General features: G+C 60.4%; 59 protein-coding genes (2 of these 59 running past the window's edge). 27 read left to right on the forward strand and 32 right to left on the reverse strand.

Features of this window, described 5'->3' with window-relative positions:
• On the forward strand, positions 1-1,633 hold the 3' portion of the coding sequence (locus H8B14_RS17380) for a ribonucleoside-diphosphate reductase subunit alpha (protein WP_187316937.1). It extends 749 nt beyond the left edge of the window; 1,633 of the gene's 2,382 nt are visible here — the last part of the coding sequence; its start codon lies beyond the left edge, outside the window; its stop codon occupies positions 1,631-1,633.
• Between the two features lie 1,365 nt (positions 1,634-2,998).
• On the forward strand, positions 2,999-3,598 hold the full coding sequence (locus H8B14_RS17385; RefSeq protein ID WP_187316938.1) for a hypothetical protein: 600 nt from the start codon (positions 2,999-3,001) through the stop codon (positions 3,596-3,598).
• 261 nt (positions 3,599-3,859) lie between these two features.
• Here H8B14_RS17385 and H8B14_RS17390 read toward each other — a convergent pair whose 3' ends face one another.
• Positions 3,860-4,969 (reverse strand): catalase family protein, encoded by a 1,110-nt coding sequence (locus H8B14_RS17390; protein WP_187316939.1) that lies wholly within the window; start codon positions 4,967-4,969, stop codon positions 3,860-3,862.
• A 181-nt stretch (positions 4,970-5,150) separates the two neighbouring features.
• Here H8B14_RS17390 and H8B14_RS17395 point away from each other — a divergent pair, with 181 nt between their 5' ends.
• Positions 5,151-5,837 carry a RibD family protein gene (locus H8B14_RS17395; protein ID WP_187316940.1) on the forward strand — a complete coding sequence of 229 codons (687 nt, stop codon included), beginning with the start codon at positions 5,151-5,153 and terminating at the stop codon, positions 5,835-5,837.
• Positions 5,838-6,170: 333 nt separating this feature from the next.
• Here H8B14_RS17395 and H8B14_RS17400 read toward each other — a convergent pair whose 3' ends face one another.
• The 6 genes from H8B14_RS17400 to H8B14_RS17425 form a co-directional block, all read right to left on the reverse strand.
• On the reverse strand, positions 6,171-6,584 hold the full coding sequence (locus H8B14_RS17400; RefSeq protein ID WP_187316941.1) for a hypothetical protein: 414 nt from the start codon (positions 6,582-6,584) through the stop codon (positions 6,171-6,173).
• Positions 6,585-6,827: 243 nt separating this feature from the next.
• Positions 6,828-7,157 carry a hypothetical protein gene (locus H8B14_RS17405; RefSeq protein ID WP_187316942.1) on the reverse strand — a complete coding sequence of 110 codons (330 nt, stop codon included), beginning with the start codon at positions 7,155-7,157 and terminating at the stop codon, positions 6,828-6,830.
• Positions 7,158-7,367: 210 nt separating this feature from the next.
• A complete protein-coding gene (locus H8B14_RS17410) occupies positions 7,368-7,682 on the reverse strand; it encodes a hypothetical protein (protein ID WP_187316943.1) in 315 nt (104 codons plus the stop codon).
• Between the two features lie 188 nt (positions 7,683-7,870).
• A complete protein-coding gene (locus H8B14_RS17415) occupies positions 7,871-8,284 on the reverse strand; it encodes a hypothetical protein (RefSeq protein WP_187316944.1) in 414 nt (137 codons plus the stop codon).
• 168 nt (positions 8,285-8,452) lie between these two features.
• Positions 8,453-9,862 carry a M56 family metallopeptidase gene (locus tag H8B14_RS17420; RefSeq protein ID WP_187316945.1) on the reverse strand — a complete coding sequence of 470 codons (1,410 nt, stop codon included), beginning with the start codon at positions 9,860-9,862 and terminating at the stop codon, positions 8,453-8,455.
• Positions 9,862-10,230 (reverse strand): BlaI/MecI/CopY family transcriptional regulator, encoded by a 369-nt coding sequence (locus tag H8B14_RS17425; RefSeq protein WP_187316946.1) that lies wholly within the window; start codon positions 10,228-10,230, stop codon positions 9,862-9,864. The genes H8B14_RS17420 and H8B14_RS17425 overlap by 1 nt, the downstream gene beginning before the upstream one ends.
• 261 nt (positions 10,231-10,491) lie before the next feature.
• On the opposite strand from H8B14_RS17425, the gene H8B14_RS17430 reads away from it, so the two are divergent.
• Positions 10,492-12,243 (forward strand): hypothetical protein, encoded by a 1,752-nt coding sequence (locus tag H8B14_RS17430; RefSeq protein ID WP_187316947.1) that lies wholly within the window; start codon positions 10,492-10,494, stop codon positions 12,241-12,243.
• A gap of 70 nt (positions 12,244-12,313) precedes the next feature.
• Here H8B14_RS17430 and H8B14_RS17435 read toward each other — a convergent pair whose 3' ends face one another.
• From H8B14_RS17435 to H8B14_RS17455, 5 genes are all read right to left on the reverse strand, one after another.
• The gene (locus tag H8B14_RS17435; protein WP_187316948.1) at positions 12,314-14,443 is read right to left on the reverse strand and encodes a M13 family metallopeptidase; all 2,130 of its coding nucleotides are present in this window, start codon (positions 14,441-14,443) and stop codon (positions 12,314-12,316) included.
• A gap of 179 nt (positions 14,444-14,622) precedes the next feature.
• Positions 14,623-16,713, reverse strand: a complete 2,091-nt coding sequence (locus H8B14_RS17440) for a M13 family metallopeptidase (protein ID WP_187316949.1) — start codon at positions 16,711-16,713, stop codon at positions 14,623-14,625.
• 256 nt (positions 16,714-16,969) lie between these two features.
• The gene (locus tag H8B14_RS17445; protein ID WP_187316950.1) at positions 16,970-17,395 is read right to left on the reverse strand and encodes a hypothetical protein; all 426 of its coding nucleotides are present in this window, start codon (positions 17,393-17,395) and stop codon (positions 16,970-16,972) included.
• A 61-nt stretch (positions 17,396-17,456) separates the two neighbouring features.
• Complete coding sequence (locus H8B14_RS17450) at positions 17,457-18,530, reverse strand: NADH:flavin oxidoreductase/NADH oxidase (RefSeq protein ID WP_187316951.1); 1,074 nt, start codon at positions 18,528-18,530, stop codon at positions 17,457-17,459.
• 64 nt (positions 18,531-18,594) lie between these two features.
• Positions 18,595-18,864, reverse strand: coding sequence for a hypothetical protein (locus tag H8B14_RS17455; RefSeq protein ID WP_187316952.1), 270 nt, complete (start codon positions 18,862-18,864; stop codon positions 18,595-18,597).
• A 159-nt stretch (positions 18,865-19,023) separates the two neighbouring features.
• Here H8B14_RS17455 and H8B14_RS17460 point away from each other — a divergent pair, with 159 nt between their 5' ends.
• The 5 genes from H8B14_RS17460 to H8B14_RS17480 all read left to right on the forward strand — a co-directional run bounded on the left by H8B14_RS17460 (position 19,024) and on the right by H8B14_RS17480 (position 22,075).
• Entirely contained in the window at positions 19,024-19,881 is an 858-nt protein-coding gene (locus H8B14_RS17460) for a pirin family protein (RefSeq protein ID WP_187316953.1), read from the forward strand.
• Between the two features lie 245 nt (positions 19,882-20,126).
• A complete protein-coding gene (locus H8B14_RS17465) occupies positions 20,127-20,606 on the forward strand; it encodes an Rrf2 family transcriptional regulator (protein ID WP_187316954.1) in 480 nt (159 codons plus the stop codon).
• 81 nt (positions 20,607-20,687) lie between these two features.
• Complete coding sequence (locus tag H8B14_RS17470) at positions 20,688-21,272, forward strand: efflux RND transporter periplasmic adaptor subunit (protein WP_187316955.1); 585 nt, start codon at positions 20,688-20,690, stop codon at positions 21,270-21,272.
• Positions 21,273-21,309: 37 nt separating this feature from the next.
• Positions 21,310-21,561 (forward strand): phosphopantetheine-binding protein, encoded by a 252-nt coding sequence (locus H8B14_RS17475; RefSeq protein ID WP_187316956.1) that lies wholly within the window; start codon positions 21,310-21,312, stop codon positions 21,559-21,561.
• A 67-nt stretch (positions 21,562-21,628) separates the two neighbouring features.
• Entirely contained in the window at positions 21,629-22,075 is a 447-nt protein-coding gene (locus H8B14_RS17480) for an SUKH-3 domain-containing protein (protein WP_187316957.1), read from the forward strand.
• A gap of 16 nt (positions 22,076-22,091) precedes the next feature.
• On the opposite strand, the gene H8B14_RS17485 is transcribed toward H8B14_RS17480, so the two are convergent.
• Complete coding sequence (locus tag H8B14_RS17485; protein ID WP_187316958.1) at positions 22,092-22,520, reverse strand: hypothetical protein; 429 nt, start codon at positions 22,518-22,520, stop codon at positions 22,092-22,094.
• Between the two features lie 128 nt (positions 22,521-22,648).
• Here H8B14_RS17485 and H8B14_RS17490 point away from each other — a divergent pair, with 128 nt between their 5' ends.
• Both H8B14_RS17490 and H8B14_RS17495 read left to right on the forward strand, forming a co-directional pair.
• Positions 22,649-23,227, forward strand: coding sequence for a GNAT family N-acetyltransferase (locus H8B14_RS17490; protein ID WP_187316959.1), 579 nt, complete (start codon positions 22,649-22,651; stop codon positions 23,225-23,227).
• A 421-nt stretch (positions 23,228-23,648) separates the two neighbouring features.
• Positions 23,649-24,032 (forward strand): Hsp20/alpha crystallin family protein, encoded by a 384-nt coding sequence (locus H8B14_RS17495; RefSeq protein ID WP_187316960.1) that lies wholly within the window; start codon positions 23,649-23,651, stop codon positions 24,030-24,032.
• A 115-nt stretch (positions 24,033-24,147) separates the two neighbouring features.
• Here the strand turns inward: H8B14_RS17495 and H8B14_RS17500 are convergent, their stop codons facing one another.
• Both H8B14_RS17500 and H8B14_RS17505 read right to left on the reverse strand, forming a co-directional pair.
• On the reverse strand, positions 24,148-24,471 hold the full coding sequence (locus H8B14_RS17500) for a hypothetical protein (RefSeq protein WP_187316961.1): 324 nt from the start codon (positions 24,469-24,471) through the stop codon (positions 24,148-24,150).
• A 136-nt stretch (positions 24,472-24,607) separates the two neighbouring features.
• Positions 24,608-24,874 carry a VF530 family DNA-binding protein gene (locus H8B14_RS17505; protein ID WP_187316962.1) on the reverse strand — a complete coding sequence of 89 codons (267 nt, stop codon included), beginning with the start codon at positions 24,872-24,874 and terminating at the stop codon, positions 24,608-24,610.
• 104 nt (positions 24,875-24,978) lie between these two features.
• On the opposite strand from H8B14_RS17505, the gene H8B14_RS17510 reads away from it, so the two are divergent.
• The 3 genes from H8B14_RS17510 (at position 24,979) to H8B14_RS17520 (ending at position 26,531) form a co-directional block, all read left to right on the forward strand.
• Positions 24,979-25,815: a glycoside hydrolase family 25 protein gene (locus H8B14_RS17510; RefSeq protein WP_187316963.1), complete on the forward strand. Its 837-nt coding sequence runs from the start codon at positions 24,979-24,981 to the stop codon at positions 25,813-25,815.
• A 36-nt stretch (positions 25,816-25,851) separates the two neighbouring features.
• Positions 25,852-26,259, forward strand: a complete 408-nt coding sequence (locus H8B14_RS17515; protein WP_187316964.1) for a septal ring lytic transglycosylase RlpA family protein — start codon at positions 25,852-25,854, stop codon at positions 26,257-26,259.
• Positions 26,260-26,333: 74 nt separating this feature from the next.
• Positions 26,334-26,531 (forward strand): hypothetical protein, encoded by a 198-nt coding sequence (locus tag H8B14_RS17520; RefSeq protein WP_187316965.1) that lies wholly within the window; start codon positions 26,334-26,336, stop codon positions 26,529-26,531.
• 145 nt (positions 26,532-26,676) lie between these two features.
• Here H8B14_RS17520 and H8B14_RS17525 read toward each other — a convergent pair whose 3' ends face one another.
• Positions 26,677-27,090, reverse strand: coding sequence for a DUF6799 domain-containing protein (locus H8B14_RS17525; protein WP_187316966.1), 414 nt, complete (start codon positions 27,088-27,090; stop codon positions 26,677-26,679).
• A 214-nt stretch (positions 27,091-27,304) separates the two neighbouring features.
• On the opposite strand from H8B14_RS17525, the gene H8B14_RS17530 reads away from it, so the two are divergent.
• The 3 genes from H8B14_RS17530 to H8B14_RS17540 are packed head-to-tail and all read left to right on the forward strand — an operon-like array spanning position 27,305 to position 29,133.
• Complete coding sequence (locus H8B14_RS17530; RefSeq protein ID WP_187316967.1) at positions 27,305-28,219, forward strand: DnaJ C-terminal domain-containing protein; 915 nt, start codon at positions 27,305-27,307, stop codon at positions 28,217-28,219.
• A 52-nt stretch (positions 28,220-28,271) separates the two neighbouring features.
• A complete protein-coding gene (locus H8B14_RS17535; RefSeq protein WP_187316968.1) occupies positions 28,272-28,604 on the forward strand; it encodes a hypothetical protein in 333 nt (110 codons plus the stop codon).
• Between the two features lie 4 nt (positions 28,605-28,608).
• Positions 28,609-29,133: a hypothetical protein gene (locus H8B14_RS17540; protein WP_187316969.1), complete on the forward strand. Its 525-nt coding sequence runs from the start codon at positions 28,609-28,611 to the stop codon at positions 29,131-29,133.
• Between the two features lie 174 nt (positions 29,134-29,307).
• Here the strand turns inward: H8B14_RS17540 and H8B14_RS17545 are convergent, their stop codons facing one another.
• From H8B14_RS17545 to H8B14_RS17575, 7 genes are all read right to left on the reverse strand, one after another.
• The gene (locus tag H8B14_RS17545; protein ID WP_187316970.1) at positions 29,308-30,045 is read right to left on the reverse strand and encodes a ZIP family metal transporter; all 738 of its coding nucleotides are present in this window, start codon (positions 30,043-30,045) and stop codon (positions 29,308-29,310) included.
• Positions 30,046-30,175: 130 nt separating this feature from the next.
• The gene (locus tag H8B14_RS17550; RefSeq protein WP_187316971.1) at positions 30,176-30,928 is read right to left on the reverse strand and encodes a class I SAM-dependent methyltransferase; all 753 of its coding nucleotides are present in this window, start codon (positions 30,926-30,928) and stop codon (positions 30,176-30,178) included.
• 176 nt (positions 30,929-31,104) lie between these two features.
• A complete protein-coding gene (locus H8B14_RS21380; protein ID WP_187316972.1) occupies positions 31,105-31,362 on the reverse strand; it encodes a heavy metal-binding domain-containing protein in 258 nt (85 codons plus the stop codon).
• Positions 31,363-31,366: 4 nt separating this feature from the next.
• The gene (locus H8B14_RS17560) at positions 31,367-31,798 is read right to left on the reverse strand and encodes a hypothetical protein (protein WP_187316973.1); all 432 of its coding nucleotides are present in this window, start codon (positions 31,796-31,798) and stop codon (positions 31,367-31,369) included.
• Between the two features lie 48 nt (positions 31,799-31,846).
• Positions 31,847-32,473, reverse strand: a complete 627-nt coding sequence (locus H8B14_RS17565; protein WP_187316974.1) for a hypothetical protein — start codon at positions 32,471-32,473, stop codon at positions 31,847-31,849.
• A gap of 99 nt (positions 32,474-32,572) precedes the next feature.
• Positions 32,573-33,433 carry a carboxylating nicotinate-nucleotide diphosphorylase gene (gene nadC / locus H8B14_RS17570; protein WP_187316975.1) on the reverse strand — a complete coding sequence of 287 codons (861 nt, stop codon included), beginning with the start codon at positions 33,431-33,433 and terminating at the stop codon, positions 32,573-32,575.
• A gap of 240 nt (positions 33,434-33,673) precedes the next feature.
• Positions 33,674-34,072 carry a DUF4783 domain-containing protein gene (locus H8B14_RS17575; RefSeq protein ID WP_187316976.1) on the reverse strand — a complete coding sequence of 133 codons (399 nt, stop codon included), beginning with the start codon at positions 34,070-34,072 and terminating at the stop codon, positions 33,674-33,676.
• Positions 34,073-34,218: 146 nt separating this feature from the next.
• Here H8B14_RS17575 and gpmI point away from each other — a divergent pair, with 146 nt between their 5' ends.
• Both gpmI and H8B14_RS17585 read left to right on the forward strand, forming a co-directional pair.
• Entirely contained in the window at positions 34,219-35,766 is a 1,548-nt protein-coding gene (gene gpmI / locus H8B14_RS17580) for a 2,3-bisphosphoglycerate-independent phosphoglycerate mutase (RefSeq protein ID WP_187316977.1), read from the forward strand.
• Complete coding sequence (locus tag H8B14_RS17585; RefSeq protein ID WP_187316978.1) at positions 35,759-36,367, forward strand: hypothetical protein; 609 nt, start codon at positions 35,759-35,761, stop codon at positions 36,365-36,367. Before gpmI ends, H8B14_RS17585 begins: the two co-directional genes overlap by 8 nt.
• 91 nt (positions 36,368-36,458) lie before the next feature.
• Here the strand turns inward: H8B14_RS17585 and H8B14_RS17590 are convergent, their stop codons facing one another.
• The 4 genes from H8B14_RS17590 to prfA form a co-directional block, all read right to left on the reverse strand.
• On the reverse strand, positions 36,459-37,043 hold the full coding sequence (locus H8B14_RS17590; protein WP_187316979.1) for a hypothetical protein: 585 nt from the start codon (positions 37,041-37,043) through the stop codon (positions 36,459-36,461).
• A 94-nt stretch (positions 37,044-37,137) separates the two neighbouring features.
• Positions 37,138-37,563 (reverse strand): secondary thiamine-phosphate synthase enzyme YjbQ, encoded by a 426-nt coding sequence (locus tag H8B14_RS17595; RefSeq protein WP_187316980.1) that lies wholly within the window; start codon positions 37,561-37,563, stop codon positions 37,138-37,140.
• A gap of 4 nt (positions 37,564-37,567) precedes the next feature.
• Complete coding sequence (locus H8B14_RS17600) at positions 37,568-39,091, reverse strand: hypothetical protein (protein WP_187316981.1); 1,524 nt, start codon at positions 39,089-39,091, stop codon at positions 37,568-37,570.
• A gap of 159 nt (positions 39,092-39,250) precedes the next feature.
• Positions 39,251-40,321 carry a peptide chain release factor 1 gene (gene prfA, locus H8B14_RS17605; protein WP_187316982.1) on the reverse strand — a complete coding sequence of 357 codons (1,071 nt, stop codon included), beginning with the start codon at positions 40,319-40,321 and terminating at the stop codon, positions 39,251-39,253.
• Positions 40,322-40,762: 441 nt separating this feature from the next.
• On the opposite strand from prfA, the gene thrA reads away from it, so the two are divergent.
• From thrA to H8B14_RS17635, 6 genes are all read left to right on the forward strand, one after another.
• A complete protein-coding gene (gene thrA / locus H8B14_RS17610) occupies positions 40,763-43,207 on the forward strand; it encodes a bifunctional aspartate kinase/homoserine dehydrogenase I (RefSeq protein ID WP_187316983.1) in 2,445 nt (814 codons plus the stop codon).
• 123 nt (positions 43,208-43,330) lie between these two features.
• Positions 43,331-44,254 (forward strand): homoserine kinase, encoded by a 924-nt coding sequence (locus H8B14_RS17615; RefSeq protein WP_187316984.1) that lies wholly within the window; start codon positions 43,331-43,333, stop codon positions 44,252-44,254.
• A gap of 14 nt (positions 44,255-44,268) precedes the next feature.
• Positions 44,269-45,561: a threonine synthase gene (thrC, locus tag H8B14_RS17620; RefSeq protein ID WP_187316985.1), complete on the forward strand. Its 1,293-nt coding sequence runs from the start codon at positions 44,269-44,271 to the stop codon at positions 45,559-45,561.
• A 94-nt stretch (positions 45,562-45,655) separates the two neighbouring features.
• A complete protein-coding gene (locus H8B14_RS17625; protein WP_187316986.1) occupies positions 45,656-46,333 on the forward strand; it encodes a c-type heme family protein in 678 nt (225 codons plus the stop codon).
• Positions 46,334-46,440: 107 nt separating this feature from the next.
• Positions 46,441-47,190: a toxin-antitoxin system YwqK family antitoxin gene (locus H8B14_RS17630; protein WP_187316987.1), complete on the forward strand. Its 750-nt coding sequence runs from the start codon at positions 46,441-46,443 to the stop codon at positions 47,188-47,190.
• Between the two features lie 90 nt (positions 47,191-47,280).
• On the forward strand, positions 47,281-48,552 hold the full coding sequence (locus tag H8B14_RS17635; RefSeq protein WP_187316988.1) for a protoporphyrinogen/coproporphyrinogen oxidase: 1,272 nt from the start codon (positions 47,281-47,283) through the stop codon (positions 48,550-48,552).
• Here the strand turns inward: H8B14_RS17635 and H8B14_RS17640 are convergent.
• From H8B14_RS17640 to H8B14_RS17650, 3 genes are all read right to left on the reverse strand, one after another.
• Positions 48,549-49,319, reverse strand: coding sequence for an exodeoxyribonuclease III (locus H8B14_RS17640; RefSeq protein WP_187316989.1), 771 nt, complete (start codon positions 49,317-49,319; stop codon positions 48,549-48,551). The two genes, H8B14_RS17635 and H8B14_RS17640, sit on opposite strands and share 4 nt — an antisense overlap.
• Before the next feature lie 137 nt (positions 49,320-49,456).
• A complete protein-coding gene (locus H8B14_RS17645) occupies positions 49,457-49,822 on the reverse strand; it encodes a hypothetical protein (protein WP_410054464.1) in 366 nt (121 codons plus the stop codon).
• The gene (locus H8B14_RS17650; RefSeq protein WP_187316990.1) at positions 49,819-50,196 is read right to left on the reverse strand and encodes a carboxymuconolactone decarboxylase family protein; all 378 of its coding nucleotides are present in this window, start codon (positions 50,194-50,196) and stop codon (positions 49,819-49,821) included. The genes H8B14_RS17645 and H8B14_RS17650 overlap by 4 nt, the downstream gene beginning before the upstream one ends.
• Positions 50,197-50,443: 247 nt before the next feature.
• On the opposite strand from H8B14_RS17650, the gene H8B14_RS17655 reads away from it, so the two are divergent.
• A complete protein-coding gene (locus H8B14_RS17655) occupies positions 50,444-51,148 on the forward strand; it encodes a ComF family protein (protein ID WP_187316991.1) in 705 nt (234 codons plus the stop codon).
• A 183-nt stretch (positions 51,149-51,331) separates the two neighbouring features.
• On the opposite strand, the gene gldJ is transcribed toward H8B14_RS17655, so the two are convergent.
• Positions 51,332-52,570, reverse strand: a complete 1,239-nt coding sequence (gldJ, locus tag H8B14_RS17660) for a gliding motility lipoprotein GldJ (protein ID WP_187316992.1) — start codon at positions 52,568-52,570, stop codon at positions 51,332-51,334.
• Positions 52,571-52,637: 67 nt separating this feature from the next.
• Positions 52,638-53,693 (reverse strand): PorP/SprF family type IX secretion system membrane protein, encoded by a 1,056-nt coding sequence (locus H8B14_RS17665; protein ID WP_187316993.1) that lies wholly within the window; start codon positions 53,691-53,693, stop codon positions 52,638-52,640.
• Between the two features lie 277 nt (positions 53,694-53,970).
• Here H8B14_RS17665 and H8B14_RS17670 point away from each other — a divergent pair, with 277 nt between their 5' ends.
• Positions 53,971-55,251, forward strand: the beginning of a protein-coding gene (locus tag H8B14_RS17670) for an AsmA family protein (protein WP_187316994.1). The gene runs 1,848 nt beyond the window's last position; only the first 1,281 of its 3,129 coding nucleotides appear in the window; the start codon lies at positions 53,971-53,973; its stop codon lies beyond the right edge, outside the window.

Genomic DNA, 55,251 nt, shown 5'->3' on the forward strand with positions numbered 1-55,251 from the left:
GGCCGTGCACAACGTGCGGGCTACGGGCTCCTACATTAAGGGCACCAACGGCACCTCCAACGGCCTCACGCCTATGCTGAAGGTGTTCAACGACACGGCCCGCTACGTGGACCAGGGCGGCGGCAAGCGCAAAGGCGCCTTCGCCATCTACCTGGAGCCCTGGCACGCCGACATCATCGACTTCCTGGACCTGAAAAAGAACCACGGCAAGGAGGAGATGCGCGCCCGCGACCTGTTTTACGCCCTCTGGACGCCCGACCTGTTCATGAAGCGCGTGGAAGCCAACGGCGACTGGACCCTGATGTGCCCCCACGAGTGCCCGGGCCTGGATACCACCTACGGCGAGGAGTTCGAGAAGCTCTACCAGAAGTATGAGCGCGAAGGCCGGGGCCGCAAGACCATCAAGGCCCAGGAGCTGTGGTTTGCCATTCTGGAAAGCCAGACCGAGACCGGCACGCCTTACATGCTGTTCAAGGACGCCGCCAACAGCAAGAGCAACCAGAAAAACCTCGGGACCATCAAGAGCTCCAACCTCTGCACCGAGATTATGGAGTACACCGACGAGAACGAAATTGCCGTGTGCAACCTCGCCTCGCTGGCCCTGCCCCGCTACGTGCGCCCCGACGACGCCGGCAACCTGTTCTTCGACCACAAGAAGCTCTACGAGGTAACCTACCACGCCACGCTGAACCTGAACAAGGTCATCGACATCAACTACTACCCCGTAATTGAGGCCGAGCGCAGCAACCGCCGCCACCGCCCCATCGGGCTGGGCGTGCAGGGCCTGGCCGATACGTTCATTGCCCTGCGCATGCCGTTCGAGAGCGACGAAGCCAGCGGCCTGAACAAGGACATCTTCGAGACCATCTACTTCGCGGCCATGACGGCCTCCAAGGATTTGGCCATCCGCGACGGCTACTACGAAACCTTCCCCGGCTCGCCGCTGAGCGAAGGCAAATTTCAGTTCGACCTCTGGAACGTGCAGCCCGACTCCGGCCGCTGGGATTGGGACACGCTGCGCGCCCAGGTAATGGAGCACGGCGTACGCAACTCGCTGCTGGTAGCGCCGATGCCCACGGCTTCCACGGCCCAGATTCTGGGTAATAACGAGTCGTTTGAGCCCTACACCTCCAACATTTATGTGCGTCGCGTGCTGAGCGGCGAGTTCATGGTGGTGAACAAGCACCTGCTGAAAGACCTGGTGAAGCTGGGCCTGTGGAACGAGCAGATGAAGAACGCCATCATTGCCGCCAACGGCTCGGTGCAGGACATCCCCACCATCCCGCAAAACATCAAGGACCTGTACAAAACGGTGTGGGAGATTTCGCAGCGCCGCATTATTGATATGTCGGCCGATCGGGGCGCGTACATCTGCCAGAGCCAGAGCCTGAACCTGCACGTGCTGAACGTGAACTTCGGCAAGCTCACCAGCATGCACTTCCACTCGTGGAAGAAGGGCCTGAAAACCGGCATGTACTACCTGCGCACCAAAGCCGCCGCCGACGCTATCAAGTTCACGGTGCAGAAGCAAGCCGCCGAGACCCTGGAGCCGCTGAACGTATCGGCCCAGAACGCCTCCGACATGGCCTGCTCCCTGGACAACCCAGACGCCTGCGAGGCCTGCGGTTCGTAAGGTGTTTGACGGCTATAGTATCGACTTTGGTAAAGTCAACTGGAACTGGTGTCACAGTCTCAGTATCATGCAGGAGGAGATAGAAGAACTTCTATCCTTCCCTTCTCGCAGTGGGCTTTACTCTAGAAATGCCGGTGCTTACGAGGTTGTCGGATATACGAAACATCGGAAATTTATTTCGGTTACTTTTACGTTAGAGGATGACCAACTTGTCGTCGAAGACGTAATTTTGCCGAGCTATGAAACCATCCGAGACGTCATCTTCCGCCAACTCTCAGCCGGCAACGAGCCTCTCGATGACCGGTAAGACGTTAGAAGCATACGAACAAAGCAGAAGCAGTGGTCCACTGACGACGCAGGAGTTCCTAGCTCATTTACGTAGAATCGGTAAACTTCCGCCTAATGCCAATTGGCAGTTAGCGTCCTAAATTGAATTTCAAAGCCCCAACTCATATAGTTGGGGCTTTTTCATGCTAACAACTGTCCATCTGACGCGGGTTTAACTAGACATAACCTACGGCCAGCCTTGAAGTATAGGCTGCACCCCCACTGCCACCACGCAGCAAACCGGCACCGCGCCGCCTGGAGAAATCCGGGCGGCGTTTTTCGTTCGGGCGGGGTAAGCACAGCATCCCGGCAGGAGGAGGCATGAGGTACGCTCCGCTACACGCGCGTCAGGGGTACATAAACCCGAAGATTAGTTCTGAAAGAGAAATTATCTGCATTTTCAAGCCTATGCTATACCGATACGCCAGCATCTTGCTGTTTCTCTCCACTGTTTCCCTCTCAGCACAAGGACAGGTGCGTAAGATCAAATCCGTAGCTCCAACCACTTTATTGCAGGGAGTTTGGGCGGTTGGCACTGGTGGGAATGCTGAGTTTGAGGTGCGTGGCAGCAGCTTGACTTACGTTGAATTTCCGGATGCACCTGTCCGGTACAGCATCACGCCTACGACCCTCACAATTTTCAATGAGGATGGCCCCTATGTTGGTAGAATCAGAAAACTGACAAAGGATAGCTTGGTGTATAGGACTTCTGGTGGTCTTACGGTTCGGCTATACAAGCGCAAATAGGTTTCATCTCCCCGCACTCGGAATCTCCCGGAGCACCGAAACAAATGTTTCTCTCCCTTGAGGCCGCCTCATTGCCCAAAACCGAATGGTTTGGGTGAGTGAGGCGGCCTCGCGGCTCCGAAACCAGTGGATGTGCCGAGTGAGGTGGCCTATATAACCAGGCAAACCGACACTGCGCTGCTTGGAGAAATCCGGGCGGCGTTTTTCGTTCAGGCAGGAATTACTAAGCCAGTAGTCACGCTTGGCACAGTTTTCTATATAGCGTTTCTACACCCTCCTATCCCCTATCGTATGCATTACAACGCTACTCTCTCGCTACTGCTGGGCCTGACGCTGGCTTTCACCGCGGGCTGCTCGAAAGACGACCAGGAACTGCCCGAGCCCACGCCGCAGCCCACCATGAGCTATAGCCGCTCCATTGTGTACCAGGATAACGGCCAGCGCCGGGACACCACGTTTCAGGCCGCGCAGCTGAAGGCGTACGTTACGCAGACGGCCCAGAGCCTATCGATGGGGGCGGAGCCCATTACCGGCACCGAGGGCATCGGCTTCGAGATGGAGCGCACGAAGCTACCCGCCGCGCTTACCGGCACCTATACCCTCAAAACCCTCCGCGACCGGACGCTTGATGCGGGCGTGAACTATTACTACGACCAGCCCGAGAGCCTGGGGGGCGGCACCATCATCTACCCCAGTGGCATGCAGCACGTAACGGGCAACCTCATCATCAGCAGCTACGATGCCAAACGGCAGCTGCTGAGCGGTAGCTACACCGCTACGCTAACCGGAGCCAAAGACCCCACCGTGGCCTACATGACCTTCCCCAAGCGCAAGTGCGACATCGTTGTTACGGGCACCTTCACCAACATTCCCGTGCGGTCGGTGCAGTAATCCTGGCATACGTGCCTACACAGCCAAGGCTTCCCTGACTAGTGGAAGCCTTGGCTATTTTCTGCGGGCGGAGCAACGACAGAGAAAGGTTTGCGCAAATCCAGCCCGTCAGGCAGCGCGGAGCATCTAGCGTGTCGCGCATCAGTCATGGGTAGTTACTCAGCCAGCAGAGGTAGCCATAGCCGGGGCAGCACTAGTCGGCGGGTTCGGTACGCAGCAGAAAGACCCCACGCTGTTGGTACACACGGCAGCTCGGTGGTATTAGTCGGGGAGCTGGTTGATGTCGCGGGGTTCGAGGCGGGGCTGGGCATTCATGCGGTGGCGGTAGGCGGTGGAGGTTTCGTAAGCCTTGATGCGCGCCCGGTTGATGGAGCCCAGCGGCAGGTGCTCGGGCAGGCAATGGAAGGGGTTGAACGAGAGGACATCATCGGCGAAGGCCCGGCGGGCGGGGCTGAAGGCATCCTGAGCCGGAATAACGATTTTGCCCAGCGGCTGGTAGGGGCTCTGGTCCTGGGGCCAGTCGACGGAGGCATCCTCCACGGGCATGGTTTTCAGGTCGGTGCAGAGCTGGGCGCGCAGCTCGTACTCGGCGCCCTGGGTGCGGAAGAAGTCCACCACCAGGTCGCGCCAGCCGGCGGGCTCCGTGATTTTCACCTGCTCCCCGGCCAGCAGCTGCACATTGGCCGAGAGTGGGGCCACGCTGATTTTGGATACGTAGTCGCCGAAGCGGATGGCGCCGAGCGTGGTGTAGGTTTCGCCCAGCAGGTGGTTGTTGGGGTGGGGCGGCACCACCAGCGGAATTTCCTTTTTCAGGCCCACCGCATCCAGCGCCTGATTCACCAGCGTACCGGCCTCAGTCATGAGCTTGGTAACGACCTCCGGGGTGTGCAGCGTCACCTTTTCCTGGCGCAGCTGCATATCGTGGTAGCTCTTGATGTCGCCGGTTGGGATGATGGTATCGTTGACCATCAGGAAGTCCTGGGTGATTTCGTCGGCCTGGTCGGGCAGAAACTTCCGGCCTTCCACGCCAATGATTTTTACGGCCAGGCCCTTCACGGCCGACTGCGTATCGGGGTCGATGGAGCCGGGGGCCGACGACAGGCGCAGAATAACCGGATACACCTTCGGCTCCCGGAACATGCCCTGGGCCAGGTGCTCGGGCAAGTTGGGGTAGACGTGCAGCTCGCCGCGCAGCACGCCGTGGCTTTTGGCGTGGGCGTCGCGGATGGCGTGGCGGTGCTTCTCGAACATGAAGCGGTTGACCCGCGCCATCGACTCCACGGTTTCGTTGGTGAGCTCCTGCTCGTTAGGCTGAATTTCCTCCACTCCGGAATCGAAGCGGATGTACTGACTTGGAATAGCTGTAGGCATATAGCAGTTGAAAAAGGCCTCAGGCTTGCTCCGGGGGCTGGTTTTTCGATACGGTTCAGCTCGCGCTGGTGTTGTGGCGATGCCAGAGTTGTGTTAGTGGCAGCCAGCCGCTGGCGGTATAAGCACGTATAGCAGCCAGCCTGGCCCGAGGCGGGGCGTCTACCTTTTCTTATTGCCACACATGAAACCGCACGTAATCTGCCACATGATGAGCTCCCTCGACGGGCGCATCATTCTGAGCCGCTGGGGCGCCACGCCCGACACCCACGAGTACGAAACTACCGCCGCCACCTTCGACGCCGACGCCTGGCTGGTGGGCCGCGTCACGATGGAAAAGGACTTCACCGATGGCCTCACGCCCGACCTGCAGCCTGTAGCCACGCCTCTCCCCCGCACCGACTACGTGGCCGAGCACGGCGCCGAGTCGTTTGCAGTAGCAGTGGATGCGCACGGCAAGCTGGGCTGGGAGTCGGCTTTCATCGACGACGACCACATCATCAGTGTCCTTACCGAGCAGGTCAGCGACGAGTACCTGGCCTATTTGCGCCGGGTGGGCGTGTCGTATCTGTTTGGCGGAAAGAAAGCGCTGGATTTCGCGCTGGTGCTGCACAAGCTGGGTGAGCTGTTTCCCATCAAAACGCTGCTGCTGGAAGGCGGCGGCCACGTCAACGGCTCGTTGCTGCGCGCCGGGCTGGTAGACGAGCTGAGCTTGCTGCACTACCCGGTAGTGGATGGAGCCGCGTCTTCGCCTACCATCTTCGAGCAGGGCGAGCAGCCCGGCCCACCCCGGCCATTTGAGCTGCTGAGCGTGGAGCAGCGCGCCGGCGGCATTCTGTGGCTGCGCTACAAAGCTGGTCCGGCCCGGTAAGTGCCGCACTTGTTCTTTTTCCTTGAAAACAGAAAGCCACTAGACTATTCACCAGAAAGTACGGGCCAGCTCAAGCCTGCAGGCACAATAAATCGGAAAAGTAGTTGGTGGCCGTATGCGAAGCTTCTAACCAGAAATGAATCAAAGCCACGCCAGAGCCACCAGCAGCTAGTGCGGGCCACAGATAGAGCCGGCAGAAGTAGCAACTGTGGCGTGGCGGTGGGTGGTGCGTTGCCTGAAAGCTATAAAGCAAGCATGCTACAACGCGCTAACCTCCCTGAACCACGCCGTTGAGCCTGGCAGGTCTTGGCACGCCCGAGCACCGCTTTCGGCTTATTGCTGCTGCAGCCATGCCTGTGCCTCCGGGCCGCTCTCGAATGAGCGGTACGTGAGCGGCGTATTCTGAATCTGGGTGGTGATGTAGGCAGTGGCCAAGCGCACCATTACGTCCGACGACACAGCAATGGCTCCGTACCGGTAGCCGTTTTGGATAGCCAATGGCAACCACTCAGTGGAAATCCACTGCTGCTCTTCGGCAGTGAACGGCACCATCTGGGATTGGTCGATGAAGATGCGGTACCACCCGAAGCGCTGCAAGGCCAGCCGGGCATGCGTAAGAACAGCCTGCGTTTCTGATAGCCGACGCAAACCGGGCCGCCAAATAATCTGGACTATACCCGCCGGATCCTGCAGCACCTGCCCAGCCTGATTTTCTGCATACACTACAAGCGGCGGTTTACCCAACATAGGAAGCAAAGGTAGTCTTATTTACTGTAGGTACATACATTCACCTCAGACGCTCCTTTGCCAGAAACACAAGCTATAGCAATTAGCATACTGAATTCTACCCGCTTGCACTTACCTACACAGGCATTGCGTACCGCCCGTCAGGAAACTCAAAGTTGTTGAGAGCAAGGCGCACAACCCTATTGGAAACCCCAGGAAGTTTTCGGGGCACTACTGGTACAGCCTCCCTTATATTGCTGGTGACTATTGCGTTTTCCGGGGAGCGGCGGGAGCCGTGGGTGGAGGCGTGGCAAGAGGCGGTGCAGGCACGGGCTGGCGGAGCAGCCGCTCGGGCGAGGCCGTGGCCTGCCGGGCTGGCTGGCCTGTAAGGCCGGGAGCAGTAGCGGCGTTTTGTCCTTGCCCGGCTGTGGTACCGGATGCCGTGGCGGGTGCGGGCATCGGCGTGTTGGGCGGCGGCACCTTCACGGCGCCCAGCTTGCGTTGGGTGGGAGTAGAGGGGGCGCGGTTTTGGGCTGCGGCAGTAGTAGCGGCCAGCCCCACAATCAACAGAGCAGCAGAAAGAGTGCGAAGCATAAGGGAAGGTATAATTACGTGGCAAACCTTGCTGAACTGTATACGGCGCTGCTACCGGAATGGCCTGCCTATTTTTCAGCTCTACACCAATAGCCCCAACCAGCTCATATGGCTTCGTCCCGGACGGGCGCCTACGCAAACGGCCGCCTCCCCTGATTGGGAAGGCGGCCGTTGCGGTAAGCGCCACTAATGCGGCGGCGATACAGAAGACTACTTGCGCGGCGGCATAGTGCCGATAGGCGCATCTACCTGGATGCGGCCCTTCGGCGCGGTAGCCTTCTGCTTGTTCTTGCGCATAGCCTTACGGCGGGCAGCCCGACGGCGGAAGAAGCCCAGGCGCCGTTTCCGGGTACGGCTGTTGCCGCGGTAGCGCTTGTAGTTGGGGCGCGGAATAGCCGTTTCGGTGGCAGCGTCGGCAACGGCAGATTCCGTCAGGGGCGCTTCGGGGCCGGCGGCGGCCAGCATGGTTTCGGGCTCCAGCAGCACTAGTAGTGCACACAGAAGCAATAGTACTATTTTAGACATGAACCAGAAAAAAAAGGTAAAACAAGCAGAATTCAGGCCACTAAAGCACTTATGAACAATGCCTGTATGCCCTCTGTATCAAATATAACGGCTATAATCGCGCCAATAATATCTTTACTCGCAATATCCAACATCATATCTGAAAATTGCCTTTTTCAACGCTGCCGGCTAGCCTGAAGTAGTTTCCCTTAGTTGCGCGACGTCAGCCAGCGCACCGCCTCGCCTTCGTCAATAAACTGGTTTAGCGAACAGTAGTCGCCGTGGGTGTAAGGCAGCGCTGGCAGGGTCTCGTCCTGCACATCGTCGGCCTGGTAGGGCGCAATCAGGAAAGCCAGGTATACGTGGGCATTGAGGTGGCGGCGCAGTGTGGGATAAAACTCGGTGGTCAGCCAATGTACGTCCTGAGCATCCACCTGCAGCCGGCGGCGGGAGTCAATCAGCCAGTGCGTGCAGTTGTTGCAGGCGGCGGCATAGTGTAGCATGGCTTGGTAGCCGGCTCTCAGCTCCCCCGACTCAGTAGGGCGGGTCCAGCGGGCGGCCACAATTCCCAGGTCGGGGCGGTGGCTAAGTTGGAGAAAGTCAGCTAGCGTGGTGGAAGTCATGCAAACGGTGGATGGGTGGCAGACCGGAAAAGAACTCTGCTACTGGTACGCATAATTGGAATTTTCCGTTGGCTATGCACAAAGTAGCCACGCAAGATACGGCCCAGCCTTCGGGGAAGAAAGCTGGGCCATATCAGGGCAGAACCTATCCTGCCTGGCTGCAGACCATTAAGGCTTTACGGCCGGGGTAGGCGGCGCGGGCACCAGCGGCGGCTGGATGTTGTAGCGGCGGTTGAATTCGGCTACGGCTTCAGAACTCACGTTGCGCTTGGTCACGACCACCATCACGCCATCCGTTGCGCCGCTTCCAAAAATGCGGGTGGCTTCCGGGCCTTTCACGACGTTTACACTGGCAATAGTGCGCCGGTTGAGCTCATTGATGGCCTGCGCGGTGGAAGGCTGGCCGTCGAGGAAGTACAGGCTGGGCTTGGCCGTGGACACGGTTGGGTCCAGCACAATGTTATGTTGCTGCATAAAGGCTTTCACTTCGGCGGAGTTCTTGTTTTGCTTCGTGACGACGAGCACAACTCCGTCGGCCGCTTCGGCGCCAAAGGCCTTTACAGCAACTTCGCCTTTCAGCACGTTCATGCTTTCAATGGCCTTCGGGTCTAGCTTCTTTACCTCACTTTCTTCTACCCGCTTGCCATCCACAAAGTAGAGAAGAGGAGTGGCCGCCAGTTGGGTTTGTTCTGGCCGTCTGGAAGTGGCCTGGGTGGCGGCAGAAGTAAGGAGCAAGCCCAGCGCCAAAGGTAGCGCGGCGGCGTAGCGGAGCAGCTGGCGCCGCGAAGAAGGCTGAGAGTTCATCATACGAATACGGTTTTTGAGGGTGATAAAAGAAAAAGGGGTAGCCAGCGCCGGCCCGGTTGCCAGTGTGCTGAGCTGAACCAGGGTGTACTGATACTGCTGCGTGGGCTGTCGGCTTTCGTGCAGCACGGCGGCATCAGCAATGAACTCCAGGTTTTCCTGCGTGGCGTGCAGCCACAGCCAGGCCACGGGGCTCACCCAGGCCAGCGCCCGGTGCAGATGGCCCAGCAGCACATCCACGGTGTGGGCCTGGCGCACATGTACCTGCTCGTGCAGCAGAATAGTGGGCAGCTCGGCTACCGCGTGGCGAGTTGGATTGAGGTAGATGGCGCGCCCAAACGAAAACGGACTTACCGCTTCAGCCACGGCCCGAAACTTAACGCCATTGGCCTCAGCAGGCCGTGAGGCCCGGTGCAGGCGCCACAACGAAGCGCCTTGCACCAGCACACGCAGCAACAGCACCCCTGCCCCTACCCCATAGATACCCAGCAGCCACGCATGGTAGTCGGGGGTAGTAGTGGCAGAGGTTAATGCCGAAATTGGTTGACTGGTCCAGAGAGGCATCGTCCTGGCTAATGAACTGGTGGCGGCGCCGGCCGGCCACAACCACCCCACATCAAGGGCCGGATAAAACGCGGCCAGCCCCAGCGCGGCCAGCAGGTACGCCCGGTTGAGCTGGTGAAACGTGAGCCGCCGCAGCAGCCCGTAGTACACGGCCAGCAGCAGCGCCAGCGCCAACTGTGTTTTCAGCAGATACAGAAGCAGCGCGGGCATCAGGACCGGGACTTACGGTTTTCAATCATGTCGATGATATCCTGCAACTCCTCGGGGCTGATTTTCTGCTCCTGGGCGAAGAACGACACCAGTTCCTTGTAGGAATTGCGGAAGTAGTCGCCGACGAAGGCACCCAGGAAGCGCCGCCGGTACTCCTCGGCCGTGACGCTGGGCACAAACCGGAAGGTGTTGCCCAGCTTGCGGCTGGTCAGGTAGTGCTTGCGCTCCAGATTACGCACCGTGGAAGCCAGCGTGGTGTAGGGCGGGCGCGGCTCGGGCAGCAGTTCCAGCACTTCCTTGATGAAGCCGCCGCCCAGCTGCCAGAAGCCCCGCATAGCCTCTTCCTCGGGTTGAGTTAATCGTTCCATTTCTTTGTTACGAACTTTTCGTAATTCTACGAATAAATCATACTTGTTGGTTATCAATGATAAATATTTTTTTAGCATGAATCATAAAGACCCGTCACATACTGCTTTTTGCTTTGCACATGCCTTATTCCCATAGCTGTATTCACTTCTTGGCGTCTCAATAGCTACTACTTTATATTGTAGGGTGCTAGCCCAGCGTTTTAGCTACGCCCTGCAACGGGCAGCCTGCGGCTGTTCTTTCGTGTTCTTATCCTTCCCTGTATGCGCAACCTATACCTACCGCTAGGGCTGCTGGCCGTGGCTTTGCTGAGCTGCTCCCGCGAAACGGAATACAGCAGCAATGTCGGAGCCGCGGCCCCAGCAGCCAACTCACCCACGGGGCCGGCAGCCACCACGCCGCTTCCGGCCGCCACTTTACCGTCGCTCGTGGCCCCGGGACCAGCCCATGCGTCTGCGCCGCACCGCGCTAGGCGAGTGATGAAACAAGTCAGCAACAACTGGCATATTGCTTATCCTGCTCCTGGCCCCACCGCTACGGCTACCGCTGTTTCAGCGGCCCCGGCCTTGGCAGAAGAAAGCGCGCTACCAGGCCCCGACGATAAGCCGGCGCAGGTATTTCGGGTGCATGGGCGCCGCGACACTGTGCTGTACTGCCCCGAAGGCACAATCCTGCATGTTCCGGCCGGAGCGTTTGTTGCAGCCGACGGCCAGCCTGCCACCGGGCTAATAGAGGTGCGAGTACGCGAGTTTTATCAGCTCCCGGATATCATTTTGGCCAACCTTACCACCCAGTCAGGCCACGAACTGCTGGAAACGGGCGGGATGCTACACCTAGAGGCCCGAAGTGCTATCGGGCAGCTGTGTGGCCTCCGACCCGAAGCTGCGCTGCTACTGCAGCTGCCCGCCTCAGCTCCGCTGCTTGGCATGCAGCTGTACACTGGCGTACCTACTGCCCAGCACCGCCTGGACTGGCAGCGTCCTACCCCTGCCCTGCGCCTTCAGCAGTTCGACCTATTGGATGCCCAATGCCAGCTAACGTCCCGGCAGCTGCAACAGCGGCTGCAGAAGAATAGCGGCTACTCCACTGCCACGGCGGCCCGGCTCCGGCAGGAAACCCGCCCAGCGGCGCTAAGCCGTCAGTTACGCCAAGCCAACTGGTATAGCAAAGGGCGGCTGCTGGCATATGCCCGCGCCACCCTCGCCTTGGATGCTACCGGCCGCGTGCTGGCCACCAATGCCACTTGGCTTGGCACTGCCGACACAACCTTGCAGGGGGCTACACTACGGGCATTGGCCCAGCTGCCGTACCAGCCCGTGCGCCTTTACGGGCCGGTGCGGGCTACTACCACCAACCGCAGTAGCCGCATTGCGGCCGTGGCGCCACGCAAACAGCGCCGTAAGCCGCCCACTCGGCTGGCTACGCTGCCGGTGGCCGGCTTCACGAGGCTTGATTTGGGCTTTACGACTACAGGCCAACTGAAAGTACTGCACCAAGGTGCTGGCGGTAGTGGCTTGCCTCCTAGTTCAGCAATCCCAATAGTAAGTGTCGGCGCGGCGCGGCAGCAACTGAGCGCGGCGGCGGTGGGCGCTATGTCGGCCGATTCGCTGGCGGGCTACCTGTTCAGTGCCACTCAGCTGGGCTGGATAAACTGCGACCGGCTGCTGCAGAGCAAGGCTCCGCGGGTGCTGTTTACGGTAGCCACGCCGGAGCCAGTTGCGCCGGCCCGAGTGCAGCTGGTGTTCCGGCGCATTCGCGCTGTATTGCCCGGCCTAGCGGCGGCTGGCGGGTACGCTTTTCCCAACGTACCCGACCAGGAGTTGGCCACCATTGTGGCCATCAGGCGCGAGAAAGGCCAAACTTACCTGGCACTGCAACCGGTTGTTCTGGGCCAGCGCACTGAGCCGGCTCTTGCCTATCGGCCCGTTACGCCCGCCGAGCTTCGACAGGCGCTAGCGCAGCTTGGCCCCGATTCCCCGGCCACACCCTCAGCCACGCCAACGGCTGGCAAGTAACCGTGTTTCGCCAATAAAAAAGCCGACCCACTGGGTCGGCTTTTTTTGTAAATACCTTTGATTGAATTGACTACCAGATGTTGGCACGCTGGTTCTGGGCGCGCACCATTTTGGCGTCTTCCTTGCAGCCGAAGGCCTCGTAGAACTGGGGCATGTTCATGAGCGGGCCGTTGGTGCGGTACTGGGCCGGGGAGTGCGGGTCGGTGAGCACCTGCTGGCGGATGTACTCGGGGCGGGCGTTGGTGCGCCATACTTGGGCCCAACCGAGGAAGAAGCGCTGCTCGGGCGTGAAGCCGTCGTAGCGGGGGCGCGGGTTGCTGCCGTACTTCTTCTGCAGCTCCTTTTGCAGCGCCGAGTAGGCCAGGGCGAGGCCGCCGAAGTCGGCCAGGTTTTCGCCCATGGTCAGCTTACCGTTCACAAACACCGAATCCAGAGGCTGGAAGGCCGAGTACTGGGCGCCCACCATGTCGGCGCGCTTCGTGAATTCGGCCGCGTCCTCCTTGGTCCACCAGTCGCGCAGGTTGCCCTGGGCATCCGACTGCCGGCCCCGGTCATCGAAGCCGTGGGTGATTTCGTGGCCGATGACCGCGCCCATGCCGCCGTAGTTCACCGCGTCGTCGGCCTTGGGGTCGAAGAACGGAGGCTGCATGATGCCGGCCGGAAACACGATTTCGTTGAGCGAGGAGTTGTAGTAGGCATTCACCGTGGGCGGGGTCATGCCCCACACTTCGCGGTCAATGGGCTTGCCGTAGCGGCTCAGGTTGTCCTTCGACTCCCACTCGCGGGCGGCCAGCACGTTTTTCAGGTACGATTCGCGGCTCATCGAGAGGGCCGAATAGTCCTTCCACTTATCGGGGTAGCCGATTTTGACGGTGAAGGCGTTGAGCTTCTTGAGGGCTTCCTCCTTGGTGGCGGCGCTCATCCACTCCAGCCCGCGGATATGCTCACCCATGGCTTCCTTGATGTTGGCCACCATCTGCTGGGCCTTCACCTTGGTTTCGGGCGCGAAGGCCTTGTCTACGTACAGCTGACCAAAAGCTTCGCCCAGCGCACCATCCGTAGCGCGAAGCATGCGCTTCCAGCGGGGCTGCTGCTGCTTGGCGCCGCTTAGCACCTGCGCAAACCGGAACGACTCATCGCCAAACGACTGCGGCAGCGCCGACATCAGCGACGAGGTGAGGTGCCAACGCAGGTAGGTTTTCCAGTCGCCGAGGGGCTCCTGCTTAAGGGCGGTGCTGGCTTCCTGCAGGAACTCGGGCTGGCCCACAATCACCTCTTTGGCCGAGCTGAGGCCCAAGGCGGGCAGCATCACGGGCAACCCCAGGTTGGGGTATTTCTGGGCGGCTTCGGCCACCGTCATCTTGTTATAGTTGGCGTAGGGGTCGCGCAGGGCTACGCGGTCCTTGCTGGCTTTGGCGAGCCGGGTTTCGAGGCGCAGCACCGTGGCGGCGCTTTTGGCAGCCGTGGCCGGGCTTTCGCCCAGCATCTTGAAGGTGTTGGTGAGGTAGGTGGTGTAGGCCGTACGGATGGCTTTCGAGCGGGCGTCGTCCTTCAGGTAATAGTCCCGGTCGGGCAGGCTGAGGCCACCCTGGCTGAGGTAGAGGGCGTACTCGTCGCTCTTTTTGCGGTCCTGGTTCACGCCCAGCCCGAACACCGAGCGGGTTTGCAGGCGCTGGGCGCGCACCAGCTCGGTTTGCAGCCCGCGCAGGTCCTTCACGGCGTTGATGCGGTTCAGCTCGGGCTGCAGGTACTTCAGGCCGGCTTTGTCGATGGCCACCGAGTCCATGGCCGTGGCGTAGTAGTCGCCTACTTTCTGCAGGTTGGTGCCCTTGGCGGCGGTTTTGTTGGCGGCCGAGGTTTCCAGAATCTGGCGCATCACGGCCTCGTTCTGGTTGATGAGCCCGTTCCAGGAGCTCCAGCGCGACTCCGCGGCCGGAATTGGGTTGTTCTTGAGCCAGGTGCCGGAAGCATACTGAAAGAAGTCGTCGCAGGGGTTTACCGATTTATCAATATTGGCCGGGTCAAGGCCGACGCCGGGCAGTACGGGGCCGAGCTGGGCCGTGGCTGAAACGTCAGTCGTGACAGGCGTAGCAGCGGGCGGCGTGGTGGCGGTGGTAGCGGGCGTGCTGGCGGCGCAGCCGGCCAGGGCCATGCCGGCCGCCGTGCCCAGGGAGAGCAGGAAGGTGCGTTGTAAGGTCATTGGTGGAAAATTGGAGGTTGTGGAAGAAGTTGTAATTAGGAAAAGAAAGCCCGTCATGCTGAGCTTGCCGAAGCATCTCGCGTGCTGACGTTGTGGTACTATTAGTTAGCTTCTGGCGAGATGCTTCGACTACGCTCCGCTTCGCTCAGCATGACGTTCTCTTTGGCTGGGCTTTCAGCCTACCAAATCACCGCCCGCTCGGCATCCGGTCGAACCATTTTCTGGCCTGGCGTGCAGCCGAAGGCCTGGTAGAACTCGGGCATGTTCATAAGGGGGCCGATGGTGCGGTACTGGCCGGGCGAGTGCGGGTCGGTGAGGATTTGCTGGCGCAGGGCTTCGGGGCGGATGTTCTGGCGGCGCAGCTGGGCCCAGCTCAGGAAGAAGCGCTGCTCGGGCGTGAAGCCGTCAATGAGGGGGCGGTTGCCTTTGCCGTACTGCTTGTCGAGTTGCTTCTGGAGGGCGGCGTACACGATGGTGAGGCCGGCGAAGTCGGCCAGGTTTTCGCCCATGGTCAGCTTGCCGTTTACGTACACCGAATCCAGGGGCTGGAAAGCCGAGTACTGTGTGCCCACCACGGCGGCGCGCTTCGTGAATTCGGCCGCGTCGGCCGGCGTCCACCAGTCGCGCAGGTTGCCTTCCGAGTCGTACTGCCGGCCGGAGTCGTCGAAGCCGTGGGTCATTTCGTGGCCCATCACGCCGCCGATGGCGCCGTAGTTCACCGCGTCGTCGGCTTCGGGGTCGAAGAACGGGGGCTGCAGGTAGCCGGCCGGAAACACGATTTCGTTCATCGGCGGGCTGTAGTAAGCGTTGATGGTGGGCGGCGTCATGCTCCACTCGGTGCGGTCAATCGGCCCGCCAAACTTCTTCACGTTCTGCTGGTAGCCCCACTGGCGCGCCGCCAGCACGTTTTTCAGGTACGACTCACGCGAAATATTCAGCGCCGAGTAGTCCTTCCACTTGTCGGGGTAGCCGATCTTCACGCGCAGGGCGCTGAGCTTCTTGAGGGCTTCCTGTTTGGTGGCGGCGCTCATCCAGGTGTTGGTCTGAATGTGCTCGGCCATCGACTCGCGGATGTTGGCCAGCATATCGAGGGCCTTCTGCTTGGCGGCGGGCGAAAACGCCTGATCCACATACAGCTGCCCGAAGGCCTCGCCCAGGGTGCCGTCGGTGGCGGCCAGCATGCGTTTCCAGCGGGTGGGCTGCTGTTTGGCCCCGCTCTGAACCTGCGCAAACCGGAAAGCCTCGTCGCTAAACGCCTGGGGCAAGGCCGTCGGCACCGACGATACCAGTTGCCAGCTCAGGTAGGTTTTGAGGTCAGCCAGCGGCTCCTCTTTCAGCACCGCGCTGACTTCCCGGAAGAAGTCCGGCTGGCCCACAATCACCTCCTGGGCCGCACTCAGACCGTTGCGCTTGAGCAAAGCCGAGGGCTGCAGGTTTGGAAACTGCTTGTCAGCCTCGGCCACCGTCATCTTATTGTAGCTGGCGTACGGGTCGCGCAACGAAACCCGGTCTTTGCTGGCGCGGGCCAGGCGGGTTTCCAAGCGCACCACCGTGGCGGCCTTGGCCGCGGCCGTAGCTTCTGCGTCGCCGAGCAGCTTGAAGGTGTTGGTGAGGTAGGTGATGTAGGCCGTGCGCACGGTTTTGGAGCGCGCGTCATCTTTTAAATAGTAGTCCCGGTCGGGCATGCCCAGGCCGCCCTGGCTCATGTTCACGGCGTACACCGAGCTGTTTTTGCGGTCGGGCGAAACGCCGGCCCGGAAGAACGCGCCGGTGCCCAGCGTCTGCTGGCGGGCAATTTCGGTGAGCAGGCCGGGGCGGTCTTTCACGGCGGCAATGCGGGCTAGCTCGGGCTTGAGGTAGGTCAGGCCGGCTTTTTCCAGGCCCACCGAGTCCATGCCGGCGGCGTAGTAGTCGCCCACTTTCTGACGGTTTGAGCCGGGGGTGGCGGCGCGGTCGGCGGCGGCATCTTCCAAGATGCGGCGCAGGGTAGCCTGGGTCCGGTCATTCAGCTCGTTGCGCGGGGCCCAGCTGCTGGCATAGGCCGGAATGGGGTTGTTTTTCAGCCAGTTGCCGCCCGAAAACCGAAAGAAGTCCTCGCACGGCGACACCGAGCGGTCCACATCCTGGGGGTTTATGCTGCGGCCGCCGGTGGTGGAGGCAACAGCCGTGGCCGTAGTGCTGGTAGCGGCGGGCTGGGTGGTGGCGCAACCGGCCAGGGCCAGCAGCAGGGCCGCCGCGCCGGCCCGGTTGGGGGCAGAAAGGTGTTTCATGCAGCGAAATACAGAGTAGGCTTCGCCTAAGGTCGTAGCGCGCCGAGAAAGGTTGCGCCCGGCGTGGCAGAAGACCACCTACTGCGCTGGTAACTTCAGCAAAGCGCAGTAGCAGACAATTGTACCCGACTGAACAGCAAAGCCCCGGCGGTCCGCTACCACCTTCAAAGAAAGGATGAGGAACCGCCGGGGCGTAATACAGTTGCCTGCAGATGCCGCTTCACCAAGGGTATTGCGACTGGTGTACAGCGGTTTTCTACACCAGGCGCTGCTGCTCAAGCAGCCAGGCTATAGCCTGGCCTTCATCTGTGAACTGCGCCGACATAGCGTGGCCAGTAGTTGGATGGAACAACATGGGAAACGGCGGCGAATCGGTGGAAACCAGCAGCTGATGCGGGGCAAGCAAAAAGACAACACGGATTTCGCCGCCTAGCTTCTCAAAGCCTAAACTAGGTACGTTCTGGTTTACCCAACTCGTAATTTCCACTGAAGTCCGGAAGCGTCGGCGAGCATCCAGCAGCCAGAAGCGGCAATTTTGAGCGGCCGCGGCGGCCTTGAATAGCTGCACATAATTCTGCTTTACCTCCTCAGCCCGCGTAATTTCCACCATCCAGCGGCCCACCAGAATATGCAGGTCAGGTCGGTATACGATAGGAAATTCTGGGGTTGAAAAGTCAGTCATGCAGCAAAAGTCCAGTTGAGCTTATACGGCGGAACTCGACCTTGCGGCCGACTGCTTGGCGCTATTGCCGGGGCTTGGCGCGCACATACTGGTTCGGCCAATCTATTTCGACTCCCAGTTCGTGGGCAGCGTGCAGCGGGAAATAGGCATCCCGCAAGGATTCCCGCGCCAGCAGCACCAAATCAGCCTGGCCCGCAGAAATAATATCAGCCGCCTGTTGAGCTTCGGTGATAAGGCCCACTGCACCGGTAGCAAGGCCGGTTTCGCGGCGTACCTGCCCGGCAAACTCCACCTGGTAGCCAGGCCCAACTGGAATATCCGCCTTGGCCACGTTGCCGCCGGTAGAGCAATCCAGTAAGTCCACGCCTTTCTGCTTGAGAATGGCAGCCAACTGCACGGTATCAGTTGCTGTCCAGCCGCCGTCCGTCCAGTCGGTGGCTGAAACGCGCACCAGCAGCGGCAAGTGTTCGGGCAGCACGGCGCGGGTAGCTTCCACTACTTCCAGCAGCAGCCGGATGCGGTTTTCAAAGGAGCCGCCGTACGCATCGTGGCGGCGGTTGCTCAGCGGCGACAGAAACTCGTGCAGCAGGTAGCCGTGGGCAGCATGCAGCTCAATCACCTCGTAGCCCGCCTCTAAGGCACGCCGGGTGGCGGCCTGAAAACTGGCTACCACCTGCCCGATTTCCGCTACGCTCAGGGCATGGGGCGTGGGCTCGTCGGGCGTGAAGGGCTCGGCGCTGGGCGCTACCGTCTGCCAGCCCTCGGGCTCGGTGGGCGCAATGGCGTGGGCGCCTTCCCACGGAATGTGGTGGCTGGCTTTGCGGCCGGCGTGGGCCAGCTGGATGCCCGCTACAGCGCCTTGGGCCTTAATAAAATCGGTGATGCGGCGCAGAAAAGGCACGTGCTCGTCTTTCCAGATACCCAGGTCGCCGGGCGTAATACGGCCCTCCGGCGTCACCGCCGTAGCTTCCTGAATGATAAGGCTGGCCCCGCCCACGGCACGGCTGCCAAGGTGCACCAAGTGCCAGTCGTTGGCGAAGCCGTCTTGCGCACTGTACATGCACATCGGCGAAATAACAATCCGGTTGCGAAGCGTGAGACCACGCAATACAAACGGCGAAAACAAATCAGACATGAGGAAGGCGTTGGTAGATCCGAAGCGGATTAACTGCCCCAGCTGCTGATAGGTTTCGGCGGCGCTACTGCCGGGGTTTGGGTTTGGGCCTTGGAGCAGACCGAGCGGGGGCCATATCGGGAAGCGGCTTGCGGGGGTCGATGCGGAGCTTCACCGGAGTGGTGTCGAGCGTAACCGTCTGGATGGGGTCCAGGTTGCCGGCCGATACGCCCGGCATTCCGCCCGTGGTGGCCGTGGCAGGCAGCGGCGCCAAAGGTGGCGCGGACATATTCTGGGCTTGCGTGCTGGCCGCTGCCCCACTCAGCAGCATAATCAGAAGCAGATTGCGTAGCATGATACAACTGATTGGTAGGCTACTCTTTACGAATTCAACGATGCTGTAGTTGAGGATTCGGCGCCGGGCGGGCAACACAAACTTATCCGGGCAGTAAACATGTGGCCCATTTGTGGGTATTCGTTTGTCTTTCTCACTTCCCTTCAAGCTTTCTACGTTATGCGCACCATCAAGCAGCAGCACCGCGCCGTCAGCGCCCCCATTGCCGACCTGATTACTTACCGCGCTCTACCTACTGAGGCCGTTGAGCACCTCGACCCGTTTCTGTTTCTCAACCACCACGGCCCCCAGACCTACCCAGCCCGCAACCGCGGCCTCCCTTTCGGGCCTCACCCCCACCGCGGCTTCGAGACGGTGACGTTTATTCTGGCCGGCGACATTATGCACCAAGACAGCGGCGGGCACCAGAGCATTATCGGGCCGGGTGGCATCCAGTGGATGCGGGCCGGCAGCGGCCTGATTCACTCGGAAATATCTTCCGACGAGTTCAAACAAACGGGCGGCCCACTGGAAATTCTGCAACTCTGGGTGAACCTGCCCGCCCAGCACAAAATGACCGCGCCGCACTACGTGGGTTTGCAGGCGCCGGAAATTCCGTCGGTGCTGCTCGATGAAGGCCGGGTAACGGTGCACGCCGTGTCGGGCGAGTGGGCTGGCACGGCCGGCGCCGTGCAGCCGCTCACGGATATACAGCTGGCTACCATCGAGTTCAAGCGCGGTGGCCAGCTGGCCCTGCCCATTCCGGCCGAGCGCACCATCTTCTGCTACGTCATTCGCGGACAGCTGCGCATCAACGGACAGGAAGCGGCGGCGCGCCAGCTGGTAGAATTCAATTACGACGGTGACGACTTCCGGGCCGAGGCTCTCACCGACGACGCCGTGCTGCTACTCGGCCACGCCAAGCCGTTTCAGGAGCCGATTGTGGCCTACGGACCGTTTGTGATGAACTCGGAAGCTGAAATCCGCCAAGCCTACCAGGACTATCAGGCCGGCAAGTTCGGCGTCTGGAAAGGCTAGCTGCAGTATATACCCAGCAACTAAGTGCCCTGAATAGACTGGCGAGGCTGGTGTATTCAGGACACTTGGTTGGAATAGGTTGAACACCGATAAAGTAAATCCGGGACTTATACGTCTGCCGTGTAGCAGGGCAGTCTGGTGGTAGCGGGCCGCGCCGCTGGTGGGGTGGCAGTTTTCCACTCAACCGGTTGCATGCAACCAGTCTGCGCTGTATATTTGCAACCAAATTAGTTACACTTATTTGCATGAACACCCGCTTCGCCGTTGCCACCCATATTCTGGCCTTTCTGGCGCATAGCGCCGGGCAGCCGGTTTCGTCGGAGGTGCTGGCGGGCAGTGCTGGTACGCACCCGGTAGTGGTGCGGCGCCTGATGGGCACCCTCCGCAACGCTGGCCTTGTACGCACCCAACTTGGTGCGGGCGGCGGCGCACTGCTGGCGCGCGCCTCTGACTGCATTTCGCTGCTTGATGTGTACGAGGCTATGCAGGAACCAGAACCCGATTTGTTTGCGGTAGGCAGCACCAAGCCTAACGCCCACTGCAACCTGGGCCGCGTGATGCAGCATACCCTCGAAGACTTGCTGGGCAGTGCCGAACAGGCTATGCGCCAAGCGTTGGCAGCCATATCGGTGGCGCAGCTGGCGCAGGAGCTGGCCAGCCGGCTGCCGGCTGACTGTGGCTGCCCCGGGGCCACGGCGGACGCCGCTACCCACCACTCCTTGTAACCGGGTTACCAGCCGTATCGGCTTTCACCATTGCCTACGTCGCGCCACCAACCATTGCTTGGTACGCCGACTCTCCTTTATATGAACAAGTTTGTTGGAATGGCTTCGGTCATTCTGCTTGGAGCGCTGGGTGCCGTTGCCTTTTTACCGGGCTACCGGCCCGCTGCTCCGGCCAATTCTCCCCTGCTTACAGCGTACGTAGCCCCGCTGACTGTGGCGCCCCCGGCAGTGCTGGTGGGCGTGGCAGTGCCCGCCACTGTAGCGGGCCGCGTCTGGGAAGTATACTTCACGGAAGGGCAGCGTGTGCGGCAAGGCCAGTTGCTGCTGAAAGTAGCGCAGAAGTTTGTTTCCGCTGAGCGGCAGCGCCTGCAGCAGTTGCTGGCTCGGCAGCAGCACACGCAGCGCAGCCTCCAAGAACATGTGCCAGCAGCATCAGCCCCTGAGCTGGCGGCCGCAGACGCCCTGGTGGCGGCCACCGAGCGGCAATTGGCCGCGTTACCGACGCAACTCAATTTTCAGTTTGTGACGGCGCCCCACGACGGCGTGATGGTGAGCCGCCTGGTGGCCCCCGGCGAGTATCTGCGGGTAGGCGCAAGCATCGGCCAGCTGGCGCCGCTGCCTACCATCCCCAACGATACTACCCTGCTGCTTTCCAGCACCAACTAGCCTCGTTTTCGTCTCTGCATCTCACTTTCGAACACGTATGCAACAGCTTACTCAATATCAGGTAGAGCGCATGCTGCACCGCCAGCTGCGTAACCCGGCCCGCCCCCTCACGCCCAATACCCGCCTGGTCCACGACCTGGGCTTCGATTCCTTTGATGTGGTGGAGCTCACGCTGAATCTGGAAAGCCGCTTCCACATCGAAATTGCGGACGCTGAACTGGAAGAGCTGCACACAGTCCAGGATGTGCTTGACTGCGTAGATCTGCATTTTCCGCCACCAGCCGCCTGACCCGGTGCCGCTTTCGTGGGCGCGATGACTTGTGTAACTTGCGTACTGTATTGCCAGCTATACGCTTATGCGCGCTTTTTCCGACGATGTGCAGCACTCCCTGACGGAAGCGGGCTGGTATGCGGGCCGGGCCGTATCCACGGCTGACTATCAGCAGGATACGCTGCGTCGGCAGCTCGCCTGGCTTCCCACCGCCGCTGCCTTTTTGCGGGAGTTTGGAGGCCTGCATTGCTATTTCACCCGCCAGGACCATAGCATTACCCGCATGCAGTTTGAAGTTCAGCAAGCAGCGAGCCTGCTGAACCTGGACCTACTGCGCACCGAATACGAGCCACGGGTGCCCGGCCGGCAGCTGAGTTTGGTAGGGCAAGCTTACACCGATCCGTTGTGCCTGCTAGTAGATGCACGCGGCTCATTTTATGGGGCCTGCGCAGAAGGCATCTACCACATTGCCGACACAGTGCCGCTGGCCCTAGAAGCCATCATCATGGATTTGCCGTTCCAGGAAATCTAGCCAGCCCTCCACAGCCTTATTGTGCCGCCGAAGCCACCTGCATTCGCTGCAGCCAGTCCAGCGCCGTACGTTCATCGGTAAAGCGCTCCGCCACAAAAGGCTTACCCTCGAAGAAGCTGGCGGGTGGAAAGGCAGCATCGGCTAGCTGGTCGCGCAGGTGCACGGGTGGCAGCAGATAAGCCAGAGCAGTACGCCCACCCAACTGCCCGTGCAGGCGCGGCAGAAAGTCCTGCACCATCCAAACGGCCCCTTCGCGGTCGGTATTATTGCGGCGACGGGCATCTATCAGCCACTGCCGGCACCGGTACTGCGCGGCGTTCAGCAGCAGCAACTCGTAGCCGTGGCACATTTCAGCCAGCGAAATTACCCGCATCCAGCGCACCACCAGCACCTCTAAATCAGGACGGTACGAAAGAGCCAGAAAATCGGGAGTATCAGTGAGCACAAGCCAGGCAAAAACGACGAGCGGTAAAGGTAGATAGCACAAGTTATATACAGAAATGTTCCCTGGCTAGCTTCTCGCCAGCTTCCGGCCGACTTTGGCTGGCGCTCGGCAGGCCCGTATATTTCGCCATGATTCCCCTTATCACGCGCACCTCCCGCCTCACCATTCTGGCGGCCAGCCGGGCCCTGCTCACGGCTGAGCTGCACAAGCCTCACTATTTCCCGGTACTGCTGGGCGCCGCCATGCCTGCCGACTGGCCCCCCGGGGAGTACGATGCCGAAGCCAGCCGCTATTTTCTGGCGCAGCTTACGGCCGGCGGCCGCACGGCGGCAGGCTGGTATGGCTGGTATGCCATTTTGCGCGCCACCGAGCAGCAGCCCGCCACGCTGGTAGGCGCCGGAGGCTTCTGGGGCCCACCGGATGTGCATGGCACGGCCGAAATTGGCTATTCCATTGCCGCCGACTGGCGCGGCCAGGGGTTGGCCACCGAGCTGGTAGGCGGCCTCGTACAGCAAGCCTCACACACCGGCATGGTTCGTCGGCTACTGGCCCACACGCTGCCCGCCAACGAAGCCTCGCAGCGCGTATTGCTCCACAATGGATTTCAGCTGACTGACCCTGATACCGAAGGGCGCAGGCGGTATGAGCGGGCTATAGAGCCCTCCGAACCGCCACAGGCACCAGGCCAGATTACTCCTATTCACTAGCTTTCTGCTGGCTGTGGGCCATTCTGCAAAGCTGGCTATTCCGAACCAGATACTAATAGAGTAACCCACAGGGCGCAGGCAACCTGCTGGGCCTAGCCCCCTGTGCCTTGATTACTCACTGAATTGTACCTGTTGCTTGTGCTGAAATCTTTAACAGACCAAGCGGCTCACAACGTAGGTGGCATCACTTGACTAAGCGCTGCACAGGAAGCGTTTGTGAATGTGCCAGGGGGCGTCCATGTGCCACCGGTGCCAGCATACGTAGTCTGAGAACAGAGCAAAAGGCGACATAACGTCCGAAATCCAGATAAGCAATTACTTTCATCGGCCATTATGGCCGCATCAGAGAGCATTATCTGCATATTCACTGTTGGTACACGGTTTGCAATACCTCTTGCGAACCTACTATAGGAACCCAACCATGAATCTGATAAGCCGAGAATTCATCCGTAACCTAGTCCCGCAACTTGACCTGCTCAATACGCTGGGTGGAGGCATTGCGCAAGTTCAGCTACGCTTGGACAAGCGCGAGCAGGGCGTATTGGTGCGCGTGGCAGCGCCGTCGGTGAGCCCCGAGAATATCCATGTGCTGCTCAACAACAGCCGTCTGACGGTGATGGCCCAATACCGCCATCAGCCTGAAGACCAGCTGGCTGCTCCACTGTTTACGCACGTGCTCGATCTGCCGGCTAACCTCGACCTGAACCGTATTGATGCCATACACGAGGAAGGTGAGTTGCGTATTCGGATTCCTTATCAGAATCCGGCTGACCGCCCCCGCGAAATTACCATCAAGCAGCGCTAACCTCCGTTTGCCTTCTATATAGCCGGGACCGACCGGCTGCCTGTCTCATCAGCCACTGCGCCTGCAGTGGCTTTTTTATTGGTGCACAGCACCGGAAAGCACCCCAGCGGCCACGTCAGCTCATCAACACAAACACCAGCACAAAACCCACCAGCAGCGACATATAAAACCAGCCCATCACCAGCCCACGGTAGCGGCGCGGCAGTTGGTTGCTGAGCACCAGTACAGCCACCACCACCAGCACCAGATGCAGCAGCAGAAACAGCACCGCCTTCACCCAATTGGGCACAATGGTGTTTTCCGGCTGAAACTGGTCGGGGCGGCCCAGCGGCGACGTCACCCAGCGCAACAGATAGTAGGCTACCACCTCAAACACTACAAAGCAGGCGGCTCCTGCTACCTGCGCCTGTACACTCGTTTTCTGCGTTACATCGGCCATTTCTGGGTGGAAAAATGATAGAGCGAAAATAATGGGATGATGCAATGACGGTGAAACAGGTGAAAGAGAATCAAGTGCCGAACAATGAGGCTACACTACTTTTCACCTCATCACGCCGTCACTTTATCACCTGCTGTTACTTATTGCCAGTCACTTCCGCGCTACGTGTGCGGATGTAGAGCTCTTCCACCTTGGACCGGGCCCAGGGCGTACGGCGCAAAAACGCCAGCGCCGACTTGGCACTTGGGTTCACGGCAAAGCAATTCATGCGCAGCCGCTCATCGAGGCCGGGCCAGCCGTATCGGGCCTGCAGGTAGTCGATGATGGCGGCCAGCGTGACGCCGTGCAGCTCGCGGATGAGGTGGCCATTTTCGTCGCGGGCATCAAGGGGGGCAGAAGGCATGAGGCAAAGCGTAAGGGTGTAGGGCGGCAAGTTCGCAAAAAACCAGTACGCCGGCTTTTGCCTGCAAAGGCACTAGTTCCTTAGCTTACAGCGTTACTTTTGCCATGACTCTGCTGATGAAACGCCCCTCCACCCCCATTTCGCGCCGCCGCTTGCGTTTGCCGATCTGGCTGCGTTGGGCTGTGGGGCTGGCCGTGCTGGGGGCGCTGGCATTTTATCTTACCCACCGGCGCCAGGTAAACCGCCACGTTCGTCTTGCCTGGGCTTCGCTCAGGAGCCGCCACCTCACCGGCCGCGAAAAAACGCCCATGCTCGACGGCTATTCCGTGCACGGCATCGATGTGTCGGCCTATCAGGGGCGCATCGACTGGGCCGAGGTAGCCCGCCACAACGTGCGGTTTGCGTTCATAAAGGCCTCTGAGGGCGTGACGCTGCGCGACCAGCGGTTCCAGCGCAACTGGGCCGCGGCGCGCAAGGCCGGCGTGTACCGGGGCGCCTACCATTACTTTCAGCCCAACTACGACGGCGCCCGGCAAGCCAACCTGTTTACCCGCACCGTGCCCCTGGCTCCCGGCGACCTGCCGCCGGTGCTGGACGTGGAGCACGCCGAGTTTCACGATGTGGCCGCCATGCGCCGCAACGTGGGCATATGGCTGCGGCTGGTGGAGCGCCACTACGGTGTACGGCCCATTCTGTATTCCAACCACAGCTTCTATAAGCGCCACCTGGCGGGCCATTTCGACAAGTACCCACTCTGGCTGGCTCACTATGAGGTGGCCGAGCCCCGGCTGCCCCGCGAAAAGTGGATCATCTGGCAGCACTCCGACGAGGCCTATATTCCGGGTATTCGGGGCACTGTTGATTTCAACGTATTCCAGGGCAGCTTCCAAACGCTGCAGGCGCTGCGTATTCCTCCAAAAGCTGGCTTCGCGAAGCCTTAAGGGCGCCTTATGCGGGCCAGCCTTACCTTTGCTGCCATGACCCGACCTGCATTTTCTTTCCTGCTCGGCTTACGCCAGCAACTGGCTAATGGTCTGCTGCTGGCCGTGCTGGCTACACTGGGTGGCTGTGCCGGTGGCGGGGCTGGCTTTACCCAAACTGGCCAGGCATCCTACTACGCCGACAAGTTCGAGGGACGCAAAACGGCCAGCGGCACCGTGTACCGCGGGGGCCAGCTTACGGCAGCCCACAACACGCTGCCTTTCGGCACAGTCGTGAAAGTCACCAACCCACGCAGCAAAAAGTCGGTCAAAGTCACTGTCACGGACCGGGGGCCGCACGCCAAAGGCCGCATCATCGACCTATCGAAGAAAGCGGCCCGTAAAATCGGCATCATCGAGGCGGGTGTGGCTCCGGTGAAGCTCAAAGTAGTTCGCAAGGGCTAAGCCGTTTCAATTGCAGCCCGGCGTCGTATACCTGTTTTTCAGCTTCTGTCTGCTTATTTTCTCTTCCTGGTTTCATGCGTATCAAAAAGAAAGTTACCTGGGCGCTGCCGCCGGCCTCCACCTCCCGCTTCGTGGCGCTGGCCGCCTTTATCAAGGCAGCCGAGGCCCAACACTGGTCGGAGGCAGAGGTGCAGTTTGTGATTGACGAGGTGGTGGAAGCTGTCAACGAAGCCGAGGTGCACGAGATTCTGCAGGACTACACCCAGCGCTAACCACCTGGCCCCAAACGCCGCCGCGGCGCCGACATCGTTGCTGAATCACACGCTTGGCGTGGATGTCCAGCAACGACGTCGGCGCCGCGGCGGCGTTTGGGCACGCAGGGGCAGCCCCTCTCAAGAGCTGCTACTGCCCTGCAACTTACCGGCCCTTTTTCTTGATCTTGGTTTTGCCTTTTTTCGGGTCCGCCAGGGCCGCCTTCATCAGGCTGTCCTGCTCGGCTTTCATCACGGCCGTAGTCAGGCGACCGGTCAACGACATATAGTCGCCTTCCTTCATTTGGGTGGTAGTACCGTCGGCCAGCGTCAGCGTGCCGTCAGGTCTGATTTTAGTGCCGTTGATGAGGGAGGTTTCCTGCAGCACCGGGTTGGTTAGGCCTTGCTGCGTAAGAATTACTTTGCCGTCCTTCATCACCGCGCCGTCGCGGGTGGCGCCGTCTTTCATTACTACGCGGCCACGCGGCTGCACAGGCTTGCGGGGTGGTAGTTTGGTTTGAGCCTGAGCCACAAAGCTGCCCATAGCCAGCAGCAGCACAAGAGTGAGGGTAGGTTTCATCGTGCAGGAATTGAGAAAAAAGGTGGTGGGAATCCAACTACAGGCTAATCTACAAAAGAAGGGCCAGTTCCTTTTCAGCAACCCCGGCCAGCTTCTTGCGTTTGTAAAACCGAAGCAGTAGACGCCTACAGCCCATTTTGGTTGCTGTTTTTTTTGGCGCTGCCGTTCCTGTTCTGCCCGTCTCACCCGCCACGCTTTTTCGTTTTTCTGTCCTGTGGACTACAAAGACTACTATAAGATTCTGGGAGTAGAGAAAACTGCTACCGCCGACCAGATCAAGAAAGCCTACCGCAAACTGGCCCGCCAGCATCACCCCGACGTGAACCCCAACGACCCGAATGCGGAGCGTAAGTTCAAGGAAGTGAACGAGGCAAACGAAGTCCTTTCTGACCCCGACAAGCGCCAGAAGTATGACCAGCTCGGCAGCGACTGGCAGCGCTACCAGCAGGCCGGCGCGGGTGGCAGCGGCCGCAGCACTGGCGGCTTCGACTGGAGCCAATATCAGCAGCAAGGCGGTTTTGGCGGCAATGACTTTGGCGACGGAGCTGATTTTTCCGACTTCTTCGGCTCCATCTTCGGCAATATGGGCGGTGGCGGGGGCCGTAGCACGCGTGCCGCCGCCGGCAACGACTACCAGGCCGAACTCGAGCTTAGCCTTCAGGATGCCTTCGAGGGCGGCCCGCGTACGCTCACTGTCAATGGCAAGAGCCTACGCCTCACCATTCAGCCAGGCGTCGAGGACGGGCAAGTTATTCGGCTGCGCGACCAGGGCGGCCCCGGCCGCAATGGCGGTCCGGCCGGCTCGCTCTACATCACGCTGCGCGTGCGGCCCGATGCCCGCTTTGTGCGCACCGGCAACGACCTCACCCAGGAAGTGCCGGTACCGCTGTACCGGGCGCTGCTGGGCGGCGAGCAGGTAGTGGAAACGCTGTCGGGCCCGCTGAAAATCAATATCAAGCCGGAAACCCAGAACGGCACCCGTCTGCGGCTGCGCGGCAAAGGATTTCCGGTGCATAAGCAGGCCGGGCAGCACGGCGACTTGTACCTGCGCCTGACAGTGCAGCTTCCGCAGCAGCTTACCGAGCAGGAGAAAGGCTTGCTGCAGCAACTGGCGGCGCTGCGCCCGTAGCCACACCACTCTCTATCCTTATCATCAGCCACTCGAATAGCTTTTTTCGCGTATGGAAACGCACCGTATTACCATCACGTACCGCGACTGCGCCAGCCAGTACGAGCTAACCGAAGCGGATTTGCGGAGCTTTGTGGAGCTGGGCTTGCTGGCAGCAGGGCCTCAGCCCGGCACTATCTACGACGAGCCCGACCATGTGGCCCGGCTTTCTCGCCTGCACCACGAGCTGGAGCTAAGCCACGCGGGTATCGAGGTGGTACTGGCCATGCGGCAGCGGCTGCTCAGCCTGCAGGCTGAGCTTACCCGGCAGCAGGCCCGCGCCCGTCAGCTGGAATTTATGTTGCGCAGCGCTGGTCCGCAACTCGACGTAGATGACTGGCTCTAGGCATATGTGGGAGGATAACGACGACACCGATGCTAGCAGCCCGCAGGATGGCCACGACCTGCGGGAGTTACATGCTACGCCCCTGCGCCAGAAGGCGCGCGAAGTAGGCTTGCTCACGCAGGCGCTGGTGCAAAGCATGGCGGCAGCTACTACCCCGCACCCCGACGATGCTGCGCTGCTGCCATCTGATACTCACTTGGCGGAAGAGCCAGAACTGCGCCCCGAAGATGTGCAATGCATTGGCGAGCTGATGACCAACAATGGCTTCCAGCTGTCGGCCAAGCTGGCCGCTGCCCGCATGGCCACTGACTATGGCCGCTGTATGGAACTGGCCGTGCTGATAAAAGTGGCCGCCGAGAGCCTGCTTTCCCAGACAGCGCTATGCCTGGAACTACGCCTGACACCACCAGAATACATTGAGGCGTTACGCCTTGAGTTAGAGGAATTCCGGCTTCTTTTCCGCGCCTGGGTTGCCACCTTCGACCCCACCGACCACCACGACGACGGGTGGGGACTTTTTAGGGCTTAGGGCTTAGGGCTTAGGGCTTAGGGCTTAGGGCTTAGGGCTTAGGGCTTAGGGCTTAGGGCTTAGGGCTTAGGGTGTATGCAAAAGGCCCCGCCGGGTTACGGCGGGGCCTTCTTTTTTGAGCAATATTCACGGCCTGTTTCCTAGGGCCTAGGCCCTATCCCTAACAACTAAGCCCTAAAGCGCCTCCACCCCTAAGGCTAGCATCGTACCGGCTAACGTGGCCGCTAGCTTAGGCAGGTTGAGTTTGTGCTCGGGGCTGGTTTCGAAGAGGATAGTGGTGGAGACGTGCAGAAAATTGCCGGCCACGAAGCCCAGCAGTGCGGCATACAGGCCACCCGTCAGCAGCTGGTCGAGCACTACGTAGTTGCTGACGATGATGCCCACCGGGGCGGCCAGCGCAAACAGCAGCAGAAACGGCAGCGCCTTGCGGAAGCTACCCAGCCGCAGCCGCAGCGCCGCCATCAGGGCGAAGGCGGCCGGAACATGGTGCAGTGCTACGCCCGTCAGAATAGCATAGAAATTGTCGCTCACGGCGCCGACCTCTGGCGCCTTCACCAGGATGCTGCCCTCCAAGAAGGAGTGAATCACCAGCGAAAACAGTAGCAGAAACGGTACGTGGCCTACATGGTCGGAATGATGGTGCACATGCCCATGTTCTACGCCCTGCGAAAACACCTCCAGAATCAGCTGTCCGAAAAAGCCCGCCAGCACAAAGTAGCCGATGCGGTGCATGTTGCCGGGCACCAGCAACAAGGCCTCCGGCAGCAGGTGCGTGATAGTAAGCGTAAACAGATACGCGCCACTAAAGGCCAGCAGCGGCTTCATCCAGACTGTGCTGGCAGTTGGCACCAGCCGGGTAGACCAGCCGGCCCCCAACACGGTAAGAAACAGCAGCAAAACAGCAAACCACATAATTGGTAATGAAATGATGAAGTGACTAGTGATGAGGTAAACGGTGACGGGGTAGGCAATGCCAGGCAGTATAGCGTATTCACTCTACTGGCTACCGGCCACCTCATCACTATTTGCCTTTTTCAGTTCGTCACTTTTTAAGGATGAAAATCATGCGCGGACTGGTGGTTTCGTCGTAAGGTTGCAGGTGGTAGTCGCCGAGCACCTCTACCAGCCGCAGACCAGCCAGCAGGAAGTACTCCTCGAACCGCTCCCGGCTCAGGGCCCGCACCCGCTCCTCGAAATGCAGCTCCTGCTGGCCGGGGGCCTGAACGCTGATTTCCTTGACGATAAAGTCCCGGTCGAAGTGACGGTGTAGGTGAAAGGTGATGCCATCCACTGTTTTCTGCTCGTGCTTTACCAGTTCGCGCACTGTGCGCTCGGTATTCAGAAAGTCGATGACCAGCTTGCCGCCGGGCCGGAGCGAGGCCGCCGCATTGCGCAAAGCCAGCACGTTTTCGCTCTCGTGCTCAAAATAGCCGAAGCTGGTGAACAGGTTGAAAACGAAGTCGAAGGGCCCGAACGGCAGCTGCTCGCGCATATCGTGCACGGCAAAGCGCAGATGCTCATGCGCGTGCTGCTGGGCCGCTGCAATACTTTCCGCCGACAAATCGATGCCCGTAACGTCGTAGCCCTGCTCACTCAGATAAATGGAGTGGCGGCCCTTGCCGCAGGCAAAATCCAGCAGCCGCGCCGTAGGCTTGGGGCGTAGCCGTCCTAGCAGCCCATCCAGAAAAGCCCGGGCCTCTGCCTGGTTCCGGTCGTGGTAGAGCAGGTGGTAGTAGGGCGAGTCGAACCAGGTGCTAAACCATTCGGGCTCGGCCGCGGTGTGTAACAACGTCATATCAGAAAACCACAGGTGCCTGCGTCAGGCGAAGCGCAAAGTATTGAGCCCAGGGCGATAGATGCGCTATTTTGCAACAATGTTACAAAATAGGTGCATCAACAGCAATTCCACGCCTTTCGGGGCTGGCAGCGGGCTGCTTCCGGAAGGCGTGGAACTGCGTTTAGCGGTGTAGGCTAGCTAGCGGGCTTGCTGGCTGCCGCTGGCTCCAGAGTCATTTCGCAAACCGGGCACTTGCCGGGCTTGTCACTGGCGCTGCCTTCGCACTTCATTGGGCAGATGTAGGCGGCGGCAGTTACTGGTACGGCCAGGCTATCGGCCGGCGCCGTGGTGGCCTGGGTAGTGGTGCCCGTGGTGGGCTGGTTGTTGCAGCCAGCCAAGCCACTCAGCAGCAAGGCCGCAGCGGCAATCATCCGGAAGGAGAGAATACGCACGGGACTACTCGGGCTTTTCAGCTTTGGCAGCAGGGTCGGCTACGGTTGCTTTTTCAGCGGCGGTTTCGTCGCTCTTGTTAAGCAGCGTCTCCTTGGCGTTGGCCGACGTGGCCGCCTCTGCCGATGGCTTGGCACGACGGTCCAGGTTCACATTGGAGCTGGGCGGAGTGGCTACACCGGTTTCGTGCTGCATGCCTTCTTCGCCGTGCTCTACTTCGTGAGCGGCGGCTCCAGCACCTTCGTTGTGAGCGGCGCCGCCTTCGTGATGGGCACCAGCTGCAGCATGCTGGTCGAAATTATCGGAGGTGCGGGTGCCGGGCTCCACCATATCTAACGATACTTTCTTATCGGGGCGCCAGTCGGAAGGCTCGCTGCTGCAGGCAGACAGGGAAAGAGCGGCTACAGCCAGCGCGGAAAGCAGAAGTTGCTTGGTCATGGGAAGAAAAAGAGAGTTGAAATAACAGGTAGAAAATGCGGCGGCGGGCTATTTAGCTTCCGACGCGGCAGGCAGCAGGTTCTTGCGGCGCAGCATCGATTCGAACAGCTTCTGGTCGGTGGCCGTGTTGAAGATCTTGAACGGTACGTGCAGGAACATGGGCGTTTCAAAGGTACGGGCTATCCAGGCCCGCCAGCCGGTAATTTCGGCCGGCACCTCCTGGTTGCGAAACCAGAGCAGGTAGCCGTCGTTTTCCCGTACTACGCGTCCAATCATGTCCCAGTTGACGCCCATGCCTTTGCCTTCCTTTTCGTTCTGCATCAGCCCAATCTGGCGCTGGTCTATCACATAGCTCATACGCTCAAACAGCGGCTTGGTCTGCTCTACCTGCGTCACGGCTGTAATCTGTGAGGAGCGCAGCAGCACATACAGCAACGCCAGCACCAGGCCGCTCGCCAGCCACCACCACGAAGGCCAGATGGCCGCCGGCAGCACGCCAAGAATAAACGGAATCAGGACAAACCACCACTCTTTGCGCCACACGTACCCCATGGCCACGCGGGTGTAGAGGTTGGAGTCGAGCTGGTGTTTTTTGGTGCGGATGGCCAAAGGCGAACCGGCCGGCTGCTGTTGCTGCTGGCGGTAGCTGGCACCGCGTTGGTTGGGGAGTTGCATGGAGTTGATATGCTGATTATTGATGTGCTGATGTGCTTTCCTGCTGCTGTGCTGCTTGCATTGTAGATCAACACATCAGCACACCAACCAATCAGCACATCAATACGCTTTCAGGCTAAGGTCGAGGCTTCTGGTGGAATGGGTGAGGGCGCCGACAGAAATGTAGTCGACGCCGGTGGCGCCTACCTCGGCAATGGTGTGCTCGGTGATACCACCGCTGGCTTCGGTTTCTATGCGCCCGCCAATGAGCTGCACGGCCTCGCGCAGTTGGACCGGGGGCATGTTATCGAGCATGATTCGGTCGATGCCGCCGGCGTCGAGGGCTTGCTGCACTTCGGCCAGGTTGCGGGTTTCCACCTCAATGGGCAGCTGGCGGCCGGTGCGGGCCAGGTAGGCTTTGGTGGCCGCAATGGCTTCCTTAATGCCACCGGCATAGTCCACATGGTTGTCCTTGAGGATAATCATATCGAACAACCCGTAGCGGTGGTTTACGCCACCGCCAATAAGCACCGCCCATTTCTCGCAAAGACGGAAGTTGGGCGTGGTTTTGCGCGTGTCGAGCAGGCGGGCCTGGGTGCCGGCCAGCAGGCTGCGCAGGTGGGCCGTATGCGTAGCAATGCCACTCATGCGCTGCATGCAGTTGAGCACCAGCCGCTCGGCCGTCAGGATGCTTTGGGCCCGGCCTTCCACCGTCAGCACCACGTCGCCATATGCAATAGTGTCGCCGTCGGCCAATAGCGTTTCCACCTGCAGGTCGGCATCTACGGCCCGGAAAATGTGCTTAGCCAGTTCCACCCCCGCCAGCGTTCCTTCGTCTTTCACCAGCAGCCGCGCCCGGTTGTGGGCATCAGCCGGAATAGCGGCCAGCGAAGAATGGTCACCATCGCCAACGTCTTCGAGGAGCGCCGTACGAATGAACTCTGAAATTGCTTCGGGGGTGAGGTAGGGGGTGTTTTGCACGGTGCAAAAATAGTGAAAAGGGCGCACCTATGAGTAACTGAGTACATGAGCGGCTGGGTAGGTGAGAACCGGGCGCGCAGAGGCGCTGCGGTGCGCGCCAGAAACCTTAGTGGAAGCCTCCATTGCAGCCCGCTAGTGCGTATTACGCAACAGGCCCCCAGCACACGAATGCACTGGGGGCCTGCATGAAAAAAGTGAAGTACGAGCAAGAACAACTTACTCGGCTACTTCATCACTCAGTTACTCTTTCGTGAAGTCCATGTTGTCGATGCGCAGCACCCCGTTAACACTTTTCATTTTAATGAACACCCGATAAGGGCCCGATTTGCCGTTGTACTTGCCGATGGCGTACGGAATACCGCCCTGGCTGGCGCCTTGGTGCACAATATCGAAGGTGGCGGGGGCCGTCTTGGCAAAAAAGTCTTTGAGGACAAACTCTGCCTGAGTGGCGCTGTAGCTTTGCCGGTCGCCATCGAAGCTAATATCGACGGTGGGCCCGAAATACTGCGCCAATTCGCGCGAAGAAGCACTACGTAGCGCATTACGAACACCCCCGAATGTTTCGGCCTGTGCCAGCACCGCGCCCGAAGTCAGGAGCAGCCACACAAACAGGAAGGCATGGAAGAAGGTACGTTTCATGGGGAAGGTAAAGAATTCTTCATGCAGTACGCGAAAATGATGCCAAGCCTCCGCTACGTGCCAGCCGCCCGCCGGGTTGTGGGTTTGGCTGGTAAGCAAGATAAGAAAATGTGGCCGGTACGTGCGCGGCGCCTATCTTTGTGGGCATGAACAAACAGGTATTGTTGGTGATTCTGGACGGCTGGGGTCTAGCGCAGAATAAGGAGGTTTCGGCCATCGACAAGGCCCAGACGCCCTTCGTGGATTCGTTGTTCGAGCGGTTTCCGCACAGCAAGCTGCAGGCGTCCGGCGAGGCCGTGGGCTTGCCCGATGGCCAGATGGGCAACTCCGAAGTGGGCCACATGAACATCGGGGCCGGCCGCGTGGTGTATCAGGATCTGGTCCGCATCAACAAAGCCATTCGGGAGCGGAAGCTGGGTTTGGTGCCTGCGCTGGAAAAAGCCTTCGAGTATGCCCGCCTCAACAACAAGCCCGTGCACCTGATGGGGTTGCTGTCCGACGGCGGCGTGCACTCCCACCTCGACCATCTCAAAGCCCTGTGCACCCTGGCCCACGACGCCGACGTGCACAACGTGTTCATTCATGCCTTCACCGACGGCCGCGACACCGACCCCAAGGGTGGCGTGAGCTACGTCAATGACCTGGAGCAGCACCTGCAGCGCGGCGCCAGTGGCAAGATTGCCTCCATCGTGGGCCGCTACTACGCCATGGACCGCGACAACCGCTGGGAGCGGGTGAAAGTGGCCTACGACCTGCTGGTGAACGGCAAAGGCACGGCTTCGCAGAACCTGATTCAGAACATGCTGGACTCCTATAAGGAAGGCGTGACCGACGAATTTTTGAAGCCGATTGTGAAAGTAGGCGCCGATGGCCTGCCCCTGGCTACCATTCAGGAGGGCGACGTGGTTATCTGCTTCAACTTCCGCACCGACCGGGGCCGCGAAATCACGCAGGCCCTCACGCAGCAGGATTTTCACGCCTTCCAGATGCACCGGCTGAACCTGCACTACCTCACCATGACCAACTACGACGCCACGTTTACGGGCGTCACACCGATTTTCGAAAAAGACAACCTGGAAAATACGCTGGGCGAAATACTGGCGGCGCACCACAAAAAGCAGATCCGGATTGCGGAAACCGAGAAATACCCGCACGTCACGTTCTTCTTTTCCGGCGGCCGTGAGGTGGAGTTTGCCGGCGAAAACCGCATCATGCGCAACTCGCCGAAAGTAGCCACCTACGATCTGCAGCCGGAAATGAGTGCCTACGAGCTGCGCGACGCGCTGGTACCGGAACTGCGAGCCAACTCGGCCGACTTCATCGTGCTCAACTTCGCCAACACCGACATGGTGGGCCATACTGGCGTGTTTGAGGCGGCAGTGAAAGCGGCCGAGGCCGTAGATGCCTGCACCCGCGACGTGGTAGAAACGGCCTTGGCCGCCGGCTATGCCTGCATCGTTATTGCCGACCACGGCAACGCCGAGTTCATGATGAATCCCGACGGCTCGCCTAACACCGCCCACACCACCAACCTGGTACCCTGTATCTTAGCTGACGCGGACTACCGTGGCGCCTTGGCCGATGGCAAGCTGGGCGACATTGCGCCTACCGTGCTGGCCCTGATGGGCTTGCCGCAGCCGGCCGCCATGACCGGGCAGAGTTTGCTGCTTGCTACCGCTCCTGCCCGTGCCTAAGCGGCTGAGCGTATTGGCGCTGCTTGGTGTGCTGGCAGCTTGCGGAACAACCGACGACGAGGCGACGATACGCACCAACCCGGCCAACCGCAAGCCCGGCTACTTCGATGTGAAAGGCTATCTGGATTCGCAGGTAATGCGCCTCAACCAATTGCAGCCCGCCGTGGAAAAGCAGGTGCAGCTCCGCGACGGCCGCACCGAAACCACCCGCGTCACGAAAACCGACTGGGCCAAGGAACTGCAGATTTTCTACCAGGCCGACATCAACAAGCCGGCTTTGCGGGGAGCGTATTCAGAAAATATAGGAGCGCCATACAGCAACGCTGCGGGTGAAGGCATGTATGCTTACGTTCGTAAGCCCGGCATTGACGCCACAGTGGAGTCGTTAACTATCAATACGCTAGGTGCTGCAGGCCCTAAAGATCAGCTAGAGGAGTTGACAGCCGTTATAAAACAGGATAACGCACTATTTTACTCCGAAAAGAAGGTGCACATGCGTAGCCTCAACAATCGGCTGACCGAGTACGAAGTGCGCGGCGTGCAGAAGCTGGCGTTCTTCGATACGGTACGCTACTCCGTCCAGACCCGGATTCTGCAGTAAGGCTATCTACTTCAAACAAAGCGAGGAATTTGGGTTAAGCTATCTGACTGGCTCAACCCGAATTCCTCGCTTTATTCATAATGACAATTCGCTAGTCCAGGTAAGGCTGCACGCGGGCTACGCTGGGTTGGCCGGCCGTGAAAGTAGCCGAGACACTGTTGGCCCGCTCCGTGTCGCGGAGGCGTAGCTGCAGACAGGTTCCGCCGTTCTGCTTGGCCGACTCATTGAGCGTGGCCCGCAGGCGCCGACCATAGTCGGGCCGGAAGTTGGTGATGACAGCCTGCCGGAGCAGGTCTTTCTCGGGGGTGCGGTAGAATTCGAACTGGTTGCCCTGGTGCCGCAGCGTAAGAATGGTATCGATCTGCCCGGCTTCGTGCAGGTTGGCAAACGACTTGCGGGCCGTTACTTTGGCCCCAGCCGCCAGCAGCTCCGCCACGGTGGGCTCCAGCCCAAAAGGCTGGCCGGCCAAGCTGTCGTTGGTGAGCGTGCACACTGCCTTCGGAGCCGCGGCAGGCTGCGCACGGGGCTTGGCGGGCTGCTGCCGGGCAGGCTTTGGTGCCGTCCGCACAACCGTGTGGCCGTTGTCATCGGAGCCACAGCCAAACAGGCCCAGCGCCGCGTAGAGCAGCGCGGCTGAAAGGCCTTTGGAAGCAGACAACAATACGGCAGACAGCATAGCGCAGACAGCGGAACGATTTGGCTGTCATACGCAAAAGTCTCGTGGGCGGCTTGCTTACCCCCAATAATTCTGTGTCCTCGGCCCTGGCGTCCTACTCGTTGCCCATCAGCGTAGCCACCACCCAGCGCCGGCCTCCCTGATTGCGGTGCTCCCCAAGGTAGATGCCCTGCCAGGTGCCCAGCGCCAGTTCGCCGTTGGTAATCGGGACGCTCACGGCGTGGCCCAGCATAGCTGCTTTTAGGTGGGCCGGCATGTCGTCGGGGCCTTCCTGGGTGTGCTGGAAGTACGGCGCATTTTCGGGCACTACCTGGTTGAAATAGGCCTCGAAATCCGCCCGCACGGTAGGGTCGGCGTTTTCGTTGATGCTCAGGCTGGCGGAAGTATGCTGAATGAAAAAGTGTGCCGTACCAACCCGCAGCCGCTCCAGCTCGGGCAGTTCCGCCACCAGCAAATCGGTAATCAAATGAAAGCCGCGGCGCACGGCCGGCAGCCGCAGCCGCTTCTGGAAGTAAATCATAGCGCTACGGATTCACCCGCTCGTAAGCGCCCAGGTCGGGGGCGGTGGCGCTCCGGGCCTTGTTGACTAGGTCACGTGGTACCAGGGCATCAAACCGGGCCTTGTTGCTGGCCGGCGAGAGAGTATCGAGGCGGTAGTCGTATTTGTCGGCGGCGTTTTCGGGGGAGCGTCTGAACTTCGGGTTGGTGTTGAGCAGGTTGTTGAGCGCCGGATTGCTCAGGCCGGGCTTGTTGGCGGCATCAGTGGCGGCGGCGTACTCGCGGGTGCGGAGCAGGCTGTTGCGGATGCTGATGCTGCCACGGTACCGGTCACTGTTCTCAAAGAACAGCTCATCGGCAATAGAGCCCCACACAATGGAGTTGTTGATGCTGATACCGATGGTAATAGGGCTCACCAATGGCCGCGTACTGGCGGGCTCGTTCGTGAACGACAGCGACGCCGTTTCGCGCCGAATGAACAGTGGCGTATAGTTGGCGATAGTGCAATAGTTGAGGTTGTACAGGCCACCGCCCACGCCTGCTATGGCATACTCGCCGCAGTTGGTGAACAGGCAGTTGGTCAGGTCGAAGTCGCCGGAGAAGCTGAGTACGCCGCCGCCGTTGAAGCTCTGCCCACCGCTGCCAAATGTGAGGCCGGCCCCCGATATGTTGCGCACAATGGTGTTACGCACCGTCACCTTGGGGTGCGGCCGGTTGCGGGGGTTGAAAATCAGCAACCCAAACGAGGCGTTTTTGATTTCCACGAAGTTCACCACGTTGCTGCGGCTGCTGCTGGCATCAAACTGAATGCCAGCCCACTGGCCCGGCACATCGTTGTAGGTAGCTTCCAGCCGGTCGCCCTGGAACCGGACCATCGTGGTACGGTCGTCGTCCTTCAGCTCGGTGGTGGGCACAGCGTTTTCATTGATAAGCAGCGTACCACGCACAACCAGGGCCGCGCCGGCGTGCGAGTAGATGCGCGTGCCGGGCTGAATCCGGAGCGTACAGAGCGAATCGACAAGTGCCGCACCGTAGATAACGTGGGGCTTGTCGTTCAGCCACACGGCGTTGCAGGGCAGGCGCTCCAGCACGTGGAAGTAAGCATTCTGGCCGTACGCTACCAGCTTCACGTCCTGCTCATTGCCGTTGGTCGTAAACAACAGTTGGTCAGTGAGCAGGAAAGGCTTCAGGGCCGAGGTGGCACCGAGACGGGCCTTCACCAGAATCAGCAAACTGTCTTTGCCGCGCACTTCGAGGCCCGCAGCAGCCTGCCGCTCGTCGCCGTTGATGATGAGCGAGTAGGTGCCGGGGTTGGTGTCGGCCAGCCGAATCTGGTCGATTTTCACGGCCCGGCTGTTGCGGTTATACACCCACAGCCGCTTGCTCACGGTGCCCACCTGCGTGAATACCGTATCAAAAAGTACGGTATCGGCCGAAAACTCCAGCTTGGCGCTGTTGTCGGTGGTGAGCAGGTCTTCCTTTGGCTCGCAGCCCGGCAACAACGCCAGCAGGGCCGCACAAACCAACAGCAACGGGAGTAGAAAGCGCATAGAGAACAAAACAAAAAAGAACGTCAGGCAGAGGCGGCGCCGAAGCATCTCGCGTGCTGATGTTGCTATAGCAAGTACCACACTAGCGAGATGCTTCGGCGCCGCCTCTGCCTGACGTTCTCACTCGCCAATAGGGCTAACGAGCAGATTTCGCCTTTATTACGAGACGCCTTCTTTCAACCGCTCGGCACTCTCGGCCAGGCGCAGCTGCTCCACGAAGTCGTCGATGTTGCCGTCCATTACGCTGGCCAGGTTATACACGGTGAAGCCAATGCGGTGGTCGGTCACGCGGCCTTGCGGGTAGTTGTAAGTACGGATTTTGTCGGACCGGTCGCCGCCGCCAATCATGCTCTTGCGTTGGGCACCTTCGGCTTCGTTTTTCTTGGCCAGCTCAATTTCGTAGAGGCGCGAGCGAAGCACCTGCAGTGCCTTATCGAAGTTTTTGAGCTGCGACTTCTGGTCCTGGCACTGAGCCACGAGGCCGGTGGGCAAGTGGGTGAGGCGCACGGCCGAGTAGGTGGTGTTCACCGACTGGCCACCAGGACCCGACGACATGAACAGGTCTTTGCGCACATCGTTCATGTCAATCTGTACGTCCAGTTCCTCGGCTTCCGGCATCACCACGATGGAGGCTACTGAAGTGTGGATGCGGCCCTGGGTTTCGGTGGCCGGCACGCGCTGCACGCGGTGCACACCGCTCTCAAACTTGAGCTTGCCGTACACATCCTCGCCCTTCACGGCCAGAATAATCTCCTTGTAGCCGCCCGAGGTACCTTCGGTGGCATCAATCAGGTCCATTTTCAGGCCCTGCTTTTCCGCAAAGCGCATGTACATACGCTGCAGGTCGCCGGCGAAGATAGCCGCTTCGTCGCCGCCAGCACCCGCCCGGATTTCCATGATGACGTCCTTGCTGTCGTTGGGGTCGCGCGGGAGCAGCAGGTCTTTGATGACCGTTTCGAGGCGTTCCTGCTCGGGATAGAGCGTTTCCAACTCGTCCTTGGCCATCTGGCGGAAGTCTTCGTCCTTCTCAGTCGAAATAACTTCTTTCGCGCTGTCAATATTGGCCAGCACGTTCTGGTAGGCCTTGTATTCGGTCACAATCTTGCCCAAGTCCTTGTACTCTTTGTTCAGGGACTTAAAGCGTTTCATGTCGCTCATGGCGTCGGGCTGCGTCAGCAGCTCGCTCACGTCGTTGTAGCGCTGTTGGATGGCCTCCAGTTTATCTAGCATCTTGCCTTCGGGGAATTGTATTTGCAGCTGCAAAGGTACTGAAAACAAACACGTGTAGGTTGGCTGGAGGTTTCACCTGGTGCCGTTTGCGCGCACGGCCTGCAAAAAACCCAGTTGCTGCTGTCGGCTTTTTGAAAAGTTTCTCTACTTTGAGCCTGTTCTATCTGCTGCCATGCTTCCGCTTGTTGCTTTGCACTTGCTTTTTTCACTACCCGCTGTCAGCTCACCCCTGACAACCACAGGTACGGCTACAACAACCCGCTGACGCGGGCTGCCAAACCTCCTTTTCCTTTCCCCAGAGTTTTCGCAGCCCGTCGCTGGCCGCTTCCTACCCCGGAAGCCCCGGCCCGACGGGCTTCTTTGTGTGGTGCCGCTTCGGCCCTTGCTATCCTCTTCTCCGCCCAGCATCCTTCTCCTGTCTTCCTTCTAAGCTCTACTTATATGCAGGTTCTCAAATTCGGCGGTACGTCGGTGGCTACAGCTGCCAATCTTCAGCGCGTGGCACGGCTGGCCGCCGCCGCGGCCCGGCAGCAGCCCACAGTGGTAGTGGTATCGGCCCTGGGTGGCACTACGGATCTGCTGATTGAGGCCGGCCGCGCTGCCGCCACCGGCCACGATGACTACCGCGCCCACCTGCGCCAGCTGGAGCTGCGCCACCTGGAAGCCGTGCGCAGCTTACTGCCCGTGCCCGCCCAGAGCGAAGTGCTGAGCTTTGTAAAAAACTACTGCAACGAGCTGGACAGCATCTGCGACGGAATATTTGCACTTGGCGAGCTATCCGACCGTACGCTGGACCGGCTGATGAGCTACGGCGAGCTGCTGGCTTCGGAGCTGCTGGCGGCAACGCTACGCAGCCAGCATGTACCGCACCTCTGGCACGACAGCCGCCAGCTAATTCGCACCAACTCGCAGCACGGCTTTGCGGCCGTGGATGTGGTTCTGACCAACCGGCAGATCCGGGAGTTTGTGGCGGCGCAGCCGGCGGACCTCTACGTGGTACCCGGCTTTATCGGCAGCGACGCTCAGGGCGCCACCACCACGCTGGGCCGCGGCGGCTCCGACTACACGGCGGCCCTGTTTGCCGGGGCACTGGCCGCCGAGCAACTGGAAATCTGGACCGATGTGAGCGGCATGATGACAGCCGACCCGCGGCTGGTGTCGGCGGCGCGGCCCATTCCGCGCATCTCGTATCAGGAGGCCATGGAACTGTCGCACTTCGGGGCCAAGGTGCTGTATCCGCCTACCATTCAGCCCGTCATGAGCCAGGGCATTCCGCTCTGGATTAAAAACACGTTTGCGCCCGACGATGCCGGCACGCTGGTGGAAGTGCGCCCGCCTGCCAACCACGAAGTGGTGCGGGGCTTGAGCAGCATCAGTGGGCTGGCTTTGCTGAGCCTTGAAGGCAGCGGCATGGTGGGCATTCCGGGTTTCTCCAGGCGGCTGTTTGGGGTGCTGGCGCAGGAGCGAATCAACGTGATTCTCATCACCCAAAGCTCCTCGGAGCATTCCATCTGCGTGGCGGTGCGCGCCGCCGATGCGCCCCACGCCCAAGTGGCCGTGGATGAAGAGTTTGGGCCCGAAATAGCCGCTGGCCGCGTGGAGCCGCTGCGCCTGGAAACCGACCTGGCCATTGTGGCGCTGGTAGGTGAGCAGATGCGCAACCACTCGGGCATCAGTGGGCGCATGTTTGGGGCGCTCGGCAATAACGGTATTAACATCCGGGCCATTGCGCAGGGCTCGTCGGAGCGCAACATTTCCGTCGTGATTCGGGCCCACGACGTGCGCAAGGCCATCAACGTGCTGCACGAAGACTTCTTTGAGGAATCGGTGAAGCAGGTGAACGTGTTTGTGGCAGGCGTAGGCAATGTGGGCGGCAAGCTGCTAGAGCAGATAGCCCGGCAGCAGCCCTGGCTGCGCTCAACGCTGCGCCTGAACCTGCGCGTGGTAGGGCTGGCCAACAGTCGCCGCTTCGTGCTCGATGAAAATGGCCTCGACCTGGCGCACTGGCCCGAGGCGCTGGAGCAGGGCCTGCCACTACGTTTGCTGGAGCTGGTGCGCGAGCTGCAGGCCCGGAACCTGCGCAACACCGTGTTCGTGGACGTAACGGCCAACGCCGACGTGGCCAACATCTACGCGCAACTGCTGGAGAAGAGCATTGCCGTGGTGGCCTGCAACAAGGTGGCCGCGTCGTCGGAATATATGAGCTATGCCCGGCTGAAGGCGCTGGCGCGGGAGTTCAGTGCGGGATTCCTGTTTGAAACCAACGTGGGCGCGGGCCTGCCCGTCATCGGGACGCTGAATGACTTGCTGCGCAGCGGCGACGAGGTGCGGCGCATGGAAGCCGTGCTATCGGGCACGCTCAACTTCGTGTTCAACCACTACGACGGCAGCCGGCCCTTTGCCGAGGTGGTGCGCCAGGCCCAGACCGAAGGCTACACCGAGCCCGACCCGCGCCTCGACCTCAACGGCTCCGACGTGGCCCGCAAAATCCTGATTCTGGCCCGCGAAGCCGGCCAGGTAATGGAAATAGCCGACATCCGCAACGAGTCGTTTCTGCCGGCCTCCTGCCTGGAAGGCGACGTATCAGCATTTTACGAGCAGCTGGCCGTGCACGAGCCGCATTTCCGGGCACTATACGATGCCGCGGCTGCTGAAGGCAAGCGCCTCAAGTTTGTGGCCCGCTATTCAGGCGGCCAGGCGAGTGTGGGGCTGCAGGCCGTAGCGCCCGGCCACGATTTCTACGAACTGCAGGGCAAGGACAACGCCGTACTGTTTTTCACCAACCGCTACCCGCAACAGCCGCTGGTGGTGAAGGGCGCCGGCGCCGGGGCCGACGTGACGGCCTCCGGCGTATTTGCCGACATTGTGCGCGCCGCCCGGGTGTAATGCACCTACATCCTAGGGCTGAAGCCCTGGGCTAGTTAGCGGGAAACTTCCCATCATTTTCCGCTGCATAGCCCAGGGCTTCAGCCCTGGAATTTCGCGCAGAGCCAGCTTTTCTTTCGATATATGACTAATTCCGTTACTGTTTACGCGCCTGCAACTGTTGCCAATGTGGTGTGCGGCTTTGATGTGCTGGGTTTTGCGCTGGCCGCACCCTTCGACACCATGCACCTGCGCCGCACGCTGGAACCGGGCGTGGTCATCCTCAACGAAGACGACTACAACCTGCCCACCGAGCCCGCCCGCAACGTGGCCGGGGCGGCGCTGCTGGCCCTTTTGCGGGCTACCGGGGAGTCGACAGGCTTTGAGATGCGCATCAGAAAAGGTATCAAGCCAGGCAGTGGCATTGGCAGCAGTGCGGCCAGCGCGGCGGGAGCAGTGGTGGCGGCCAACCGGCTGCTCAACGACCGGTTCAGCCCGGAAGAATTGGTGCAATTTGCCATGTTTGGAGAGGAAGTGGCCAGCGGTGCCCGCCACGCTGACAACATCGCGCCGGCCATCTACGGCGGCTTCACCCTCATCCGCTCCGCCGACCCGCTCGACATTGTGCCGCTGCAGGCGCCAGAACTACACGTTACGGTGGTGCATCCGCAGATTGAGGTGCGCACCGCCGACGCTCGCCGGATTCTGCGCCAGCAGGTGCCACTGAAAGACGCTATCCGGCAGTGGGGCAACGTGGCCGGGCTGGTGGCGGGCCTGCTGCAATCCGACTACGACCTGATTGGCCGCTCTCTGGAAGACGTGATTGTGGAGCCCGTGCGCAGCATTCTGATTCCGGGCTTTGCGGCGGTGAAGGCAGCCAGCTTGGCGGCTGGGGCGCTGGGCGGCGGTATTTCCGGCTCCGGCCCTTCCATCTTCATGCTCAGCCGCGACGAGGCCACCGCCCAGGCCGTGGCCCATGCCATGCGCCACATATACGAGCCGTTGGGCGTCGATTTTCACATTCACGTCACCACCCTCAGCTCAGTGGGCGTGCGGTTTTCCGTCTGATATCCTTTGCCGTTATGCGCTACTATAGCCTCAATCGTCGTTCCCCTTCCGTTGATTTTCAGGCGGCCACGGTAGCCGGACAGGCGCCCGATGGCGGCTTGTACTTCCCGGAGCAGATTCCGCGCTTTTCCGCCGAATTTCTGGCGCAGCTGCCCAAGCTACCGCGCGCGGAAGTAGCTTACGAGGTCATACGGCCCTACGTGGGCACCTGCATTCCGGAAGAGGAGCTACGTCGGATCTGCGCCGAAACCGTGGACTTCGCTTTTCCGCTGGTGCCGGTTTCCAGGCGGATTTCGGCGCTGGAGCTATTTCATGGGCCCACACTGGCGTTTAAAGATGTAGGGGCCCGGTTTATGAGCCGCTGCCTGGGCTACTTCTCGCGGCAGCAGGCAGCGCCCGTTACGGTGCTGGTGGCCACTTCCGGCGACACCGGCGGGGCCGTAGCCGACGGATTCCTGGGCGTGCCGGGCGTGGAAGTGGTGATTCTGTATCCGTTGGGCAAAGTCAGCCCGCTGCAGGAAAAGCAGCTCACCACGCTCGGCCGGAATATTACGGCGCTGGAGGTGCGCGGCAACTTCGACGACTGCCAGCAGCTGGTGAAGCAGGCGTTTCTGGACCCCAAAGTGGCTCGGCGCCGCCAGCTGACTTCAGCCAACTCTATTAATGTGGCGCGGTGGCTGCCGCAGCAGTTCTACTACCTGTTTGCGCTGCAGCAGTGGCCGCACACTACGCTGCCGGTGGTAGCGGTGCCCAGCGGCAACTTTGGCAACCTGTGCGCCGGGCTGCTGGCGCACGCCTCGGGCTTGCCAATCGGCCACTTTATAGCGGCCTGCAACGCCAACGACGCCGTGGCCGATTACCTGCGCACCGGTGCGTTTGCGGCCCGGCCAGCCGTGGCCACGCTTTCCAATGCCATGGACGTGGGCAACCCCAGCAATTTCGTTCGCATTCTGGAGCTGTTTGGGCAGCAGCACGCCACCCTGAGTGAGCTGGTCAGCGGCGCCACTATCACCGATGCCCAGACTCAGGACACCATCCGGCGCACCTATCAGCAAACCGGCTACCTGCCTGACCCGCATGGCGCCGTAGCGCTGCTGGCGCTGGAACAGCGCTTAACCGAACACCCAGCCGCCCAAGGATTTTTTCTGGAAACAGCACACCCCATCAAGTTTCCGGAGGTGGTAGAGCCAATAATTGGGGCCGCCGTGCCGGTACCGGCCGCCGTGCAGGGCTTGTTCTCGAAGCCCAAACAAAGCGTGCTGCTGGAGCCGCACTACGAGGCCCTGCAGGAATTTCTGCTGCGCTGAGAAGCAAGGTAAAGTCTGTAGGACTGCTTGCTCTGCAAACGAAGAGCCGCTTGCCCTGTTTATCTTGCCGACTCCACCTTTCGCTACCTAGTTAATGCGCCATTTCCTTCGCACCGCCGGGGCTGCTACACTGCTCCTGGTCGCAGCCTGCCGCCCCGACCAGATTGAGCACCTGCGTGAAAGCAAAAGAATTGGGGCGGAGGCTGAAAACTGGGTGGTGAAGCGCATCATGCCCGAAGACCTGCTTCGCGCCACTCGCTGGGCCGGCGACTCGCTCACTCGCCACGCCGACCGGGAGCTACTGCGCGTGCTGCGCGAAAAGCTGGCCGAAGGTGGCGTGGTGGCTGCCCTGCCCTACTGCCGCCCCGAGACATTTCCGCGCGTCGATTCGGTGGCCAAGGTATTGCAGGCCAGCGCCCGCCGGGTAAGCAGCAAGCCGCGCAACCCCGCCAACCAGGCCGCCCTCACCGCTCTTGATCTGCAGCCCGACACCACCCGCCAGGTGACCCGGCCCAACGCCGAGACGTTCTTCTACCAGCGCCCCATCGTCGCCAACGACGCGCTGTGTTTGCGCTGCCACGGCAAGGTTGGCAAAGACCTGAGCGCCGCCGACTACGCCCTCATCCGCAAGCAGTTTGCGCAGGACCAGGCCACCGGCTACGCGCTGGGTGAGCCCATGGGCGTGTGGCGCCTCACGCTCAAGCGCCCCGGCGTGGCCGAGTTCTGGACGATGAAAACCCGCAAGATTCCGAAGCGCCGCAAGCTATTTTAGCGTCCGTAGTTGCTACTGTTGCTACGTAGTAGCACCGCTTTGGTGGCCTGGTCTGGCCGCAAGCCCGCAGACGATTACTCCCGTATCTATCTACAATCCTGTTACCTATGAACCGCTACCTTGTACTATTACTGCTACTTTATTTTGCTGCCGGCCCAGCTTGGGCGCAGGAGGCCACGCTGCCAAAAGCCAAGCTCAACGACTGCTACCGCGTGGTGGGCAAAGACAGCGTGGTGTTCTACTACTCTGATGAGTACGTGCTGACGCCGCCCGGATGCGCCACCATCCGGCGCCACGTGCGCCTCGACAGTGCCGGCCGTTTCCAGGGCTTTGTGCGCGACTATCGACTGGCCAACAACATGCTGCAGGTGCAGGGCGCCTACCGAACCGGGCGCAAAGAAGGCGTTTTCGAAATCTATCATCCGAATGGCGAGCTGGCAGCCAGAGGCCGCTACCTGCAGGGCCGGGAAGTGGGCGACTGGGCATACTGGTACCCAACGGGCCGGCCACGCCAGATCCTGAGCTTCCGCGACGGCCACGCCCCCCTGATTCAGCAGTTCTGGAACGAAACCGGTACCCAGCTCGTGAAGGATGGCAATGGCACCTGGTACCGCAACGAAATGGGCCTGAATCTGGCAGGGTCGGTGCAGCAGGGTGTTCCGGATGGCCGTTGGGTGCTGCGCCGCCTCGCCAATGAAACCATAGTAGTGCGCGAGATTTTCAAGGATGGCTACTTCCGGAGCGGCATTCTAGTCGATACTCTGGAAACCTACCAGGACGAGTCGAGGCTGGAAATTGCCGATTGGGACGCCTACAGCCAGGGCGAGGTATACACGCTTAATAAAGTATGCCCCTAGCCTTTCCGCCGGCGTGGTGCGCATTACCTAACCCTCCGCAGACTTGGTGCGGCCCCAACCTTCCGGGCGGTTTTGGAGTTTGGGGCTGATATGACTGCTTCCTCTTCTGACCTCTCCGCGCCCATCATTATTGTTGGGGCTGGCATGGCCGGCCTCACTTGTGCCAACTACCTGCACCGCGCCGGCCGCGCTGTGGTGGTGCTGGAAGCGGCCGAAGCCGTGGGTGGCCGCGTCCGCACCGACAGTACGCCCGAGGGCTTCCGTCTCGACCGGGGCTTTCAGGTGCTGCTGACCAAGTATCCTGAAGTGCAGCGCCTGCTCGACTACGGCGCGCTAAATTTGAAAACCTTCCGCTCCGGCGCAGTTATCCGGTTGGCTTCCGGCCAGGAAACCACTTTGCGCAACCCGTTGCGTCAGCCCATAGCAGCTCTGCCAGCGGCCGTATCCCCGATTGGCACGCTGATGGACAAGCTGCGCATTGCCAGCCTAGCCCAGCACGTGGCGCGCAGCAGCAGCGAGGAACTCCTGAACCGGCCATCTACTGATACGCTTACGTTTCTGCGCCGCTATGGCTGGAGCGAGCAAATCATCGACAACTTCTTCCGGCCATTCTTTGGAGGCGTATTTCTGGACCGCAGCCTGACTACGGCCAGCAATTTTTTTGAGTTTGTGTTCAAGCAGTTTGTGGAGGGCGACGCCGTGGTACCGGCGCTGGGCATGCAGCAGATTCCGGAGCAGCTGGCCGCCCGCTTGCCCGCCGGCACCGTGCGCCTCAACTCGGCGGTAGAAGCCATCGACGGCACCACCGTACGCCTGCGAGGCGGCGAAACGCTGCAGGCGGCGGCCGTGGTGGTGGCTACCGAAGGCAACACCGCTTCGGAGTTGTTGCCAGCGCTGCCCCAGGCGCCGGCCACTACCTGGCGCCGCACCACCTGCACCTACTTTTCGGCCCTCTCTTCCCCCGCCCACCACGACCGACTGCTGCGCCTCAACGCTATGCCGGGGCAGTTGTCGCACAACGTGTGCTTTCCGTCGGATGTCTCTGCTGACTATGCGCCCACGGGCCGTACGCTGGTTTCGGTGAGCACCCATGGCGAGCATGGCCTGCCCGAAACCACCCTCACCACCATGCTGCGGGCCGAACTGATGCTGTGGTTTGGGGAAGAAGTCAGCCAGTGGGAGCATCTGCGCACCTACGAGCTGCCGTACGCACTGCCCGTGTACGCCGCCGGCCAGCCGGTGCAGCAGCCTCAGCGCATCAGCGCCACGCTCTACCGCTGCGGCGACGTCACGGCTTATCCGTCGCTGAACGCCGCCATGGCCTCCGGCCGGGAAGTGGCTGAGATGCTGCTCCAGGACTAACCCTGGCTGATTTCTACCCACACCGGGCAGTGGTCGGAATGCACGGCGTCGGGTAGCAGGCCGGCGCCGGCGAGGCGAGGCGTCAATTCCGTATCTACCAGCAGATGGTCGAGGCGCCAGCCCACGTTGCGGGCGCGCGAGCCGGCGCGGTAGCTCCACCAGGAGTAGTGGCCGGGCGCGTCGCCGTGCTGGTGCCGGAACGAGTCGGTGCAGCCATCAGCCAGAAAGTCTTTGAACCACTGTCGTTCCTCGGGCGTGTAGCCGGGGCTGTTCTGGTTGGCCTTAGGGTTGTGCAGATCAATAGCTGTCTGGCAGCAGTTGAAGTCGCCACCGATAACGAGCTGGCGGCCTTCGGCGCGCAGCTGCCGCACATAGTCGCGGAAAAAGTGCAGCCATTCCACCTTGAACGCCTGCCGCTCCGGCCCGCTCGTGCCCGAAGGCATGTACACGTTCAGCACCGAAAGCGCACCAAAATCCAGCCGCAGCACGCGGCCTTCGATGTCATACAGGTCCGCGCCGCAGCCTACGGCAACGGCTGTGGGTGCTTGCTTCGTGAAGGTGGCCACGCCGCTGTAGCCGGGCTTCTGGGCAGGGTGCAGATACGCTTCATAGCCCAGCGCCGCGAATCCCGCTACGTCCAGCGGTTCGCGGCCCGCCTTGATTTCCTGCACGCACAGCACATCGGGCTGGGTTTGCTGCACCCACTCCAGCAAACCCTTGCTCACGGCTGAGCGCAACCCGTTGACGTTGTAGCTGATGATGTGCATGTAGTGGATTTTTGGGTTGGTGGAATACCTCTGCTATCCTGAGCCTGCAAGGAACCTTATCACGCCAGAACGATGACGTTTAGCCAGTACAGAAGTGATAAGGTCCTTCGCAAGCTCAGGATGACAGAAGATTTCATTTACTCGCCGCCCATTTCAGCGAAATACTCCAGAATATGCCACTTGAGCATTCGTTCCTGTTCTTTCAGGCTGGCAAACGGCACGGGCTTCACCAGCCGGAAATGCGGCCAGCCCTCCTCGTCTACCTGCTCCAGCTCGTAGTAGCCGGAAAGGCTAAACAGGCGGCAGGTGGCAATGTGCATCAGGTCCTGCTTTTGCTCTTTGGTGAAAGGCCCGGCGCCCTGGCCCAGCTCTTGCACACCTATCAGCAGCAGTAGCGCGTTCAGGTCGGGCTTTTTACCGAACCGCTCGCGCATCTGGTTCATGAAACCGTACCAGCGTTCTTCAAACTGGGTTTCGGTTTCGTCGGGGTGCATGAGGCTCATGCGTCGTGGTGGTGTTCAGGGGCGGCCTCTACGGCTTCCGTTTTCAGAATCTCCCAGTACTCCACGGCCCGGCGGAAGTGCGGTATCACAATGCTGCCGCCGATGAGGTTGGCAATGGCAAACACCTCGTAGATTTCCTCGTCGGTGAGCTTTTCCTCGAAGCACTTGCCCAAGTGGTACTTGATGCAGTCGTCGCAGCGCAGCACCATAGAGCAGGCAAGGCCCAGCATCTCCTTGGTTTTCACATCCACGGCGCCGGCCTGGTACGTGTTGGTGTCGAGGTTGAAGAAGCGCTTGATGACCTTATTATCAGCAGCCATGATCTTCTCGTTCATGCGCTGGCGGTATTCGTTGAATTCAGTTACTTGCGACATATCGTTGATGAGGTAATAAGGTGAATTGCAGCACCGTAGCACGAAGCCTGCGCTCCGCGTTCCACTAAACGGCTCGCTACCAAGTCGTTTTGCTACAGCAACGTGATACGAAGCACAGACTTCGCCATACTGCAACTATGACCGTGAGTTGCTACTTTCAATCCGGCCCGTTCTAACCGCGAAATTAAACAGAAGTTCGCCAGCGTTTGCCGCCGGGCCTATCCTGTTACTATTAATGCCATTTGTTATGCGTGCCGCCGCTGCCACTATTCTTGCCGATTTCTGGGGTTTGATTTTCCCACGGGTGTGCCTGGGTTGCCAGGAGCCGCTGGCCCGCGGCGAGGAGCACCTCTGTACCGGCTGCCGCGCCCAGCTTCCTTACACCGACTACCACCTGCTGCCCGCAGCCGACAACCCGCTGGCGCGCCGCTTCTGGGGCAAGCTGCCCGTGCGCCACGCCCTGAGCTACCTGCGGTTTTTGCGCCGCGGCCGGGTGCAGCACCTGCTGCATCAGCTCAAGTACCAAGGCCAGCGCGACGTAGGCTTGGCCCTCGGCCGCTGGTACGGCCACGACCTGGCCGCTACGGGCTTCACCTTCGACCTCATCGTGCCGGTGCCGTTGCACCCGCGCAAGCTGGCCCGGCGCGGCTTCAATCAGTCCGACCCTTTTGCCGAGGGCCTTGCCGAAGCGCTGCACACGCCCTGGCACGCCACCGCCTTGCGCCGCACCTCTCATACCGATTCTCAGACCCGCAAAAACCGGGTGCAGCGCTGGCAGAACGTAGCCGAAGTATTTGAAGTAGCCGATGCCTCCGCCATCCAGGGCAAGCACGTGCTGGTCGTAGATGATGTGCTGACTACCGGCGCCACCCTCGAAGCCTGCGCCGCCGCGCTTTTGGCAGCCGGCGCCGCCGAAGTCAGCATTGCCACTATTGCCTGCGCTGACCGCTAATCACGGATTCTCACGGATATTCCGCGGATTTCACGGATTTTGTGGACGGCGCTAAGTTGCTTACTTCAACCAGACTACAATAAAAAGAGGCTTGCCGGTTGGCAAGCCTCTTCGTTTTAAATGAGCGTCAATCGTCCACAAAATCCGTGAAATCCGCGAACAATCCGCGACAATCCGTGGTCCTTACTTGTTCGAGCCAGCGTTGATCATAGCGCAGCGGAAGCCGATGGTGGCCGTAGCCGAGTCTTCAGCCATGAAGCGGCGCGTACCCGGCGACAGCCAGTACGCTACGTCGCGCCACGAACCGCCTTTGTACACCCGCACGTGGTCGTCGATCAGCGACTGGTAGCCTTTCTTGTCGTACTTCTCCGACGGGTCAAGGAAGCCGTTGCGGCGGAAGGGGTTCAAATCTTCTACGTCTTCAAACGAAAGTGGACGGTAAATATCCTGCACCCACTCGTTCACGTTGCCCGACATGTTGTACAGGCCGTAGTCGTTCGGTGGGTAAGCGTAGATGTACTCCGTAATCATGGCGCCGTCGTTGAGCGAGCCGGCAATACCGGCGTAGTCACCGCGGCCACGCTTGAAGTTGGCGAGGAACTGGCCCATCTTACCGCCATACGAGTTCCGCACCTGGCGGCCATCCCATGGGTAGATGCGCTTGTTCTCCTGGTTTTCGTTGCCGGTTTCCTGGGTACCGATGAGGGCCTGCGCCGCATATTCCCACTCTGCCTCGGTGGGCAGGCGGTAGTTCGGCAGCGTGTTGCCGTTTTCAATTGCCACTTTGGCTTTGCCTTCGGCTCCTTCAGCAGCAGCGTCGTCGCCTTTCTTTCTGCGCTTAAACAGACCACCGCCGCCGCCGCTCTCTTCCGAGTTGCCAGCCAGCGTTTCGTTCACCTTCGACGTACGCCAGGTGCAATAGTCGTTGGCCTGCAGCCAGCTTACGCCCACCACCGGGAAGAAGCGGAAGCCGGGGTAACGCAGGTAGTAGTCTACGTACGGGTCGTTGAACGACAGCTCGCGCGCCCATACTGTAGTATCAGGCAAAGCGGACTGATAGAACTCCTCCGACGAGTCTTTGCGGATGAAGTGCAGGTATTCCAGCCAGTGGATGTTGGCCACCTCGGCTTCGTCCATGTAGAACGAGGCGATGGTCACGGTGCGCTCCACGTTGTCGTGGGTCATCGTTACGTCCTCTTCCTGCGAGCCGAGTACGGTGCGGCCACCTTCAATAAAGATAAGGCCCGGGCCTTCGGGAATGCCGGCATAATCCGCCACTTTCATCCCCTCTTCGGTATTATAATCGATGCCCGTAGTGGAGCTATACTTACCGGGTTTAGTAGCAGTCGGCGGACCGCTTTTGCAGGAAGCCAAAGCGCAGGCTCCTACGACCGCAAAACGCAGGTACTTGGAAAAATTCATGATTGAGTTGAAACTACCTGTTAGAAAACGTTTTAGGCAAGGCAAGTTGCTGCAATAATACAACAATTCAGAACGATGGCCAAGGAGGCGCCGGGGAATTTCGACGTTTGAGGCGACGCCAGGCGGCGTCCAGCGAATCAAACGCCCGTAGAGTCAAAGTTATTTCATGGGCGCCGCCCAAGTCGGCACTCAAGCTACTCAGGGCCACGTCGTAAGCATACCCAACCCGGAAGCTGCCCAAGCTGACGCCCGCAATGGCCGTCAGAATCTGCTGCGGGTGTGGCGCGCCAGGTAGCGGAACGCCGCGGTACATGGCTCCCAGCGTGAGCGGCGTCACGGTTGCGTACAATCCGGCTTCGGCCCGCTCGGAACCGCCCTGCCGCACATAATGTGCGGTGGGTGTGATACTTATTTCGCGGGTTTGCTGGCGCTCGGTGCGCTGCAGGAAGTAGTGCTTGTAACCGGTGCTGATGTCGTAGCGGATGGGCAGCGTGCCCTGAGTGCGAAACCCGAGGTCGGGCTGGTTGAGGTGATGCCCGGCCACCGACACCCAGAAATTCTCGGAGTACAGCAGCAGGCCGGTGCCCACACTCAGGTAGCTGACCGGGTTGAAATCGAGCGGCTCGGCGGTGGTGGGCGTCGTGGTGCCATCTTCGGAAAGCTGGTCGCCGAACACGAGGTTGCCGTAGCTGATGCGTTGGTTGCCGTAGCTGGCCCGCAAACCGCCGCTGAATGACAGGGTCTTGTTGAGGCGGGTCTGGTAGGCATATAGGCCGCCTACTTCGAAGCGGGTGTAGCCCAAGCCGCCGGTGCGGTCGTGGTTGAGCAGAAGTCCGATGGAATTATGCTGATCCTTGAGGCGGTAGTCGGCGGCGAGCTGACTGGTAGTGAAGGTGCCGGCCAGCGTGGGAAACTGGTTGCGGTAGCTGAGCGTGACGCTGGCATCGTCGAGGAGGCCGGCGAAAGCGGGGTTCTGATGCAGGCGGTTGGCGTAGGGCTGGGCAAAGTACAGGTCCTGCGCAGTGGCAGGTAGCGCCCCTACGGCGCCCACTACTGCCAGCGCCAGCGGCCGGTGGAAGCGGCCGGGACGGCGGCGGATTATGCGTCGGAATAGCCCTGTCATCAAGAGGTTAAACGCCGGCCTGGCGTGGTATCGTACACAACAATGTGGCTTTGCGGAAACTAAATTGCCACTTTCCTGCCTCATTAGCAGTATCCGGCGGGTATTAATCGACCAACCCGAGCATTTTGGCGACCAGCCCGCGGCCGTTGCCGGGCCAAGGCTGCTACTTTTGCTACGCTTTAGGGATTAGGGCATAGAAATTGGGAAATAGACCGTTGCTACTTCCCAAGCCCCATGCTCTAAGCCCGGTTCCTTAAGCCCTAACTCCTCTCTACTTATGCGTAAATTCTGGATTGGCCTATTGATTTTCGTGGTGGTGCTGGTAGCTGGCGTGGCCCTGACGCCGCTGCTGTTCAAAGATAAAATCAAGCAGGCCCTCGACAAGCAGCTGGCTCAGCGCGTGGATGCCGAGGTGCAATATCAGCCCGAAAACGTCAGTCTGAGCTTGTTCAGCACCTTTCCGGATCTGGCGCTGGGCATTGATGAGCTGCGCGTGATTGGGCAGGACTCTTTTGCGCGCGACACGCTAGCCTACCTGCCCTCGTTGCGGGTGGGGTTGGATCTGATGAGCGTCATCCGCGGTGAGCAAATCAAAATCAAGAGTATCGTGCTCGACCGACCCAACATCAGCGTGAAAACCCTGAAAAGCGGCCGCGCCAACTGGGACGTGATGCTCTCTGACTCGGCTGCCGCGGCCAAGGGCCAGGACACGACGGCGCTCAGCTTAGCCATCAGCAAGTGGGAAGTAACCGACGGGCATTTGCGCTACGAGGACCGCACGATTCTCTTCAATATGGAGCTGCGCGGCCTTAACCACACCGGCTCCGGCGACTTCGAGCAGAACATCTTCGATTTGGTCAGCCAGACCGAAGCGCGGGAGTTTTCAATGACCCACGACGGCACCGAATACGTGACGCGCAAGAAGCTGACCGGCGACGTGACCCTGGCCATGGACCTGGAAAAGATGCTGTTCACCTTTAAAGACAACAAAGTGCAGCTCAACGACTTCCCGGCGCAGTTTGCCGGCACCATCGGGCTGCCGAATGATACGGACATCACCTACGACCTGACCTTCAAAGCGTTGGAAACCGACTTCAAGAACATCTTGAGCTTGGTGCCGGGCGTGTACACGGCACAGTTCAAGGATGTGGAAGCCAGCGGGCAGGTGGCGTTTGATGGCTATTTCAAGGGTGTGCAGAACGAGGTGCGCATGCCCGGCTACGGCGTGAACCTGCAGGTGAAAAACGGCATGTTCCACTACCCGCAGCTGCCCCAGGCGGCCAAGAACATCAACGTGGATATGGTGGTGGACAACCCGTCGGGCTTCACCAACAACATGAAAGTCAACGTGAAGCAATTCCACCTCGACCTGGGCCAGAACCCGATTGATGGTAATGTGGCCATCGACGGGCTGGAGCCGATGAAGGTGGACGGCCGCGTGAAAGCCAACGTAGACCTGGCCGAAATGATGAAGGTGTACCCGGTGCAGGATTTGCTGCTGCGCGGCAAGCTGTTCGTGGATGGCACCGCTAAGGGCACGTATTCCAAGACGCAGATG

This window comes from Hymenobacter puniceus (genome assembly GCF_014333525.1).
Classification (GTDB): Bacteria; Bacteroidota; Bacteroidia; order Cytophagales; family Hymenobacteraceae; genus Hymenobacter.

Coding starts and splice junctions, on each gene's coding strand:
- H8B14_RS17450 (WP_187316951.1), bottom strand. CDS start 18,530: ATGTCTGATTTGTTTTCGCCGTTTGTATTGCGTGGTCTCACGCTTCGC.
- H8B14_RS17665 (WP_187316993.1), bottom strand. CDS start 53,693: ATGACAGGGCTATTCCGACGCATAATCCGCCGCCGTCCCGGCCGCTTC.
- H8B14_RS17565 (WP_187316974.1), bottom strand. CDS start 32,473: ATGCAACTCCCCAACCAACGCGGTGCCAGCTACCGCCAGCAGCAACAG.
- H8B14_RS17480 (WP_187316957.1), top strand. CDS start 21,629: ATGCGCGCTTTTTCCGACGATGTGCAGCACTCCCTGACGGAAGCGGGC.
- H8B14_RS17510 (WP_187316963.1), top strand. CDS start 24,979: ATGACTCTGCTGATGAAACGCCCCTCCACCCCCATTTCGCGCCGCCGC.
- H8B14_RS17475 (WP_187316956.1), top strand. CDS start 21,310: ATGCAACAGCTTACTCAATATCAGGTAGAGCGCATGCTGCACCGCCAG.
- H8B14_RS17520 (WP_187316965.1), top strand. CDS start 26,334: ATGCGTATCAAAAAGAAAGTTACCTGGGCGCTGCCGCCGGCCTCCACC.
- H8B14_RS17435 (WP_187316948.1), bottom strand. CDS start 14,443: ATGACCTTACAACGCACCTTCCTGCTCTCCCTGGGCACGGCGGCCGGC.
- H8B14_RS17390 (WP_187316939.1), bottom strand. CDS start 4,969: ATGCCTACAGCTATTCCAAGTCAGTACATCCGCTTCGATTCCGGAGTG.
- H8B14_RS17490 (WP_187316959.1), top strand. CDS start 22,649: ATGATTCCCCTTATCACGCGCACCTCCCGCCTCACCATTCTGGCGGCC.
- H8B14_RS17560 (WP_187316973.1), bottom strand. CDS start 31,798: ATGACCAAGCAACTTCTGCTTTCCGCGCTGGCTGTAGCCGCTCTTTCC.
- H8B14_RS17400 (WP_187316941.1), bottom strand. CDS start 6,584: ATGTTGGGTAAACCGCCGCTTGTAGTGTATGCAGAAAATCAGGCTGGG.
- H8B14_RS17465 (WP_187316954.1), top strand. CDS start 20,127: ATGAACACCCGCTTCGCCGTTGCCACCCATATTCTGGCCTTTCTGGCG.
- H8B14_RS17615 (WP_187316984.1), top strand. CDS start 43,331: ATGACTAATTCCGTTACTGTTTACGCGCCTGCAACTGTTGCCAATGTG.
- H8B14_RS17410 (WP_187316943.1), bottom strand. CDS start 7,682: ATGTCTAAAATAGTACTATTGCTTCTGTGTGCACTACTAGTGCTGCTG.
- H8B14_RS17635 (WP_187316988.1), top strand. CDS start 47,281: ATGACTGCTTCCTCTTCTGACCTCTCCGCGCCCATCATTATTGTTGGG.
- H8B14_RS17430 (WP_187316947.1), top strand. CDS start 10,492: ATGCGCAACCTATACCTACCGCTAGGGCTGCTGGCCGTGGCTTTGCTG.
- gldJ (WP_187316992.1), bottom strand. CDS start 52,570: ATGAATTTTTCCAAGTACCTGCGTTTTGCGGTCGTAGGAGCCTGCGCT.
- H8B14_RS17415 (WP_187316944.1), bottom strand. CDS start 8,284: ATGACTTCCACCACGCTAGCTGACTTTCTCCAACTTAGCCACCGCCCC.
- H8B14_RS17655 (WP_187316991.1), top strand. CDS start 50,444: ATGCGTGCCGCCGCTGCCACTATTCTTGCCGATTTCTGGGGTTTGATT.
- H8B14_RS17440 (WP_187316949.1), bottom strand. CDS start 16,713: ATGAAACACCTTTCTGCCCCCAACCGGGCCGGCGCGGCGGCCCTGCTG.
- H8B14_RS17495 (WP_187316960.1), top strand. CDS start 23,649: ATGAATCTGATAAGCCGAGAATTCATCCGTAACCTAGTCCCGCAACTT.
- H8B14_RS17575 (WP_187316976.1), bottom strand. CDS start 34,072: ATGAAACGTACCTTCTTCCATGCCTTCCTGTTTGTGTGGCTGCTCCTG.
- H8B14_RS17385 (WP_187316938.1), top strand. CDS start 2,999: ATGCATTACAACGCTACTCTCTCGCTACTGCTGGGCCTGACGCTGGCT.
- thrA (WP_187316983.1), top strand. CDS start 40,763: ATGCAGGTTCTCAAATTCGGCGGTACGTCGGTGGCTACAGCTGCCAAT.
- H8B14_RS17630 (WP_187316987.1), top strand. CDS start 46,441: ATGAACCGCTACCTTGTACTATTACTGCTACTTTATTTTGCTGCCGGC.
- H8B14_RS17640 (WP_187316989.1), bottom strand. CDS start 49,319: ATGCACATCATCAGCTACAACGTCAACGGGTTGCGCTCAGCCGTGAGC.
- H8B14_RS17470 (WP_187316955.1), top strand. CDS start 20,688: ATGAACAAGTTTGTTGGAATGGCTTCGGTCATTCTGCTTGGAGCGCTG.
- H8B14_RS17645 (WP_410054464.1), bottom strand. CDS start 49,822: ATGAGCCTCATGCACCCCGACGAAACCGAAACCCAGTTTGAAGAACGC.
- H8B14_RS17460 (WP_187316953.1), top strand. CDS start 19,024: ATGCGCACCATCAAGCAGCAGCACCGCGCCGTCAGCGCCCCCATTGCC.
- H8B14_RS17425 (WP_187316946.1), bottom strand. CDS start 10,230: ATGGAACGATTAACTCAACCCGAGGAAGAGGCTATGCGGGGCTTCTGG.
- H8B14_RS17590 (WP_187316979.1), bottom strand. CDS start 37,043: ATGCTGTCTGCCGTATTGTTGTCTGCTTCCAAAGGCCTTTCAGCCGCG.
- H8B14_RS17595 (WP_187316980.1), bottom strand. CDS start 37,563: ATGATTTACTTCCAGAAGCGGCTGCGGCTGCCGGCCGTGCGCCGCGGC.
- H8B14_RS17405 (WP_187316942.1), bottom strand. CDS start 7,157: ATGCTTCGCACTCTTTCTGCTGCTCTGTTGATTGTGGGGCTGGCCGCT.
- H8B14_RS17540 (WP_187316969.1), top strand. CDS start 28,609: ATGTGGGAGGATAACGACGACACCGATGCTAGCAGCCCGCAGGATGGC.
- H8B14_RS17420 (WP_187316945.1), bottom strand. CDS start 9,862: ATGCCCGCGCTGCTTCTGTATCTGCTGAAAACACAGTTGGCGCTGGCG.
- H8B14_RS17455 (WP_187316952.1), bottom strand. CDS start 18,864: ATGCTACGCAATCTGCTTCTGATTATGCTGCTGAGTGGGGCAGCGGCC.
- H8B14_RS17545 (WP_187316970.1), bottom strand. CDS start 30,045: ATGTGGTTTGCTGTTTTGCTGCTGTTTCTTACCGTGTTGGGGGCCGGC.
- H8B14_RS17515 (WP_187316964.1), top strand. CDS start 25,852: ATGACCCGACCTGCATTTTCTTTCCTGCTCGGCTTACGCCAGCAACTG.
- H8B14_RS17600 (WP_187316981.1), bottom strand. CDS start 39,091: ATGCGCTTTCTACTCCCGTTGCTGTTGGTTTGTGCGGCCCTGCTGGCG.
- H8B14_RS17650 (WP_187316990.1), bottom strand. CDS start 50,196: ATGTCGCAAGTAACTGAATTCAACGAATACCGCCAGCGCATGAACGAG.
- thrC (WP_187316985.1), top strand. CDS start 44,269: ATGCGCTACTATAGCCTCAATCGTCGTTCCCCTTCCGTTGATTTTCAG.
- H8B14_RS17505 (WP_187316962.1), bottom strand. CDS start 24,874: ATGCCTTCTGCCCCCCTTGATGCCCGCGACGAAAATGGCCACCTCATC.
- H8B14_RS17535 (WP_187316968.1), top strand. CDS start 28,272: ATGGAAACGCACCGTATTACCATCACGTACCGCGACTGCGCCAGCCAG.
- H8B14_RS17525 (WP_187316966.1), bottom strand. CDS start 27,090: ATGAAACCTACCCTCACTCTTGTGCTGCTGCTGGCTATGGGCAGCTTT.
- H8B14_RS17500 (WP_187316961.1), bottom strand. CDS start 24,471: ATGGCCGATGTAACGCAGAAAACGAGTGTACAGGCGCAGGTAGCAGGA.
- gpmI (WP_187316977.1), top strand. CDS start 34,219: ATGAACAAACAGGTATTGTTGGTGATTCTGGACGGCTGGGGTCTAGCG.
- H8B14_RS17445 (WP_187316950.1), bottom strand. CDS start 17,395: ATGACTGACTTTTCAACCCCAGAATTTCCTATCGTATACCGACCTGAC.
- H8B14_RS17625 (WP_187316986.1), top strand. CDS start 45,656: ATGCGCCATTTCCTTCGCACCGCCGGGGCTGCTACACTGCTCCTGGTC.
- prfA (WP_187316982.1), bottom strand. CDS start 40,321: ATGCTAGATAAACTGGAGGCCATCCAACAGCGCTACAACGACGTGAGC.
- H8B14_RS17550 (WP_187316971.1), bottom strand. CDS start 30,928: ATGACGTTGTTACACACCGCGGCCGAGCCCGAATGGTTTAGCACCTGG.
- H8B14_RS17395 (WP_187316940.1), top strand. CDS start 5,151: ATGAAACCGCACGTAATCTGCCACATGATGAGCTCCCTCGACGGGCGC.